We start from the raw sequence: 55,829 nt of genomic DNA, 5'->3' as shown, positions 1-55,829 counted from the left end.
TCTCCAAAAATCAAATCAGCTCGAGCTTTAAAAACATAGGTTTTGGCCGCCTCGTCAGGCCTTAGCCCGCCAGGCGAGTTCCATGTGAACCCGCTAAGCTGGCCCAAACGCCAAACCCGAGATTCTCAAAGGTGGCGTAGTATACGCCGCTCAGCTCAAGTGCTCAAGTCCCGAACAGATAAAGATCCCTCCGGATCGCGCAAAAACGCCGTATTTCTGCCCGATTGAGGCGTAAAACTATAGCCAGCCGCGCTCAGCGAATGAGGTAAACTCGCCGTGACCGATCACCAGATGGTCCAGCAGGCGAATACTCAGCAGCGCGCACGCCTGAGCAATTTTGGTGGTAATTTCCCGATCGGCGCGGCTCGGATCGGCGTGTCCCGAAGGGTGATTGTGCGCCAGAATCACCGCTGCGGCGTTGATTTTCAGCGCTTCCCGCACAATTTCGCGCGGATGAACCTCCACGCTGCTGATTGAGCCGGAAAACATCTTCTGTGCCTGCAGTACCCGATGCTGGTTATCAAGAAACAGCACCATGAAAATTTCCCGCTTCTCATGGGCCAGTACGCTTTGCAGATAGTGACGTGTGACCTGCGGATTCTCCATCACATTTTCACGCGCCAGCTGGCTGGCAAAAAAACGCCGTCCCAGCTCGGCTATCGCGTGCAGCTGGGTCAGCTTTGCCCGGCCAACGCCTTTAATCAGGCTCAGTTCTCGCTCGCTGGCGGTCATGATGCGATACAGTGAGCCAAACTCATTGAGCATCTGCCGCGCCAGCGCCATAACGCTGATGCCGTGCGTACCGGTGCGCAGAAAAATCGCCAGCAGTTCGGCATCATCCAGCGACTCTGCGCCCGCCTGTATCAGTTTTTCCCGTGGTGCCAGTTTCTTCATTACGCTACTCCCTGTGGCGGAGGATCAGAATGCGCGCTGGCGGTCAGCGATGCCAGTACTGCATTTCTCTTTTCAGAGATGCCTCGCAAAGGGCACGGTCGGTGAACAGGCGGCCGGACGGTTTTATGATAAAGTTGGCCTGTCTGCTGCGCCGGGCGCGGCATCATGCGTTAAGTAGAGGCAAACAACATGACTGGATTAGCCGGGAAAAAAATTCTGCTGGGCGTCAGCGGCGGTATCGCTGCCTATAAAGCGCCGGAGCTGGTGCGACGTCTGCGCGATCGCGGCGCCGAGGTGCGCGTAATGATGACCTCCGCAGCCCGGGCCTTTATTACCCCGCTCAGCCTGCAGGCGGTCTCCGGCTATCCGGTGTTTGATGACCTGCTCGATCCCGCTGCCGAAGCCGCGATGGGTCATATTGAGCTGGCTAAATGGGCTGACCTGATTGTACTGGCTCCCGCCTCGGCTGATTTAATCGCCCGCATTACCGCCGGGATGGCCAACGATCTGGTAACTACCGCCTGTCTCGCCAGCGACGCGCCGCTGGCGCTGGTACCGGCGATGAATCAGCAGATGTACCGCGCCGCCATCACGCAGGAGAACCTGCAGCGCCTGCAGCAGCGCGGCGTCATGATCTGGGGACCGGATAGCGGCAGCCAGGCGTGCGGTGACACAGGACCAGGCCGTATGCTCGATCCGCTGGCGATTGTGGCACATGCGCTTCAGTGGGCCGAGCCAGTCCGCGATCTGCAGCATCTCAGTATCATGATTACCGCGGGTCCGACCCGCGAAGCGCTGGATCCGGTGCGCTATATCAGCAACCACAGCTCAGGCAAAATGGGCTACGCGATAGCAGCCGCCGCGGCCCGACGCGGTGCCCGCGTCACGCTGGTCTCCGGTCCGGTCACGCTGGCCGCCCCCGCCGGCGTGCAGCGTATCGACGTGACAACCGCGCTGGAGATGCAGGCGGCGGTGATGGCGCAGATCGGCCAGCAGCATATCTTTATTGCCAGTGCCGCCGTGGCGGACTATCGCGCGGCAACCGTTGCAGCTGAAAAAATGAAAAAACAGGGTGACGACAATAACGTCACGCTGCAGCTGGTGAAGAACCCGGATATTGTCGCCGGCGTGGCGGCACTGCAGGAAAATCGTCCCTACGTAGTGGGATTTGCCGCCGAAACCCGGAATGTGGAAGAATACGCGCGGCAAAAACGCGTACGGAAAAATCTGGATCTGATTTGCGCTAACGATGTCGCGCAGGCGGGTCAGGGTTTCAACAGCGACACCAATGCGCTTCACCTTTTCTGGCAGGAGGGAGAAAAACGCTTACCGCTCAGCGATAAGTCGCTCCTTGGCCAACAGTTAATAGACGAGATAGTCAGCCGTTATGATGAAAAAAATAGACGTTAAAATTCTTGATGCGCGCGTTGGCAGCGACTTTCCGCTGCCCGCTTACGCCACCTCTGGCTCTGCAGGTCTCGACTTACGCGCCTGCCTTGATGAGGCGCTGGAGATCGCGCCAGGTATGACTACCCTGGTGCCGACCGGCCTCGCCATCCATATCGCTGACCCGACGCTGGCCGCGGTGATCCTGCCGCGCTCCGGCCTGGGTCACAAGCACGGTATCGTGCTCGGTAATCTGGTCGGCCTGATCGATTCTGACTACCAGGGACAGCTTATGGTTTCAGTCTGGAACCGCGGTCAGGAGCACTTTACCCTGCAGCCGGGCGATCGTCTGGCGCAGCTGGTGTTTGTGCCGGTGGTACAGGCGGAATTTAACCTGGTCGAAGATTTTGATACCAGCGATCGCGGTGCAGGCGGTTTTGGCCACTCTGGCCGTCAGTAAGTTACCACTCTTCATTTAGCCATCTTGTTAACGCATGTCGCTGCAGGTAATTACCTGCGGCAGACAGGCAGGTATTGCCTGTATTTAATGAATTTCAGGGGTGTTGAAGGTCATGGCAGAGAAAAAAGTCGCGAAAAGGAACCGTCGCGAAGAGATTTTGCAGACGCTGGCGCAGATGCTGGAGTCAGGGGATGGCACCCAGCGAATTACCACCGCCCGGCTGGCCGCTAACGTAGGCGTTTCCGAGGCGGCCCTCTACCGCCACTTCCCCAGTAAAACACGGATGTTTGACAGTCTGATTGAGTTTATCGAAGAGAGTCTGATTACCCGCATCAATCTGATCCTGAATGACGAAAAAGAGACCACGACACGATTGCGTCTGATTGTGCAGCTTATCCTGGGATTTGGTGAGCGTAATCCGGGGCTGACGCGTATTCTGACCGGCCACGCGCTGATGTTTGAACAGGATCGCCTGCAGGGACGTATTAACCAGCTGTTTGAGCGCATTGAAACGCAGATGCGTCAGGTGATGCGCGAAAAGAAAATCCGCGACGGAGAGGGATTCCGGACAGATGAAGCCCTGCTGGCCAGCCAGCTGCTGGCGTTTTGTGAAGGCCTGCTGTCGCGCTTTGTCCGTTCTGAGTTTCGCTACAGTCCGACCGCGGAGTTTGACAGCCGCTGGCCGCTGATAGCCGCGCAGCTGATTTAATCTCTTGCCTGCCGGGCCAGGCGTGTACCAGCGCGCCTGCTGCGGCCGTCACTGATGGCGGCCGCAGTGCGGTTTCAGATACCGTATTCGTTACGGTAAGCGCGGACCTTCGCCAGATGGTCTGCCATCTCCGGCTTCTCAGCCAGATAATCAATCAGATCGCTCAGGGTAATAATGGCGGTGACCGTACAGTGATAGTCGCGCTCGACTTCCTGAATCGCTGATATCTCCCCGCGCCCGCGCTCCTGGCGATCGAGTGAAATCAGGACGCCAGCCAGCGTGGCATGATGCGCGCTGATAATCTCCATCGATTCGCGAATCGCCGTACCGGCGGTGATCACATCATCAACCAGCATCACTTTGCCTTCCAGCGGACTGCCCACCAGCAAACCGCCTTCACCGTGATCTTTTGCTTCTTTACGGTTAAAGCAGTAGGGCACGTCGCGATCGTGATGGTCGGCCAGCGCTACAGCGGTGGTCGTGGCGATGGGAATACCTTTATACGCCGGGCCAAACAGCAGGTCGAAACTGACACCGCCGTCAACCAGCGCCTGCGCATAGAAACGCCCCAGCAGGGCCAGATCGCGTCCGCTGTTAAACAGGCCGGCATTAAAAAAGTAGGGGCTTTTTCGTCCCGACTTCAGGGTAAACTCACCAAATTTCAGCACCCCTTTATTCAGGGCAAATTCAATAAACTGACGCTGCCAGGCTTTCATCTCTCACTCCTCAAATAAAGAAAAGGCGACCCGGAGGTCGCCTTAGTACATCAACTGGATAGCGCAGCCTTCTGCGCCTGAATCAACTGTTCAATCCCGCCTCGCGCCAGCGCCAGCAGTGTTAACAGCTCCTCGTGGCTGAACGGCTCGCCTTCTGCGGTACCCTGCACCTCAATCATGCGGCCATCTTCCATCATCACCACGTTCATATCCGTTTCCGCTGCGGAATCTTCAACATACTCCAGATCGCACAGCGCCTCGCTGCCAACGATACCGACGGAGATAGCGGCTACCATGCCTTTCAGCGGGCTGCTCTTCAGTTTACCTGCGGCAACCAGCGCATTCAGCGCATCCGCCAGCGCCACGCAGGCGCCGGTGATTGACGCGGTACGCGTGCCGCCGTCCGCCTGAATTACATCGCAATCCAGCGTGATGGTGTATTCACCCAGCGCGGCGAGGTCGACCGCAGCACGCAGCGAGCGGGCAATCAGACGCTGGATCTCCAGCGTACGGCCACCCTGCTTGCCTTTGGCCGCTTCGCGCGCCATGCGGCTGTGGGTTGAACGCGGCAGCATGCCATATTCTGCGGTTACCCAGCCCTGACCTTTACCCTTAAGGAAACGCGGCACGCCTTCTTCGACGGTCGCGGTGCAGAGCACTTTGGTTTCACCAAATTCAACCAGAACCGAGCCTTCGGCGTGTCTGGTGTAGTGACGGGTAAGGGTAACGGGGCGCACTTCAGAAGTGCTACGGCCTGCAGGACGCATAGGTTCTCTCCGGCTTGCTTGAGTTTGGCTGCGCATTATACGGATTTCAGCCGCAGCTGTCCCGCGCGCGTGGGGCAGATCGACGATTCTCTTTCTGCTCAGCGGACAGCAGCGCAGACCAGCGTATCGATGCGGGTGGTTGTTTTGGCGTTAAAGCGCGTACGATACCGGTCGCGCGCGCGCTCAATCACGGCAGAAAAGGCGACATCTGGCGGATAGAGCAGCACCACAACCCGGCGCGCTTCTCCCTTTCCTGTGGCGTCATAGCTTGTCAGCGTATCGCCAAAGTGCGGCATCAGCTCCTCACGCAGAAACGGCTGCCATTCCCGCTCCGGTACTGCACTCAGCCACAGCGTGGTCTGCATCATCATCTCTCCGGCACCACACAGCGCCACCGGTGCGTTGTGCTGCGGGATCGGCTGCAGGCGCGCGGGTGCAGTCTGGCATCCGGCCAGCAGCAGCAGTGCCACAAAGCTGCAAACAGATTTATACGCAGTACGAAACAGATCGGACATCATCATCGCCGGGTAATATGCTCGCTCAGGATCAGTGGGCCTGCTCTAAACATAGCAGCGTTTTGCTATCCCTATCCCGCCGCACCGCACGCCGCTATAATGCGCAGAACATTCCCTGAAAGAGTACAAGCTTATGATCCGCAGTATGACCGCTTACGCCCGTCGCGAAGCCAAAGGCAGCTGGGGCAGCGCGACCTGGGAACTGCGCTCGGTGAACCAGCGCTATCTGGAAACCTATATTCGCCTGCCGGAACAGTTCCGCGGCCTGGAGCCGGTGATCCGCGAGCGCATCCGCACCCGCCTGACGCGCGGCAAAATTGAGTGCCATCTGCGTTTCGATGCCGATCCGGGTGCGCAGGGCGAGCTGCAACTGAACGAAGCGCTGGCAAAACAGCTGGTGCAGGCCGCCAACTGGGTAAAAATGCAGAGCGATGAGGGTGCCATCAATCCGCTGGATATTCTGCGCTGGCCGGGCGTAATGTCAGCACCGGAGCAGGATCTGGACGCCATTAATGCCGAATTGCTGACGGCGCTGGATGGCGCGCTGGATGACTTTATCGAAGCGCGTGAAAGTGAAGGTAACGCGCTGAAGAGTCTGATTGAGCAGCGTCTTGCCGGCGTGTCGCAGGAAGTCAGCAAAGTACGTGCGCAGATGCCGGACGTGCTGAAATGGCAGCGCGAACGCCTGGTGACCCGGCTGGAAGAGGCGGAAGTTCAGCTGGAGAATAATCGTCTGGAGCAGGAGCTGGTCATGATGGCCCAGCGCGTTGACGTGGCGGAAGAGCTGGATCGCCTCGACGCGCATGTTAAAGAGACCTACAACATCCTGAAGAAGAAGGAAGCGGTCGGCCGTCGCCTCGACTTTATGATGCAGGAGTTTAACCGCGAGTCGAACACCTTAGCCTCTAAATCGATCAATGCAGATATCACCGCTGCAGCCATTGAGCTGAAGGTGCTGATTGAGCAGATGCGCGAGCAGATTCAGAATATAGAGTAACGACGCACTAAAAATCACTAAGCAGCAGAGCATCAGCAAGGCCCGCACATAGCCGGGCTTTTTGTTATCAAGAGCTAGCATAACGACGCATGAAAGCGCATGATTATGATGTACACCTTGGTGTACCCACAGCGTTAAATTAAATTCTGTGGGTGTACACCACTAATCAGCACTGGATTCAGCGATGCCAAAACTTACTGACGCACAGATACGCGCATGGATTAAATCCGGCGAGAGGTTTGAAGGGAGATCGGACGGCAATGGACTTTATCTGTCGTACCGCGAGAATTATCAAACGCCCGTCTGGCGCTTCCGCTATAAATTATCTGGTAAAGCACGGGCAATGCTTATTGGCTCATATGCTGAGCTTTCGCTGGCTAAGGCAAGGGAAACGGTTAAGGAGCTTTCCGCGCGGGTGGCGCTGGGTTATGACGTGGCCGGAGAGAAACAGCAACGCAAAGCTGATGCGTTGGCAAAGATTGACGCAGAGAAGAACGCAATGCGTGTATCACAGCTGGCTGCTGAATACTTCGAGCGTCAGATCCTGCCACGTTGGAAGCATCCCGATATATTGCGCCGCCGTATAGATAAAGACATAAACCCTTGCATCGGCAATATGAAGGTTGAGGATGTTAAGCCTCGCCATATTGATGACATGCTAAAAGGGATTGTTGACCGCGGCGCCCCAACTATAGCCACTGATGTTCTGCGCTGGACTCGCCGCATATTTGATTACGGCATCAAGCGCCACACTCTGGAAGTTAACCCCTGCTCTGCCTTTGAGATATCTGACGCTGGTGGCAAAGAGGTTAGCCGCGACCGCTGGTTAAGTCGTGATGAGCTAATAAAGCTGTTTGATGCCATGCGAACGGCAAAAGGCTTCAGCCGCCAGAATGAACTCACCTTTAAGCTACTGCTGGCGCTGTGTGTCAGGAAGATGGAGCTATGCGCTGCCCAGTGGGTTGAGTTCGATTTAGAAGAAGGGGTATGGCACCTGCCGGCCGAGCGCACCAAGAACGGTGATGCGATAGACATCCCGTTACCGCCGCCAGCGTTAGCTTGGCTGAAAGAGCTTCACACCTTTTCCTGCAATAGCAAATGGGTGCTGCCCGCCAGAAAGATGCAAAACCGCATGATCCCCCATATTCAGGAAAGTACTTTGCCGGTTGCTCTAGCAAAGGTACGTGCTGAAATGGCCGATGTTCCCAACTTCACCATTCACGATTTCCGCCGCACGGCGCGCACACATCTTGCTGCGCTGGGATGTGATCCGGTCGTAGCAGAGCGCTGCCTTAACCACCGTATTAAAGGTGTCGAGAGTATCTATAACCGGCATCAGTATTTCGATGAAAGGAAGGCTGCGCTTAGCCAGTGGGCCGACCTGCTGGTAGCGCTGGAGCGTGGAGAGCAATACAACGTGACGCCTTTGAGAAAGGCTAAGTAACAGATGAGATTGAGCCTAGCCCGACGGGGTGAAAAGCGGCCTACCTTGCCACCTGGCTCAATCCCTCTTTAAGGTAAAGCGTAAAAGGTAACGCTATGAATAAGTTATTCCGTCTTAAAAACTGGCTGACGCTGGAAGAAACAGCTCAGAGGTTATCTCTAACAATGGAAGAAAAGATAACAATTGCTGACTGCTTACAATTAGCTTTAGACGGACATTTGATAATCTCTGCGCTTCTGAGTGAGAGCCGACATGTTGTTTTTGCCGAGCTTGTGAAAACCACCAAGAGAAAACAGATGACTAAATCGATCATCAGCACTAACGATAGTGGTGCCATGGTCACGATGCTTGATGGTGAGATATTCATGTCTAACCAACAGCTTGATTATGAGTTTGAAGATATTGAAAGAGTCAGTAGCGTGTTCAAGATTCGCCATGGTATCTATGATTTACCAATGGTGGGCGCAGAAGCACTTGACGTCATGCACCTGCTGGACATTGAGCAGAAAAGAAATCCTCGAAAGCTCTTTGATATGGAAGGTGCTTTTCTAATGATTGAAGGGGCTATGGTTAATATTATGGCTCCATTCAATAAATTCAAATTCAAGACAAATAACGATGGGCAAATTCAGGAGTTTGATCCTGAAAGGCAGCAATTTGTTGACTACAGCAGTGGAAAATACAGCTCTTTCTTTTACCCTGACGATGGTCTGGGCGACGTCGAGTTCGTTTTCAGGCGAGAGAGCATTGAGATATTTGAGAGGAACATTCAGCAAACCAGCGATCAGCCTTTAACACTTGATGAAAGCCTTTTAGTCATCGGCTCAATTCTCAACTCCCTGAAAAAAGCTCAGACAACATCAAAGCGCTGGACACAAGACGCATTGAAGGCAGAGATTCTCGATAATGACCAACGCATTAGCGCGAGAACGCTTGATGATTATTTTTCCGCTTCAAATAAATCATTTAAAACAGAAAGTTAAGTTCGCACCGAAAACCCATTTTTCGCTGCGATGCTTTCTCTGAGACCATTAGCAATTATGAGCCTGTAACGACGCATAAACCACCATCAAGGGGTTACGGGCAACATGACAACACTTCAAGAAACATCATTACCCACCAGCGGCTATATCCGCCGCTTCCGCCTGGCTCAAGCGCTGGGCGTCCATGTAGCAACCATTGATCGCTGGGTTCGAGATAAGCGACTTCCATCGCCGGTTAAATTGGGCGAGAAAAGCACGGCATTTAACGCTGCCGAGGTAAATCGCTGGCTGGCAGAACGGCGCGAGGTGGCGTAATGGAAATGAAAAACCGCCCATTACAGGCGGCCAATCAGGGAGCTGACGCCTCTGATATTACGACTGCTATAGCTATTAAGCCAGCGCCTAAGAAGCACCGAGCTCGTGTCTTCATGCTCCGTAGCGGGGCTAGTGGATTTACTGAGAATGAACTTCTTAGGCATTGCCGCCTGTCTTCTGGACGTAATTACGCCAGTGAATTAGAGCGCCAGCTAGATATTCGTCTGGAACGCATTGACGAGAAAAACCCGGATGGGATCGGAAGCCACTTCCGTTATCGCTTCACCTGCAGGGCTGACGTTCTGTGTGTTATCCGCCTGATGAAATACAGCGCCTCTGTTGGTGGCTATATAGGGCTAACGGATCACGAAGCCAACGCCATCTTATTGCTTTATCCGGACGCATTCAGCGCAGCTTAACGGAGCCTGAACATGAACCAGAAAATTGCGGCTAGTAATGGCCGGAGCATCACTCACCCTGAAAACAGCCAGGAGCTTATTTTGACGCAGCACAAACAGGAATCTCGCGTTGATTCCCGGCTATTCGCGCAGCGTGTCAGAATTAAGCATAAAAACCTCTATGCCCTTATCCAGAACCATAAAGCAGAGCTGCGCGAGCTAGGCACGCTTCCGTTTCAAACGGAGACGTGCGCCCACACTACCGGAGCAACGACACTGAAATATGTACTGCTCAATGAGCACCAGTTCGATTATCTCTGCCGTATTGTTCGTGGCCGAGATGCTGCCGGAATGAAGCGCCTCAAGCTGGAGGTAACCAAGGCGTTCGCACACCGCCGCGCTGCTGAGCCGATCCGCCGTGAATATCTGCCCTGCTACCATGGAAGCCGCGACGGCCTTAAAGCGCTGGGCGCTAAGCAGCACCACTACATCAATCTGGCGCGCGCAGAGACCCATGCGGTGCGTTACGTGGGTGAGCACAGCGGCATTGTGGTTTACCCGGCAACAGAGCGATTTTCACTGGCGCTCAACGTTGAAGAGCTGATGCTGAAAGATTACACACATGATGCCCTCTACCAGAAAGCGCTCATGCTTTATCCGTCAATGCTGGAACCATCTGCAGATGGTGGCATGACTCTCTCCGCGTGGGGGCGAGACAGCATGGCCATGCTTCATGATGGCTTTATCGAGCTTCTCAATACTGAAGGCATTCCTGCCGTACCGACAGCGCATTAAGGGGGAGACCATGACGCTAATTGCCAAAAACTGCCGACTTAATGCGCTGGCTAACCAGTATTCGGCAGCAATTTATAACCATGTGAGACAGCAGAATGGGAGCGACTGGTTCCCGATGGAAATCAGCGGGCAGAGGATTGAGGTTGCCATTGTGGATGGATCAGCAGGCATCAGGTTGCTGGTGGACAGTTATCTGCTGGAGGCATTGAAACAGGAGTATCCACACTGCGAAGTACTGGCTGTCGATCTGTTGACCCTCTGCATAGAGAGCAGCGGACTGAGCGAGCGAGGGGAAAGCATCTGGCAGAGCATGATTAATGACATGAGCGCCTCTCTTTCTAAAGGGGAGGTGAGTTTCCATGCGTAATTACGACCTTATCCGGGAGACAACAACCGCCGCAGCTAACCGGTGGCCGATGGTGCTGAGCCAGCTGGGGATTGACGTGCCGCGCTCACCCCGCCAGCACGCTCCATGCCCCGCGTGTGGCGGTAAAGATCGCTTCCGCTTCGATGACAAAGGGCGCGGTAGTTTTTTCTGCAACCAGTGCGGCGCGGGTGATGGTTTAGACCTGATCCAGAAGGTTAATCAGTGCGGTACAACAGAGGCCGCCCGTATGGCGGCTGATGTGCTAGGTATTGATTACCGGGTGACTGAAATTGACCAGAAAGCAGTCAGCCAAAGACGACAACAGCTTGATGAACAGCGTCACCAGCATGAACAGGAGCGCCAGCAGAAAGAAGCAGCAGAAGCAGAACAGCGGCGAGATAATTTTGTGAGCCAATACCGGATGCTCGCAGAGCAATCCACGCCAGGCGAAAGCGAATATCTGATTGCCAAAGGGCTCGACAGCTTCACTCTGCCTTGCCTGCCCGATGGATCAATTCTTCTTCCGCTGGTAGATGAGTCTGGCGATGTGGCCGCAGCGCAGACCATCACGCCACAAGGTGAAAAGAAAGTGCTCTACGGCTCAGCCAAGCGCGGAACATGGCACCTTGTTAACCAGCTCCAAGAAGTGTCTGAAATCATCATCGGTGAAGGGCTTGCCACCACGCTCACAGCTCACCTGATACGTCCCGGTGCGCTCGCTGTCGTGGCGCTTGATGCCGGCAATCTGCCACCCGTTGCGAAAGCTATGCGCCAGCGGTACCCGAACGCCGCAATCGTCATTGTCGGCGATAACGACTGGCATGAGCCTGGCGAGCTTGATGACTGCGGCAAACCAAAAGTGAACAGCGGGAAAATATTCGCTGATAAAGCTGCTGAGGCAATCCATGGATCGGTTTCCTTACCGCCCACCAGCTTTAAGGCCGACTGGGATGATTACCGCCAGCAGAATGGCCTTAAGAGCACCACAGCAGCATTTAACGAATCATTGTACCAACCGCAGAGAGAAAGCATGGGCGCTCAACTGGCAGTGATTGAGGGTGGCAAAGCAGCAGCGCCTGACCGCGATGCGCTAAAGCCACGAATTGAAAGCCGTCAGGATGGCGTTTACTGGGTTGAGCCAAACACCGATAAGCAGACCGGTGAAATCATCAACCGTGAAAGCTGGCTGTGTTCGCCCCTGCAGGTTATCGGCACCGGCCGGGACGATAAAGACCAGTTTCTGATCCTACGCTGGCAGGCATGGGGTTCAGATAGCGAGACCACGCAGGCGATCCCGTTGGCCGACATTGGCGAGCGTGAAGGATGGCGAACGCTCAAAGCTGGTGGCGTGAACGTCACAACCAAAAGCGGCCTGAGAGCGATTCTGGCCGACTGGTTACAGCGGAACGGCTCACGAGAGGTATGGAGAGTGGCGCACGCTACAGGATGGCAATGCGGCGCGTATATCATGCCAGACGGGGAGATCATCGGCACACCTGACAAGCCGGTGCTGTTTAACGGCCGCAGTTCAACCGCTGCCGGTTACACCTGCAGGGGAAACGCCGAGAGCTGGCGTAACAATGTTGGAGCGCTGGTAGCCGGAAACTACTCAATGATGACAGGTATAGCTGCTGCGCTGGCTGCCCCTCTGATTGGCCTGGCTGGCACTGATGGCTTTGGCATTCACTTCTATGAGCAATCAAGCGCCGGCAAGACCACAACCGCGAACATTGCCAGCAGCCTTTACGGTAATCCTGACCAGTTGCGCCTGACGTGGTACGGAACCGCATTAGGGCTGGCTAACGAAGCTGCCGCCCACAACGATGCGCTGATGCCACTAGATGAGGTGGGGCAAGGCGCTGATCCAGTTAGCGTCTCGCAGTCAGCCTATGCGCTCTTTAACGGCGTGGGAAAACTGCAGGGAGCCAAAGAAGGTGGCAATCGTGACCTAAAGCGCTGGCGCACCGTGGCAATCAGCACCGGCGAAATGGATTTAGAAACGTTTATCGCAATGGCCGGGCGCAAGGCCAAGGCGGGCCAGCTGGTCAGGCTCCTGAACATACCACTTAGTAAGGCTGTGAGATTCCACCAGCATGAGAACGGCAAACAGCACGCCGACGCCCTGAAGGATGCCTGGCAGAATCACCACGGCGCAGCAGGTCGGGAGTGGATTAAATGGTTAGCCGGCGATCAGCAACAGGCCACTGAGGCTGTCAGGGAGGCAGAGGCCCGCTGGCGCGGTCTGATACCGGCAGAATACGGCGAGCAAGTTCATCGCGTAGGCGCACGCTTTGCCATTCTCGAGGCTGCGCTGCTGCTGGGCCGGGTTATCACCGGATGGGATGAGCAAACCTGCCGCGATGCCGTTCAGCACAGCTATAACGCATGGGTGAGAGAATTTGGCACCGGTAACAAAGAGCACCAGCAAATCATTGCGCAGTGCGAAGCGTTCCTGAATGCCAATGGTTTCAGCCGGTTCGCTCCATTCCCGTATGACCCTCAATCGCTGCCTATTCGTGAGCTGGCAGGCTATCGCGCTAGCGGCAACCATGAAGATGACCCAATCGTCTTTTACACCTTCCCGGCAGCGTTTGAGCAGGAGATCGCCAGCGGTTTTAACCCGAAGCAGTTCGCCCGGGTGCTGGCAGAGAGCGGCATGCTGACACCGCCGACCAGCGGCAGAGGATTCCAGCGTAAGTCTCCGCGGATTAATAAACGTCAGTACAACGTCTATGTAATCCAGTACCGGCCAGAGGATGAGGCTCAGGAAGAATAAGCCTAGCATGTGAGAATTTTAGTGTTGGTTCAGTTAGTTCAGTTGGTTCAACTCTCTATCAGTATTGATTTTTAAGGATTTTAATTTAAAAGTTGAAACAACACTGAACCAACAAACAGCCATTTTGAACCAACGTTTACAATGGATTATGACTTTGAGGAATAGATCTAATGAACGAAGACGCACAAAAGCTTGTTGAGAATACGATTAAAGATATATTGCTGGGAAATACGGCATTAACTTTAATATTTGCACTTCCGTTAGCGTATATATCAAAGCATGGTTTAGATGCTATTACGTGGACAGGAACTGTATTCATAGCGCCGACGCTATGTTGTGTAGGAACATGGATTGTTAGCAGGGTTGATCATCATGCTACAGCGTTCTTTAATTCAAAATGGGCGAGAAGAGCATACGTTTTCTATGTCTTGATAGCGGCGGAATTTCTCATTGTTTACTCAGTCAGCCAAATCATTAAATCGCTACTAAAGGCTTAGCATGATAAATGATCAAATGGCGGAGGAGCTGGAATTAAGAGGGCTGTACAGAAGAGCTACCTCTCGCTGGCTGGAGGTGTTCGACAATTGCGACTCATAAGCTGGCAGAGAGTGGATCAGGAACCGGCGCAATGAATGCCTGGCAAAGCGAGTGCGTCCCGCTGTGTTGGTGGATACCTTTGGCGATGTCACCAGAGCCGCCGCTGATACACAACGGCGCATGGGATTAGCTAAACCCGGCGGCGAGGCTTTCCGGCTTAAAGCAAAAGGAAAGTTAGCTTGCTTGGCTGAATGAGAAACAATCAAATGATTACAATGCTGAAGCTCATTGATAGGATGTTTCCGATTGCAATTAAAGGAAATGAAAATGAAAAAAATTATTGTACTGGCTTTTGGTTCTATGCTTCTGGCTGGGTGTACCACTCCTGCTCACAATTACGTTCCACAAGTAAAATCTTTCAGCATCCCCCAGCTGAATACCGTAACAACTACGTATGTCGGTGAGGACATGATTAAACAAGGTGTGGATGCCAGCATGGAGGTTCTGCATTTTGATTCACCAACCGAGATCGGTTCATTGGGAACTTATACCGTCCCAGCTGGAGACTATGTAAAAACAGGTGATGACGCCAAATCAGAATACTTTCTTTCGACTGAGAGAACGACAGGAACACCGGTGCCTTTCTGGGTAATGGTTAATGATCCTCCGCAAAGCATTCAGGTGTCTAAATCAGGCAAAGATGTGTGTGTAGTTTCCATTTATGGAGGTACTAAGTGCTCTTCCAATGTTGCTTACAGCAAGAAAAAAATTAACACCGAGCGGGAATCTTCCTTCCAGCAGACGCTTATCTACAACGGCAAGGTGGGCCAAAAAATCAATATCGGTTATAGAGAGTTTCAAGGGGGCTTAGCCAGAGCAGCCTTTTCTAATGAGGTTGAATACGATTTAGCTGAGTCCAAAACTATTCGCTACAAAGGGGCTATTGTTGAAATTATGGATGCCAATAACCAGTCAATAACCTTCAAAGTGCTTAAAAACTTCAACACTAACTGATTTCCCCATCAGATACCGTAGAGAATGAGCTAGTGGATAAGGTGGATAGCATGATTAAACGCCGTGGCGGCGACTACAGCCATCCCTGCTATGGGAACCGGGCAGAGTTCGTGCGTCAGGCCATAGCTGAGAAACTGGCTCGTGATATCGCCTGAGTTCGCGCTGAGGTTCGCAGCTCTAGTTCGCATTGTCTGCCCTACCCCATGGATACCTGACAAAAGTTAACTTCGAGGTGAGTTAGATGGACAACAGAGCAGTACTACTCAAGCAGCTGAAAGCCTACCATCAGCGCAGCAGAGAGCGATTTGACCGTTGGCAGGCGTCAGGGTACCGACACGAATTAAAGCCGATAAATGAGCCGATGCCGGATGAATTACGTCACATCCCATGCGCTGCTAAAACCAGAGCGGGAACGCCGTGCAAGCGTACCGACATTAGCACCAGCGGGCGATGCAAATATCACGGCGGCCACAGTACCGGCGCACTAACGGCAGAAGGGAAAGCCCGCCAGCTCGAAGGCTATCGACGCTGGCAACGAAAAAAAGCCGCGTGATCATCACACAGGGCGCATTTGCGAGTGCGCACGATGATGGAACAGATGTTTCCCTTCAGCAAGTTCTGATGTATAAAACCATTAGAAATAAGCGGCGGCTGTCTTTTGAGATTGGTATTAACCTTCATTGTTGTTGGTACAAGTGGTGGCGCACTTGTCTTCTTGTTAAATTTCGCAATAGCTGAACTAATCAGTTTCACCTCAACCTATCTCTACGCAAAAGGAGCCTATATGACTAAAAATTTTATGGAAAGAACGTTAGATTGGAGCAAAAACTCATTGGTCAGCCGTGGCTTCAGGATTACCTGCTGAAGAGCTTGTGAAATTCAAGTGAAAGCCAATTTCTACTAACCGCCCTCGGGCGGTTTTTTATAGGGCTTGCTATGGCGCTTAGATATGCCTCGCGCCGGATGACGGGCTTAAGGTAGTGTAATCGCCTAAATGTGCACTAAGAAATTTTTATAATTTCACAAGCACGCATCAAAATTATGCGTTTTCAGGACGGCTTTACTGAAGAGTGGATTCGTTCAAATAACTCCAGTGCTTCATCAGATAGCTCCCTTCGAGTTATCCAATCCTCCTTACCTAAATGCCAAGCCATGCCATGATCTTGATGAATCCCAGGATGAGCTATGGGGTTATCATCTGGATTACTGCTTGCGGCTTCCATTTTTGCTAAAGGTATTCTTAATCGGTTTATTTTCCTCTTATATGAATTTATATCCTGATACACACCATTTAATGGTGAATTCGCTGGCCTAGCAAATTGATCAAGAGTGCGCACTAATTCATACATCCCTAAAACCCAGAGGTATGATGCTGTTATGTGATCGCTTAAATCACTAGTAGGGTTTTTGGGAAATCCAGTTCTAACTACTTCGGCATCATCAGGGATTAAGCGAGAATCTAATGTTCCAAGGTACTGAAGCGTAGGCACAGACCAGAAGTTCTGGACTGCTATAGAGTGTGAGCAATCAACCCACCTCTTATTCCGGTCAATGTCGAATATCCCGGCCACGTATGCCCTAAGTTTCCCATTGTGTGGCTTTTTGAGTTCTTCTTCTAAATGGTCCATATATTCCTTAAAAAGCCAATGGCACTCACCGACAAACAAGAAATTTTCTGTCGCGAGCACTTCATCGATTTGTACGCTATTTAAGCGGCATCAGGACAAAGTTGAGCGTCTGTATGTATGCAAATGTTAACGTGCAGAACAGAATCGCCGAACTCAAAGCTGACCGCAATGGAGACTTGCAGATTGAAGCCACAAACCGCATTTAGCATAAAGATTGCCTGAACGTTCATTGTAAACAGGCAGAGTGTGATGATTGACCGACTGACGATTGAGATGAGGCTGCTACAGATTGCCCGTCATAACGGCTAGTCGCTAGACAGGCATACCCTCTATACGGTCCCTTACAATATGACGCCAGCCCCCTAGGCTGAAGAGCGCCATCAGCCACGGATGACCGCGGCTGAGTTCTGCTGGCAGAAGCCTGAAAGCCTCTGGCATTAGCTTAAAATGTGCGCGTATTGACGGCGTCATTGTTATAATATAAATAATTATACTGATCACACATACAGTAGCCACGACCTAACTACCTACTGTAGAGTGCAAGAAGCTACTTTTAAGTCACTCACTGGATAGTCAGAAAACTATGTCATTACTTGATTTCGAATCACAAAACTCATTTGAGCGTGCTGTATCTCCCTTCCGGGAGATGGCTGCTTACGAGGCCTTGTGGACGGAACAAGGCGCAACATTTAAAACGATTGCCGATAAGTTTCGTCATGCTCGCGGTAATGTCTTACCTTCCGAACTGGTTCCCGATAGCACGATCGATACCTTCAAATCGAAGCTGAAGAGCATTCTCGACAAATACAATGTCGAGGATTTTGGCGTGCGTGTGCATGGCGCAGGAGAATACCCGAAAAAGCTACGTGACGCTCGCCACCCCATTGAGGTTCTCTACTACCAAGGCTGGTGGGACTTAGTGAATACTCCTTCCGTGGCGGTAGTTGGTTCGCGCAAAGTCTCCGAAGAAGGTGCCCGAAGAACACGTAAGCTGGTTAAGTGCCTAGTCAGTGATGGATTAACGATAGTGTCTGGCTTAGCCGAAGGTGTTGATACCTGCGCCCACCAGACCGCGCTGGAAATGGGTGGCAAAACCATCGCTGTCATAGGCACTCCGCTATCACATAACTATCCAAAACAGAACGTTGATTTGCAGAAGACGATTAGAGAGAACTACCTGCTTATCAGCCAAGTGCCATTCCAGCGCTATTTGGATCAAGATTATCGCAGTAATCGAATCTTCTTCCCCGAGCGCAATGTAACAATGTCTGCTTTAACGAAAGCAACAATCATCGTTGAGGCCTCAGATACGTCCGGCACTCTCACACAAGCAAGAGCCGCCTTGGCTCAGGGTAGAAAGCTATTTATTTTGGAATCGTGCTTTCAGAATCCCTCTATCTCATGGCCTGCCAAGTATGAAGCTCAGGGGGCTATAAGGGTTAGAGATTACGATGACATTCGTAACAACTTGGATCTTTCATGCGTTTAACTGTTATTGATGAGCTTACACGCGGTCAGCACTATCACTTAGTTGAAGATGACCGCTGCTTGTTCTTTGGGGAATATACTGCCCGCCAAGGTTATTCGTTCAGTGACACCAATAGCTTGATCCATAATTTTAAAAAAGGGGTCGATAAAAGAGGACGTGCAGAATGGGCTTACAAAGAAGCAGCAGTTAGGCGCATAGCAGGACTTGTAAATTCGATTACGGATACGGATGTATTAACGTTTGTACCGGTTCCGCCTTCTAAGTGCCCTTCGGATCCTGCCTATGACGGACGTCTTATTGATGTGCTTAGGCTTTGCCAACAGACCAAACCAAATACCGACTTTAGAGAGCTGATAACCCAAAGGGTTTCTATGCTCGCATCTCATTCAGCAGATAACAGGCCGACTCCTGAACAGATAGCACAGAACTACATTTTCAACCCAGCAGCGGCCGTTGGCATTAGGAATAACATTGTTATATTTGATGATGTCCTTACTGCTGGGAGTCATTACAAAGCCATGAAGAGCACCATCCAACAACACTTACCGAACAAGGCTATAATCGGCATATTCATCGCACGCACAGCGAGAGAAGCTGAGTGGTTAGATGATTTCGACCTGGGAGATTGAGATCACGAACGCTTTAAGTCTCTTCTCTTCCAAGCACTGTAAATGTCCTTGTCCCACGCCTTTCCTGACTTAGTCTGATAGCCAGCCTCATTGAGCCGCTCGGCAATGATGCGCCCATTATCAAATCCCTGAGCGATAGCCTCTTCAACGATGCAAATTACTGCTGGCTCATCGTATGGCAGAGGAGGAATACCACGCTTACCGCCAATCAAAGTCGCTGCCGCAATCTCCATCCGTTCCAACAGCACCATCATCCGAGCGTCAGGATTACTATCTGGCTGATTCAGTTTCTGTCGGATGGCATCGACAAGCCATGCAGTTTTATCGCCACCAGCAGCGCTAACAGCATCGGTAAAGGTCTCGCTTAACTCAGCAGGCACTCGGAATGTCACAGAGAGGGATTTGCTCATAGGCCACCGTCATCAGGAAAGAAGTAGAGATTTTACCATCGTAAGACAATGTAAGACACTCGCTTTTGTTGGTTCACCTAGCATTGTTGTTGGTTCAATTGGGGGCAGTGTTGGTTCACTTTTTCAAAATAAACCTTACAAAACAACCACTTTTACGAATTTAACCAACTGAACCAACTGAACGACATGTTTTTGCCTATATATAACGCGAGCGAGGCCTAGGACTTATCATGCGCTTTCCCATTTGCTGATCCAGATCTTTCATTATCTATAAGACATATCAAAACATCTGGATCAGTCATCTGTACTAATCATAAATCAACATTTTTATATCAAGTATTGCTTTTCAGGCATGTCAAACAGTAAACATCGTGTTACCGCTTTGTGCCATAAGCGGACAGCCAGCCCGCTTAATCATTAAGCGTATTACGCACAATCGGATACCGGTTCAAAAAGGATGAATAATTCTGATATCTTAGAGGCATCAGTGATGGTGTGAGTAGGCAATAACTAAGGATGACAATGAATAAAAGTAACGTCCGCTTTGCACCTTGGGTCGGCCTCAACTATGAGAGAGGATTTTGCGGGTTACGCATACTTTTGGTGTGCGAGTCACACTATGCCGGTAAGCAGCATGAACGTCCAACAGTCACTCCCGAAATTGTTAAAGCGCTTGCTTTGGGCGAGAGACACCCTCGGGCAACCGGTAAGCTTCCAAGACATAAGCATTTCACCTTAATAATGTCTGCTGTTCAGAACGTCAGACAGCGCTTCTCCGATACACAAAGAAGGGAGTTCTGGAACAGTGTTGCTTATTACAACTTTCTGCAGGAATTCCTACAGGGCAGCCGCGCTGCGCCACCGGCAGGCGCTTGGCAACGTAGTGAGAAAGCATTTACCGATGTCCTGGCGGTGTTGGCTCCGGATTTGATTATTTGCTTCAGCCTACGTAACGGCAATCGGGTTAGGTCGCTTGCTGGTAGCGTGCCGGTGGCTGTGGTAAACCATCCCTCTTCACGCTTTACATATTCTAAGGTCAATCCAGTTATTGCTACGCATATCAAGATGGCCCAGGTACAGAAGACACAGGCCCCAGAATTCATTCGCAGTGTTCTTTTTAATCGCTGGTTCGAGGATACAGCCTCTGCTTCGCCAACGCCCGGTTCACGCCTTTCAGAGTCGAACAAGATCGCGCTCCTTGCTGAACGAAGGGAGTCAATGGCGGCGCTTGACGAGTTTATACTGATGTAAATCACACGTTGGCAGAATGAATCGTTTTAAGTTTGTTCGACAATCATGTGCCATTTGTATGCATAAGCAGGAAGCGGTACGCATTATTCGTGCGTACCAACAAGGAAGATCAGATTATCATCAAACTCATAGGGCATCTGTTTTTAGCATGTACACAAGGGTGTACCTCATCAAAATTGACAAAAAACTAAAACCAGTCATATCAGTACTACATGGGTGATACTCAATAATCAGATTCAGAACATCGAATAACGTTCCATCTGCCAGCCTTAGCGGCATCTCTGCCTGAGCCCGCAGCAGCGGGTTCAGGCAGCAATTCTTCAGGTAGACTATTTTTTTGGTTTTGCAATGTAAGCATTGTGCGTTCAATGATGTACAGCTGTGTCTGCTGCTGACCTGTCCTGACATATCTGCGGTATCTTCAGCGTTAATCCTTCTGCTTTATCTGATTGATTTTGCTGACTTAATAGAAAAATCATCCTTCCTGCAGCCGGTAATGTCCCGGGTTCCATAAATTCCATCAATCCTAAAGACACTAAAGTTAGCAGAATTCCTAAGGCACTATTTGCTAAAGTGCCGGTCGTAATTACTACAGTTGTACCGCACCAGGAACCATGGACCGACTTCTTAGCGCGTTACATTTACTCTACCTATGAAGGTGCTATGAAGAAAACCGGACAGTTTCGCTCCACACTGCTGCATCCCCGTTACTGGTTTACCTGGTTCGGTCTGGCCGTGCTCTGGCTGCTGGTGCAGCTTCCCTATCCCGTTCTGATCCGCCTCGGGGCAACCGCGGGCAAGCTCTCGCGCCACTTCCTCAAGCGGCGCGAACGCATCACCCGTCGCAATATTGAACTCTGCTTCCCGCATATTAATGAAGAAGAGAAAGAGGTCATGATTGCCGGCAACTTTGAGTCGCTCGGCATGGCGCTGGCAGAAACCGGTATTGCATGGTTCTGGTCAGATGCGCGGGTTCGTCGTCTGTTTGATGTCAGCGGTATTGCTAACCTGCAGAATGCGCAGAATCAGCAGCGCGGCGTGATGGTTATCGGCGTGCACTTTATGTCGCTGGAGCTGGGCGGCCGTATTACCGGTCTCTGTCAGCCAATGATGGCCATGTATCGTCCGCATAACAATCAGGCGATGGAGTGGGCGCAGACCAAAGGTCGTATGCGTTCCAATAAAGCGATGATTGACCGTCGCGATCTGCGCGGCATGGTGCAGGCGCTGAAGCAGGGCGAAGCCGTCTGGTTTGCACCCGATCAGGATTACGGTCCGAAAGGCAGCGTATTTGCACCGCTGTTTGCGGTAGAGAAAGCGGCAACCACGAATGGCACCTTTGTGCTGTCGCGTCTTGCGCGGCCCGCAATGCTGACGATTGTCCTGATCCGCAATCCGGATAAAACCGGTTACCAGCTCATTATTCAGCCGGAACTGGAAGGCTATCCGCATGAAGATGAAGCCGCTGCCGCTGCCTATATGAACAGAGTGATTGAAAAAGAGATCCTGCGCGCGCCGGAGCAGTACCTGTGGCTGCATCGCCGTTTCAAAACGCGTCCGCCAGGTGAAGCCTCTCTTTACGTCTGATCTGCGCAATAGCGGTCCGCATGCATTTTCTCTTTCGTGCGCACTGCCGCTCCGGTAATCAGGCTACACCCGCTGGCAGCATCCGCTGCCGGCTGCCCTGCCCCCTCACGTAACAGTCATCCTCCTGCCGGCAGCGCGGCTTTGCCGGCAATAGCGCAAAAAACCTCTGCTGCACCACACTTTTTCCGTTGCGTCATAGGCAGCCCGGTCAGCTTCCGATAGGGTAAGTTCATTATGAATGACACTGCCTCAGGAGGCATTATGCTGCCCTCACAGACTCTCACGCTTACCGTGCCGCGTAACTGGCTGGATCTGTATGAAACCATCTGGCAACCCACCTGTTTTGCAAAATGGGTAAGCGATCTGAACGGCGCAACGCTGGTGCAGGAGGGACAATACTGGCGGGCAAGGCGCGGAGAGAATTCGCTGAAACTGCGTTTTACGCCGCATAATCCGTTTGGCGTTATGGACTACTGGACAGATAACGGCAGCGGTAAAGAGCGCTACATGCCGATGCGCGTGATTGCTAATGGCCAGGGGGCTGAACTTGTGGCCGTGCTCTACTGTCAGCCTTTTACTTCCGATGCGCACTTCGTGCAGGAAGTGGCGGCCCTGCGCGCCGACATGGAAAGATTACTTTATCTTTTAACTCACTAGAATCAAACGCTTACATAAATCCTGATTTCCCAGCCATCGCTGGGCGCAATTACAAAAAAAATTGCATTTTTTTTGCGCAGTACTCCTTAACTGTTTCGTGGTTTTTTCCCTGATTTCAGCACCGTACCCCCAGCCAGGCTAAAGCGTTGTTAACAGGAAAATTCCTGGCTGACGGCATGACGCAATCTTGTAAAGGCATTGATATAAAGGGATATTTATGTCATTCAGAGGTCAGGCGCTGAGAGAAATAAGACAATTTCCTGAAAAGATTAATTAGTCAGAAACATCACTGCTTAACTATTTTAATGCATAGTCTGAAACCATTAATTTCTAAAGTTTGTTTATAGGAATTTTCTCATGGTGTTAAATTAAATAAAAAACTGTATAACGTATTCACACACAGCAAGACTTAATAATAAAAACAGGGAAAAACATGGATCGCTCAACTTATCCTTTGTTGTCAGAAAAAGAATTTGTTGAGATTGCCAGAAGGATGCTGGCCGGGGATTATAATAATATAAAAGGATTTTATAACGATCTCACGGATTTCCTCCGTACCGGAGGAGATACCGTGCAGACAAAAGAAATAATAAACGCCTGCGGTATTGCGCTATTTTCAGAACACCATTTGCTGCAGTGTATTTATAAATGGCAAAACCTGAAAGGTATCTCAGGATTGCGTCAGGATGTGCTGCACTAAGGTGCAGGGCATGCCGCTTCTGCTCTGTACAACTCCTTAACTGTAATGGTACATGTACCATAATGAGCATACTGTGGCGATACGTGAAAGAGAGCTGTCCAGCGCCAAATGGTCGCTTCTCTCTTCAGCAAAAATTATTGGCATTGGCGTTTTACAATTGACGCTGCTGGCGCAGACCTTGCAGGCGAATGAATTAAACCTGCTGGTTATCGCCATACTGGCTCTGCTGGTTATCGATACACTTGCCGATCGCGGCTTTAATAATAAAATTATTCGCAAAATAAGCTTTAATAATAGCGAAATGTCCGTTCTTTACTGGGGAAGTATTTTTACCGGCTTATTTATTTTTGCAGCATTGTTTATTGGTAGTGACATTTATAGTGCTATAGCACAGCAGCCGCAGCTTGCGGTTATGCTGGAGATGATGTCGGTAATATTTATTATTATCCCGCAGGGGCAGCACTACCGGGCTATCCTGCAGCGGGAAAAGCAGTTTACGCGTATCGCTTTTATCGAGATCACCTCGGTAGCAGCGGGCCTGGCGGCAACACTCTTTACGGTGTGGCTGATGCCGTCAGCACTATGCGCGGTCTGGGGATACCTTGCGCTGGTCTCCGTCAGAATGCTGCTCTGTTGCTACTACGGCCGCGCCTGGTTCCAGCCTGCGTACCGTTTTAGCCTGAAAGAATTCGCCAGCGTGCGAGCAAGAAACGGATAATAACAACAAGTCTGTATGGTGGGCTCTGGGCATCTGTCCGATGCGTTCGCGTGCTGGTTAACAGCACGCTTTTTTCTTTTCTGCGCTGCAGATAATTTAATCGATTCTCGTCTGAAAACAGGCCTCCCCGCATCATATTTTTTTATCATAAATATTGACGTATTTTGCTTCTCCCCTTTCCCGCCTGACTTTTCCTAATCATCACATTACCTATTCTAATCTGACGCTGTTCAGTTGAAAAAATCTCAGTAGTCTCTGTGTCGCGGAGGCTTTAGCCTTGCCGGCCAGACTGCTGGAGCCCCCCATGCTATTAACTGTTCTCTACCTTATCGGCATCACCGCTGAAGCGATGACCGGCGCGCTGGCTGCAGGCCGACGCAAAATGGATCTGTTTGGCGTTATTATTATCGCCTCTGTCACCGCAATCGGAGGCGGCTCGGTGCGCGACATTCTGCTGGGCCACTACCCGCTCGGCTGGGTGAAGCATCCGGAATACATCATGATTGTTGCGGCGGCAGCCGTGGTCACCACTTTTGCTGCACCGCTGATGAATCACCTGCGCAAAGTGTTTCTGGTACTTGATGCGCTGGGCCTGGTAGTGTTCTCCATTATTGGTGCGCAGGTCGCGCTGGATTCCGGCCACGCGGCGATCATCGCCGCAATTGCTGCGGTCATCACCGGCGTATTTGGCGGCGTGCTGCGCGATATGTTCTGCAACCGCATTCCGCTGGTGTTCCAGAAAGAGCTGTATGCCGGTATCGCCTTCGCATCTGGCTGGATCTATATCCTGCTGCTGAAAACCTCGCTGGCGCATGAAGCGGTAGTCATTATCACCCTGCTGTTCGGTTTTACTGCCCGCCTGCTCGCCCTGCGTTTCCGTCTCGGCCTGCCGGTCTTCAACTATCCCCATCCTGAACACTGAGGGAGCAGCCGGAATGCCCTGCTGCTGCAGAAACGCGATCAGCTCACGCAGCTGAGGCGTCTGCAGCATGGTGACCAGCCGTTGCGCCAGCACGTCGCCAACCCCCGGCAGCTGCTGCCAGTCCGCCCCGGTGCGCGCCAGCAGCGCCTCCCACTGCGTATCCGGCAGGGATGCAAGTGCCTGACGCGGCAGCGGCAGACCCAGCGCCGCGATCCAGCGACGCAGCGGCTGCTGACGCGTCAGCCTGAAACTGAGCCAGATACGCTGCGCCCGTGCCGGCGATATGCCCTCTGCTGCAGCAATCTGCTCTGGCGTCAGCGTCAGCCATGAAAACAGATGCGTCAGCGCACCGTGCTGTACCAGGCGCTGCCAGCTGCTGCGCTGCATACCGGTAATATCGAGTACGGTTTTCTGGCTCAGCCCGCTCAGGCGGGAAAGAAACTGCGCACGACAGGCAGGCGTAATATGCAGACAGCTGGTGGCGTGAAAATCATCACTGGCGGGCGGTTCCGGATAGTGGCGTTCTGCTACCCGCCAGATCACCCGCTCCAGACGCGGGATCCCCAGCCCGGCCAGCGTCAGCGTGACCTGATCGCCGGCTATCACATCCAGCGCGCGCCAGCGTGCAACAGAGCCGATGCTGATACGCCGGATGGTTTTATCCTCTGCCTGCACCGGCTGCAGGTTCAGCACCACCGCAACTTTTCCGGTGCGGCCAACGGAAAACGTAACGGCACGCACTTCGCTGCTGACTTCGGCAGGCTGATATTTCCATGCGGCGGACCAGCTTCCCTGCCCTGGCTGCCAGTCTCTGCCGGCAGCAGAAGGCGTAGCGTGGATCACCACGCCATCGGTGGCAAACGGCAGCGCGGCGCGAAACCAGCGTTCGCGCCACGCGGCAACCTCTTCTTCATCGCTGACCGGCTGGCTCCACTGCCGGGCAAGATCAAAGCCCCAGCGCGACAACTGCGTAAGTTTTTCCGTCATCTCCGGGGGGCCGTCCGGCCACGCCCAGATAAACAGCCCGGTGCGTTTCAGCAGCGGACCGATTTCGCGCCGCATCATCGCGCCGGCTATCTGCGCCCGCGAACTGGCTCCGCCATCGCGCGCCTGCTGGTGATCGGTCATCTGCAGAAACAGCTCTCCCTGCAGGACAACCTCCGCCAGCGAGGTCTCAATCCGCTGCGGAATAGCCGGAATATGCGCGGCTTTGTCGCGCCACTCCTCACCGCGCACGCCATCGCCACGGCTGATAAGCGACGTCAGCCTGCCGTGACGATAGACCAGCGTGACGGCCACGCCATCGACCTTAGGCTGGACCCAGAGCGCGGATTTATGCTGCATCCAGTAAGCGACCGCCAGCCTGTCGCGCAGCTTGCGCACCCCGGTATGCGCAACCGGATGTGGCGCGCCACGGCTTGCCGGCAGCGCGGTTTCATGTACCGGTTCGCCGGGTGCAAAGCAGCGCTGCCACTGCTGCAGCCGGGAAAGCAGACTGTCATAGTCATCATCGCTGACCGGCGACGCCCCCTGCTGGTAGTAAACGTTGTCCCAGTGACGCAGCTGCTCCTGCAGGCGCGTTATCTCCTGCTGCGCCCGCACCGGCGACCAGACGGGGCACAGCGCTTTTCCCCGGCTTTCTGCATTCAGCAGGCAGAGACCTAACCACAGCCATCGTTTCATTGCCGCTCTCCTTTTTGCTGATTGAAGCGTGCGGCGGAGGTCATAGCCAGTAGCCTGCGCAGAGTATGGAATCGCGCTCGCGCGCAAATCTGACGTTTTACTCTCTGTTACCGCGTAGTTTGCGCCTGTTCGCAGAAAAGAATTGCCTTACCTGCGCGGCAAACGCTGCGTGGCGGCCCCAACCCGTGTATACTGTGCAGGAAATCGACTCCGCTCTTTACTCAATTCAAGATAACCATGGCTCAAGGCACGCTTTATATTGTTTCCGCCCCCAGCGGCGCGGGTAAATCCAGCCTGATTCAGGCGCTGTTAAAGACACAACCGCTCTACGACACGCAGGTGTCGGTATCGCACACCACCCGCGACATGCGGCCTGGCGAAGCGCATGGTGAGCACTACTTTTTTGTTTCCAAAACTGAATTTAAAAGCATGATTGCTGAGGATGCGTTCCTCGAGCATGCCGAAGTGTTTGGCAACTATTACGGTACGTCCCGTGCCGCGATTGAGCAGGTTCTGGCCACCGGCGTGGATGTCTTTCTGGATATCGACTGGCAGGGTGCGCAGCAGATCCGCAGCAGAATGCCTGCAGCACGCAGTATTTTTGTCCTGCCGCCGTCAACCGAAGAGCTGGATCGCCGTCTGCGCGGCCGTGGTCAGGATAGCGAAGCGGTTATCGCCCGCCGCATGGCGCAGGCCGTGGCGGAAATGAGCCACTATGCTGAATACGATTACCTGATTGTTAATGATGATTTCGATCTGGCGCTGTCCGATCTGAAAACCATTATTCGCGCAGAACGTCTGCGTATGGGACGCCAGAAAGCGCGTCATGATGCTTTAATCAGCAAACTATTGGCAGTCTGAATTCAGTTTCAGTATTATGCCCAGTCATTTCTTCATCATCTGTGGAGTAGCACACCTATGGCACGCGTAACCGTTCAGGACGCAGTAGAGAAAATTGGTAACCGTTTTGACCTGGTGTTGGTCGCTGCACGTCGTGCACGTCAGATGCAGGTAGGCGGCAAAGACCCGCTGGTTCCGGAAGAGAACGATAAAGCCACCGTTATCGCCCTGCGCGAAATCGAAGAAGGCCTGATCACCAACCAGATTCTGGATGTGCGTGATCGTCAGGAACAGCAAGAGCAGGAAGCCGCTGAGTTGCAAGCCGTTACCGCTATCGCTGAAGGTCGTCGTTAACCGCACTCTGCAGGTCAACCTTGTATCTGTTTGAAAGCCTCAATCAGCTGATTGAAAAATACTTGCCTGAGGAGCAAATCAAGCGCCTCAAGCAAGCCTACCTTGTCGCACGTGATGCTCACGAGGGACAGACTCGCTCCAGCGGTGAGCCCTACATCACTCATCCTGTTGCCGTGGCCTGCATTCTGGCCGAGATGAAACTCGACCATGAAACGCTGATGGCCGCGCTGCTTCATGATGTGATCGAAGATACACCTGCCACCTACCAGGACATGGAACAGCTGTTTGGCAAGAGCGTGGCTGAACTGGTGGAAGGCGTATCCAAGCTCGACAAGCTGAAGTTCCGCGACAAGAAAGAAGCGCAGGCTGAAAACTTCCGCAAAATGATCATGGCGATGGTGCAGGATATCCGCGTCATTCTGATCAAGCTGGCTGACCGTACGCATAATATGCGCACGCTGGGCGCCCTGCGTCCGGATAAAAAACGCCGCATTGCGCTGGAGACGCTGGAGATTTACAGCCCGCTGGCGCACCGTCTTGGTATTCATCATCTGAAAACAGAGCTGGAAGAGCTGGGATTTGAAGCGCTCTACCCTAATCGTTTTCGGGTGATCAAAGAGGTGGTAAAAGCGGCGCGCGGTAATCGTAAAGAGATGATTCAGAAGATCCTGTCAGAAATTGACGGGCGTCTGCTGGAGGCGGGCATTCCCTGCCGCGTCAGCGGACGTGAAAAGCATCTTTACTCGATCTACCGCAAAATGCACCTCAAAGAGCAGCGTTTTCACTCGATCATGGATATCTACGCATTCCGCGTGGTGGTGAAAGATCTCGATACCTGCTATCGCGTGCTGGGTCAGATGCACAGCCTGTATAAACCGCGTCCCGGCCGCGTCAAAGATTATATCGCTATCCCCAAAGCCAACGGCTATCAATCCCTGCACACGTCCATGATTGGCCCGCACGGCGTGCCGGTTGAAGTGCAGATCCGTACCGAAGATATGGATCAGATGGCAGAGATGGGGGTGGCAGCCCACTGGGCCTATAAAGAAGCGGGCGAAAGCGGCACGACCGCACAAATCCGCGCTCAGCGATGGCTGCAGAGCCTGCTGGAGCTGCAGCAAAGCGCCGGCAGCTCGTTTGAATTTATCGAAAGTGTTAAATCCGATCTGTTCCCGGATGAAATCTACGTATTTACGCCGGAAGGCCGCATCGTTGAGCTGCCTGCGGGTGCGACGCCGGTCGATTTCGCCTACGCGGTACATACCGACATTGGCCACGCCTGCGTGGGTGCACGCGTCGATCGTCAGCCCTATCCGCTGTCACAGCCGCTCACCAGCGGACAGACAATCGAGATTATCACCGCGCCTGGCGCACGCCCGAACGCTGCCTGGCTCAACTTTGTGGTCAGCTCAAAAGCGCGCGCCAAGATCCGTCAGCTGCTGAAAAACCTCAAGCGTGAAGATTCCGTTAACCTCGGGCGTCGTCTGCTGAGCCATGCGCTGGGCGGCAGTAAAAAGCTGGCTGAGATACCGGCAGAAAACGTGCAGCTGGAGCTGGAGCGTATGAAGCTCGCCAGCATGGACGATCTGCTGGCTGAAATTGGTCTGGGCAACGCCATGAGCGTGGTCGTGGCGAAAAACCTGCTGCAGTCCGCTGCGGATGCGGCGCAGAGCAGCAAGCGCAGCAAAAAACTGCCGATCAAAGGCGCGGATGGCGTACTGATCACTTTCGCCAAGTGCTGCCGTCCTATTCCCGGCGACCCGATTGTCGCACACGTCAGCCCTGGTAAGGGTCTGGTCGTGCACCATGAATCGTGCCGTAATATCCGTGGCTACCAGAAAGAGCCCGAGAAGTTTATGGCGGTAGAGTGGGATAAGGTAACCGATCAGGAATTCGTGGCGGAGATTAAGGTGGATATGTTTAACCACCAGGGTGCGCTGGCGAACCTGACCGCCGCCATTAACACGGCGGGATCGAATATTCAGAGCCTGAATACCGAAGAGCGCGATGGCCGCGTCTACAGCGCCTTTATCCGTCTGACTGCTAACGACCGCGTCCATCTGGCAAACATCATGCGCAAAATTCGCGTGATGCCAGATGTGATTAAAGTCCACCGTAACCGTAATTAATGCATGAATGCTCAACGTTTTGCCCGAATTCAGGAAATGCTGGCGCTGCGTCAGCACGATCTCACCGTCTGCATGGAGCAGGTGCACAAGCCGCACAATGTCTCTGCGGTGATCCGCACGGCAGACGCAGTGGGCATTCATGAGGTTCACGCCGTCTGGCCCAGCGTGCGGATGCGCACGATGGTTTCGGCCTCCGCAGGCAGCAACAGCTGGGTAAAAGTTAAAACCCATACGCATATTACGGAAGCGGTACGCCATCTGAAAGATCGCGGCATGCAGGTGCTCGCCACCCACCTTTCAGACAAGGCGGTCGACTTTCGCGCTATCGATTACACCCGCCCGACCTGCATTCTGATGGGTCAGGAAAAAACCGGCATCACCGCCGACGCGCTGGCGCTGGCTGACCAGGATATTATTATTCCGATGGTAGGTATGGTGCAGTCGCTAAATGTCTCTGTGGCCTCGGCGCTGATTCTGTATGAAGCGCAGCGCCAGCGACAGAATGCCGGCATGTATCAGCGTAAGCACAGCCTGCTGGATGAAGAAGAGCAGCAGCGTCTGCTGTTTGAAGGCGGCTATCCGGTTCTCGCCCGCGTGGCGAAGCAGAAAGGCCTGCCCTATCCGCAGATCAACATGCAGGGCGGTATCGATGCTGATGCCAGCTGGTGGTCCGCCATGCAAGCCACGGGTCGGAAATGAAAGGCCGGCTGCTGGATGCCATACCGCTCAGTACCCTGACCGGCGTCGGCGCCAGCCAGGCCGCTAAGCTGGCCAGACTCGGCCTGTTTACTATCCAGGATCTGCTGCTGCATCTGCCCCTGCGCTACGAAGATCGCACCCAGCTCTACAAAATTAACGATCTGCTGCCTGGTATCTGGGCCACCATCGAAGGCGAGGTGCTGAACAGCGAAGTCACCTTTGGTCGCCGCCGCATGCTGGTATGCCAGATTGGCGACGGCAGCGGGATTGCCACTCTGCGCTTTTTTAACTTTACCGCCGGCATGAAAAACAGCCTGGCGCCCGGCCGCCGCGTCACCGCTTATGGTGAAATCAAGCGCGGACAGCGCGGCGCCGAAATTATCCATCCTGAATACCGCGTTCAGGGTGAGCAGGGCGGCGTTGAGCTGCAGGAAACCCTGACGCCGGTCTATCCCACCACGGAAGGAATACGTCAGGCCACGCTGCGCAATCTTACCGACCAGGCGCTGACTCTCCTGGAGAGCTGTGCCATCGCTGAGCTGCTGCCGTCAGAGCTGAGCGGCGGGCTGATCAGCCTGCCTGATGCGCTGCGCACGCTGCACCGGCCGCCGCCCGATCTCCGGCTCAGCGAGCTGGAAACCGGCCGCCATCCGGCACAGAAACGATTAATTCTTGAAGAGCTGCTGGCGCATAATCTCAGCATGCTGGCCGTGCGCGCGGGCGCACAGCGTCATCATGCGCTGCCGCTGCCACCCTGCCATACGCTGGTGGACAAGCTGCTGGCCGCGCTGCCTTTCTCTCCGACCGGCGCACAGCAGCGCGTGGTAAAGGAGATTGAGCGCGATCTGGCTAATGACTATCCGATGCTGCGCCTGGTACAGGGCGATGTTGGCTCCGGTAAAACGCTGGTGGCGGCTCTGGCAGCGCTTAACGTCATTGCCCACGGCAAACAGGTGGCGCTGATGGCACCGACTGAACTGCTGGCCGAGCAGCACGCTGCAAATTTCCGTCAGTGGTTTGCGCCGCTCGGCATCGAGATTGGCTGGCTCGCCGGCAAGCAGAAAGGCAAAGCGCGCGAAGCGCAGCAGGCGGCGATCGCCAGCGGTCAGGTGGCGATGGTGGTGGGCACGCACGCGCTGTTTCAGGAGCAGGTGAAGTTTAGCGGCATGGCGCTGGTGATTATTGATGAGCAGCACCGCTTTGGTGTGCATCAGCGGCTGGCGCTGTGGGAAAAAGGCGAAGAGCAGGGTTTTCATCCGCATCAGCTCATTATGACCGCGACACCCATTCCGCGCACACTGGCGATGACCGCCTACGCCGATCTCGACACCTCGACTATTGATGAGCTGCCGCCGGGCCGCACGCCGGTCACAACGGTTGCCATTCCGGACACGCGCCGCAGCGAGATTATTGAACGCGTAAAAAGCGCCTGTCTGGAGGGACGTCAGGCCTACTGGGTCTGCACCCTGATTGATGAATCGGACGTGCTGGAAGCGCAGGCCGCGGAAGCGACCTGGCAGGAGCTGAGCGTGGCACTACCCGATCTGCGTACCGGCCTGGTGCACGGTCGTATGAAGCCTGCTGAGAAGCAGGCGGTAATGGCCGCGTTCAAAGCGAACGAGATCCAGCTGCTTATCGCCACTACCGTTATTGAGGTGGGCGTGGATGTCCCTAACGCCAGCCTGATGATCATCGAAAACCCGGAACGGCTTGGCCTGGCACAGCTGCATCAGCTGCGCGGGCGCGTCGGACGCGGCGCTGTCGCCTCACACTGCGTGCTGCTTTATAAAGCCCCGCTGAGCAAAACGGCTCAGCGTCGCCTGCAGGTACTGCGCGACAGCAACGACGGCTTTGTGATTGCGCAGCACGATCTGGAAATTCGCGGTCCCGGCGAGCTGCTGGGCACGCGGCAGACCGGCAACGCTGAATTCAGGGTCGCTGACCTGCTGCGCGATCAGGCCATGATCCCCGAAGTGCAGCACGTAGCGCGTCATATCCATCAATATTACCCCGAACAGGCACAGGCGCTGATTGAGCGCTGGCTGCCGGAAACTGAACGCTACAGCCACGCCTAGAGGCCGGTTCCAGGCGCGCCCTGCTCGCCCGCTGAAAAATTGTCCAGCCGGTCATCAGCCGCAGCGATGCAAACGATTGCTTTCAGCGGGCAACCGTTTAAAATCGCCACTTTGCTGTTACTGAGAGCCTGTCATGTCTGTTAATCGTGCCGAACCCCTTTCGCCCGCCAGTGCGTCTGCCACGACAAAAAGCGAACTGATTTATCGTCTTGAGGATCGCCCGCCGCTGCCGCAGACGCTATTTGCCGCCTGTCAGCACCTGCTGGCGATGTTTGTCGCCGTGATCACCCCGGCGCTGCTGATCTGCCAGGCGCTGGGGCTGCCGGCACAGGATACGCAGCACATCATCAGTATGTCGCTGTTTGCCTCCGGCGTGGCGTCGCTGCTGCAGATTAAAACCTGGGGACCGGTGGGCTCAGGGCTGCTGTCGATTCAGGGCACCAGCTTTAACTTTGTCACGCCGCTGATTATGGGCGGTATGGCGCTGAAGAATGGTGGCGCGGATGTGCCCACCATGATGGCAGCGCTGTTTGGCACGCTGATGGTCGCCTCCTGTACCGAAATGCTGCTGTCGCGCGTGCTGCATCTTGCACGCCGGATTATTACGCCGCTGGTGTCGGGCATCGTGGTGATGATTATCGGTCTCTCGCTGATTCAGGTCGGGCTGACCTCAATTGGCGGCGGCTTTGCTGCTATGAACGATCACAGCTTTGGCGCGCCTGAAAATCTGCTGCTGGCAGGTGCCGTGCTGCTGGTGATTATTCTGCTTAACCGTCAGCGCAATCCCTATCTGCGTGTGGCATCGCTGGTGATCGCGATGGCGGTGGGTTATGCACTGGCGTGGGGACTGGATATGCTGCCGGAGAGCGCGGCACCGGTAGAGCAGCCGCTGCTGGCTGTGCCTTCACCGCTCTATTACGGGCTGGGTTTTGACTGGAATCTGCTGATCCCGCTGATGCTGGTCTTTATGGTTACTTCGCTGGAGACCATCGGTGATATCACCGCCACCTCTGACGTTTCAGAACAGCCGGTCAGCGGCCCGCTCTATATGAAGCGTCTGAAAGGAGGCGTGCTGGCAAACGGCCTGAACTCCTGCGTCTCTGCCCTGTTTAACACCTTTCCCAACTCCTGTTTTGGTCAGAACAACGGTGTGATCCAGCTGACCGGCGTGGCCAGCCGCTATGTAGGCTTTGTGGTGGCGCTGATGCTGGTGGTTCTCGGGCTGTTTCCGGCGGTCAGCGGCTTTGTTCAGCATATTCCGGAACCGGTGCTGGGCGGTGCCACTATCGTAATGTTCGGCACCATCGCCGCTTCCGGCGTGCGCATTGTCTCCCGCGAGCCGCTTAATCGCCGCGCTATCATGATTATTGCGCTATCGCTGGCGGTCGGACTCGGTGTCTCTCAGCAGCCGCTGATCCTGCAGTTTGCGCCAGAATGGCTGAAAACGCTGCTCTCTTCCGGTATTGCTGCCGGCGGTATTACCGCGATCGTGCTTAATCTTATTTTCCCGCAGGAAAAATAGCGCAGCAGGCAGGCGTCCGCCTGCCTGCTATTTATCCGCATTTTTCGCCAGACGGTTGAGCTGTAACAGTAATTCAGGCATAACAACCACTGACCGGACAACGATCGCGATGGATGAATGCAATGAAATTCCTGGGCAAGTTTTTCCTTACTCTATTACTGCTGATTCTGCTGCTGCTGGTGATCGGTTATGTACTGGTGCAGACACAGTGGGGCGCCGGCTGGTTTAGCCGCTGGGTAAGTGATAAAACTGCGTGGCATCTCTCCGTCAGTAAAATTGAGCACAACTTCTCTTCCCCTTCACATATCGTGCTGGATAATTTCAGTTTTGGTCACGATGGCCAGCCTGCGGTTGTCGTGGCTAAACGCATCGATCTTGGCCTGGCGATGGTGCAGTTCAGCGACTGGCTTCATTTTGACAGTATTGAAATTCATGAAGGGGAGATCAATCTCGCCAATCAGACGCCATCCACCATGCTACCCGTTCAGGCCAACCGCCTGCAGCTGCGAAATGTGCGTCTCGAAAGCCCGCGCACGACGCTGCCGCTCTCTGCCCGCGGCGTCAATGGCGGTATCGTTCCATGGAAGCCTGTGCCTGCCGATATGCTGGGCAGTGACGCGCAGTTTCAGATAAGCGCTGCGCAGCTGACGCTGAACGGTCTGGCTGGTGATAACGTCCTGCTGCAGGGCAACGTGGCGCATCGCCGTCTGCAGCTGACCACGATAGGTGCGGATATCGCCCGGGGATCGGTAACTGGTCGGGCGGAGCGTGACGACCAGGGCAACTGGAGCATTGATCAGCTGCGCCTGAATGATGTCCGTCTGCAGACCAGCCAGTCGCTGCATGATTTCCTGCGCCCGCTGCTGACCGCTCCTGCGGTCACGATTAACCGTCTGGATGTCACCGACGCCCGGCTGCAGGGACCGGACTGGGCGGTCACCGATCTCGATCTTACGCTGCGGGACATTACCCTGCGTAACGGCGACTGGCAGAGTAACGAAGGCTACCTGGCGATGAATGCCGGCAACTTTATTAATGGCAGCCTGACGCTGGATGATCCTATCGTTAACGCAGAGTTCTCGCCTGAAGGCGTCAGACTTACGCAGTTCAGCTCCCGCTGGGTTAACGGTATCCTGCGCGCCAGCGGCAGCTGGACGCGCAGCAACCGGCAGCTGACGCTGGACGATCTGGCCGTGGCCGGACTGGAGTATACGCTGCCGCAGAACTGGCGCGAGCGCTGGCAGGCTACCCTGCCCGCCTGGCTTGACAGCGTGCTGGTGAAGCACGCCACCGCCAATCGTAACCTGATCATCGATATCAACCCGGCGTTTCCTTTCCAGATGACGGCGCTGGACGGCTCTGCGGACAATCTGCTGCTGGCGCGCGCACATCAGTGGGGGATCTGGTCGGGCAAAGCGAGTCTTAACGCGGCAGAAGCGACCTTTAACCGTACCGATCTGCGTCATCCCTCGATAGCGCTGACGGCAGATGAGCAGCAAATCCAGATAACAGAAATGAGCGCCTTTAACGGCAATGGACTGCTGGAGGCGACGGCAACGGTAGGCCAGAGCGCCGAACGTCCGCTGACGCTGAGCCTGAAGGGCCAGGCGGTGCCGGTCAACGTGCTGGAAAACTGGGGCTGGCCAGCGCTGACGCAGAGCGGCGACAGTAATCTGCAGCTGCAGCTTAAGGGGTCACTGCGCGCCGGTACACCACTGCGTCCGGGCATTACGGCAGACCTTTCCGTTACCACCGACGCCGGCTCGCTGCAGCAGAGCATGCGTAACGGGCAGACAGAGTAAGAACGGCAGGCCGATCGCGTTGTTACTGCGCGATCGGCTGCGCCAGCCTCAGTTTATCAGCGCGCCGGAGCCACCCGCTTCGAGCGGACCATGCTGGTCCGCAGGCAGCACGATATAGACACCCTCAAATACTGCACCCGGCTCCTCATTACCGTACAGCTCAACCTCCAGCTGCACGCGCGCCTTGCGCCCGCGTGCGAGGCGGTCGAGATCGCCGCTCAGCGAGCCGAGATCGGCGGTGGCGCCGGGCCGTCCGCTGATCGGTTTGCTGTAGCGGATATGCGCATCCGCCAGAATAATCGTCCCGCCCAGATGACGTTCGCGCAGCAGCAGCCAGATCAGCCCCCAGCCGGTCAGCGTGGCCAGTGAAAAGAGACTGCCGGCAAACAGCGTATGGTGCGGGTTTTGGTTGCCGGTTTCCGGCATGGTGGTAACAAATTTCTGCCCGGTATATTGCAGGATGCGCACGCCCATCTTCTCACTCAGCGGAATATGCTCATACCACGCCTGCTGGAGCTGGCCGCACCAGTCGGCGCGATGCAGAATATCATCCAGCGTCACCACCGGTTTGATCATCAGAAAATGGCGCACCGGCGTGGTCTGCGGCGCGGTGATTTCACCCTGGTTGATAAAACCCAGCTTGGCAAAAAACTCCACGGCGTCTTCGCGCGCGCTGCAGGTTACGCGCTTGGCACCTTCCTGTCGCGCGACGGACTCCAGCGTCATCGCCACCAGCGTCCCAAGCCCCTTGCCCTGCACCGACGGATGCACAGCCAGAAAGCGAATAGCGGCTTCATTCTCTGCATTAATATAGAGGCGGCCTGCGGCAACTGGCTTGCCCTGCTCATCCACCACCATCTGATGGTGCGCCAGCGCGTCCCAGGCATCCCGTTCTGAACCCTGCGGCTGGCGCAGCGGCTTGCGCAGCATTTCCCAGCGGAACTGGTAATACATGTCCAGCTCTTCGGCCGTCTGAGGCACTCGAAGATGATACATAAAATGATTCTCCCGTTCGGAGCCAGCGTGGCCGATCGCCTGCCGCCCGGCTGCCGATCTCACACCTGCAACCAGAAAGTGACCGGACCGTCGTTAACCAGTGAAACCTGCATATCGGCCGCAAAGCGACCGCTGGCGGTTGTGATACCGCTGGCCCGGCAGCAGTCGCTGAAGACGTTATAGAGCCGTTCCGCTTCCGCCGGGGCGGCACCACCGGAAAATGAGGGACGCATGCCCTTACGGGTATCTGCCGCCAGCGTAAACTGCGAAACCACCAGCACGCTGCCGCCAGCCTGGTGCACATTCAGATTCATTTTGTCATTCTCGTCACCGAAAACACGGTAGCCGAGCACTTTATCGCAGAGCCGCCGGGCTTTTTGATCGTCATCCTCTTTTTCCACGCCCAGCAGCACCAGCAGCCCGGCGCCAATCTCACCAATGATCTGGTTGTCGACCGCCACGCTGACGGCACTGACGCGCTGAATTAATGCAATCATGTTTCCTCACGGGATGATTCATGTTCCTGCTGCTTTAGCTGGCGATAGTCATTCAGGGTGACGGTGACTTCCGCTCCCAGCAAAACAATACACCACGTCCAGTAGACCCACAGAAACAGGATCGGGATAACGGCCAGTACGCCGTAAATTAACTGATACGAAGGAAACATCGTAACATAGAGCGCAAAGCCTTTTTTGCCCAGCTCAAACAGCAGGCCTGCCACTACCGCCCCGGTAAGCGCATCGCGCCCCGGCACGCGCCGCGTTGGCACCACGCTGTAAAGCAGCCAGAACGCCAGAATGGAGAGCACCAGCGGGAAGATGCGCAGCGCCTGATCGATCAGGCTGGTAACGCCAGTGACATTGACCCAGCGCAGCGACAGCAGATAGGAGCTGATCGCCAGGCTGGCGCCAGCCAGCAGCGGACCGAGCGTCAGGATCATCCAGTAAACGGCAAATGAATAGATCATCGGACGCGGCGAATTGCTGCGCCAGATGGCGTTCAGCGCGCTGTCAACGGAGTGCATCAGCAGCAGCGCTGTGACAATCAGCCCTACCGCGCCCACCGCCGTCATTTTATTTACGTTCGCGACAAACTGGTCAAGGTAGCGCTGGATCACGTCGCCGGCTGCCGGCATAAAGTTGGTAAAGATAAAATTCTTGAGCTGTACGCTGATGTCGGAAAAAACCGGAAACGCGGCAAACAGCGCGAAGATCACCGCCACCAGCGGCACCAGCGCCAGCAGGGAGACGTAGGCAAGATTACCCGCCTGCGTGGTCATGTTATCTTCGTCGATGCGCCGCCACAGCAGCTTCAGCCACAAAAAAAATGCATGCGCCCGATGGCGCAGAGTGTCAGCCATCACATTTACCCACGCGCTGCGAACCAGTCCGGCAGGGTTTTGTGATCCTCCACCAGCACGCTTTCGATTCCCAGCGCGCGCGCCGCATCGATATTCGCCTGATTGTCATCAAAGAAGAGGGCCTGATCCGCCGTGTAACCCTCCTGCGCCAGCACATGGCTGAAAATCCGCGCTTCCGGTTTACGCATGCCGAGGTCCTGCGACATATAGACGCGATCGGCAGCCTGCTGCACTTCCGGATAGTGCGTCGGCCAGAATTCGAAATGCAGCTGGTTGGTGTTGGAAAGGATCACCACGCGCTCGCCGCGGGCGCGAAGCTGGTTCATGATCGCCAGCGTCTCCGGGCGAACGCCGACAAACACGGCCTGCCAGCCGGCGGTGAACTGCTCATAGCTCAGGGCAATGTCGAGCTGCTCGCAAAGGCGTTCAGCAAATTCCGGGTCGCTGATTTCACCCCGTTCATGTTGTTCAAACGCTTCATCCATGCTGAAGCGACTCTGCAGCGTGGCCAGCGGCACGCGGCCTAAATCACTCCAGACGCCCAGTACGCGATTGAAGTCGATATCAACAATCACGTTACCCAAATCAAAGATGTACAGCATGACGCCTCTCCTCTGTGCTTCCGGGATCATTCACTCTAGCGGCAAAAAGCGTAGCTGAACAGGGAGCATTCGGGGAAAAAGGCGGGCAACAGAAACAAAAAAGCCCCGCAGTGCGGGGCCTGATAACAGAACGTATCGTTTACTCTTTACCGCCGCGAGACGCGCGTTTGCGATCGTTCTCGGTCAGGTGACGTTTACGGATACGGACTGACTGTGGCGTGACTTCAACCAGTTCATCATCATCGATGAACTCGATCGCCTGCTCCAGCGTCATTTTCTGTGGCGGAACCAGCGTCGTTGCCTCATCGGTACCTGACGCACGCATGTTGGTCAGTTTCTTACCGGTCAGGCAGTTTACCGTCAGGTCGTTAGAACGGCTGTGAATACCGATGATCTGGCCTTCATAAACCTCTGCACCGTGACCCAGGAACAGCTTACCGCGATCCTGCAGACCAAACAGAGCAAACGCAACGGCTTTACCCTGACCGTTAGAGATCAGAACGCCGTTCTGACGCTGACCAACTTCGCCCGGACGCACGTCGTCGTAGTGGCTGAAAGTCGAGTAGAGCAGACCGGTACCGGAGGTCATGGTCATGAATTCGTTACGGAAGCCGATCAGACCACGGCTTGGGATCACGTAGTCGAGACGTACGCGGCCTTTGCCATCCGGATCCATGTTTTTCATGTCGCCTTTACGCTCACCCATCGCCTGCATCACTGAGCCCTGGTGGGTCTCTTCGATATCGAGGGTAACGTTCTCAAACGGCTCCTGCTTGCGGCCTTCATGCTCACGGAAGATAACTTTCGGACGGGATACCGCCAGCTCAAAGCCTTCACGACGCATGTTTTCGATCAGAACAGAAAGGTGCAGCTCACCACGACCTGATACGCGGAACGCATCAGCGTCTTCGGTCTCTTCAACGCGCAGTGCAACGTTGTGTACCAGCTCTTTGTTCAGGCGATCCAGGATCTGACGTGAAGTAACGTATTTACCTTCTTTACCGCAGAACGGTGAGGTATTGACGTTAAAGAACATGGTCACGGTAGGCTCATCCACGCTCAGCGCCGGCAGCGCCTCTACATTCTGCGTGTCGCAGATGGTATCGGAGATGTTCAGCTCACCCAGACCAGTAACGGCAATGATGTCGCCCGCTTCTGCCAGATCGCTGTCAATACGCTCCAGACCCAGATGCGTCAGCACTTTACCCACTTTCGCGTTGCGGGTTTTGCCTTCGCTGTCAATCACAGTAACCTGCTGGTTCGGCTTGATTTTACCGCGCTTGATGCGGCCGATACCGATAACGCCCAAATAGTTGTTGTAGTCCAGCTGAGAGATCTGCATCTGCAGCGGCGCATCAGCTTCAACCTGCGGCGGAGAAACGCGATCAACGATGGCCTGATACAGCGGAGTCATATCCTCAGCCATATCGGTGTGGTCCAGACCTGCAATACCATTCAGCGCTGACGCGTAAATGATAGGGAAGTCCAGCTGCTCGTCAGTTGCGTCGAGGTTAACGAACAGGTCAAATACCTGGTCTACAACCCAGTCAGGACGCGCGCCTGGACGGTCAATTTTATTGATAACAACAATGGGTTTCAGACCGTGAGCAAAGGCTTTCTTGGTTACGAAGCGGGTTTGCGGCATAGGGCCATCCATCGCATCAACAACCAGCAGCACCGAATCCACCATGGACATGACGCGCTCTACTTCACCACCGAAGTCGGCGTGTCCCGGGGTATCAACGATGTTGATACGGTAGTCGTTCCATTTGATGGCGGTGTTTTTTGCGAGGATGGTAATTCCACGCTCTTTTTCCAAATCATTGGAATCCATCACACGTTCAGTCGCTTCGGTACGAGCGTCAAAAGTACCAGACTGTTGCAGCAGTTTGTCGACCAGGGTGGTTTTTCCATGGTCAACGTGCGCGATGATGGCGATGTTACGCAAATTTTCGATCACAGCTTTGCCTCAGGCATTATAGAAATAACGCGGTATTGTACACGGATTAAGCGGAATACTGAACATGATCACAGTTTTCCCGACAATATTCTCGCGCTGCTGGTTTTTAGCACCATTAGCGGTGCAAATATCTGCACTCTGCTGGCTTTATGCACCATTTTAGTGCCACCAGCGCACCGTTTTGCACCATAATAAAGCAATGCGTCTGTTCTGGTGCAGCTGCTGATGCAATGCAGCGCGCCGCACAGCGCCATTTATCGCGCTAAAAAAAAGTTGGCACAGAATTCGCTTTATCTTTTTTAAGTGCAAACGACAGTGGCCTGATGGCTGAATAGCTTGCCGGGATCTTAGTCAGGGGTGGTCAGTAGTCGTGACACATTCCAGGCATTTTGAGTTCTCTCACCACGACAACAGATGACCATTTCCAGGAGAGTTGAGTATGTCCGCTGAACACGTTCTCTCGATGATGAACGAGCATGAAGTTAAGTTCGTCGATCTGCGTTTTACCGATACCAAAGGTAAAGAACAGCACGTCACCATTCCTGCTCATCAGGTTAACGCAGACTTCTTTGAAGAAGGCAAAATGTTCGATGGTTCATCCATCGGTGGCTGGAAAGGCATTAACGAATCAGACATGGTGCTGATGCCGGATGCCACCACTGCGGTAATGGACCCGTTCTTCGAAGATCCGACCCTCATCATCCGGTGTGACATCCTCGAACCAGGCACGCTGCAGGGTTACGATCGCGATCCGCGCTCCATCGCCAAGCGCGCTGAAGAGTACCTGCGCGCTTCCGGTATTGCTGACACCGTGCTGTTCGGACCTGAGCCAGAGTTCTTCCTGTTTGACGATATCCGTTTCGGTTCATCGACTTCAGGTTCACACGTTGCTATCGATGATATCGAAGCGTGCTGGAACACCGGCAAAGCGTACGAAGGCGGCAACAAAGGCCACCGTCCGGGTCTGAAAGGCGGCTACTTCCCGGTACCACCGGTTGACTCCTCTCAGGATATCCGTTCTGCCATGTGTCTGACCATGGAGCAGATGGGTCTGGTCGTAGAAGCACACCACCACGAAGTGGCTACGGCTGGTCAGAACGAAGTGGCAACCCGCTTCAACACCATGACCAAAAAAGCGGACGAAATTCAGATCTATAAGTATGTCGTGCACAACGTTGCGCACGCTTACGGCAAGACCGCAACCTTTATGCCAAAACCGATGTTTGGTGATAATGGCTCCGGTATGCACTGCCATATGTCGCTCTCTAAAGGTGGCGTAAACCTGTTCTCTGGCGATAAGTACGGCGGCCTCTCTGAAACCGCGCTGTTCTACATCGGCGGTGTGATTAAGCACGCTAAAGCGATTAACGCCCTGGCTAACCCAACCACCAACTCCTACAAGCGTCTGGTGCCGGGTTACGAAGCGCCGGTTATGCTCGCTTATTCCGCGCGTAACCGCTCAGCCTCTATCCGTATTCCGGTTGTTGCCAGCCCGAAAGCCCGCCGTATTGAAGCGCGCTTCCCGGATCCAGCGGCTAACCCATACCTGGCGTTTACTGCGCTGCTAATGGCTGGTCTCGACGGCATCATCAACAAAATCCATCCTGGCGATGCGATGGACAAAAACCTCTACGATCTGCCGCCAGAAGAAGAAGCGGAGATCCCGAAAGTAGCTGGTTCTCTGGAAGAGGCACTGAACGCGCTGAATGAAGATCGCGAGTTCCTGACCCGCGGCGGCGTATTCACTGATGACGCTATCGATGCTTATATCGAACTGCGCAAGCCAGATGTTGATCGCGTTCGCATGACGCCACACCCGGTTGAATTTGAACTCTACTACAGCGTTTAAATGGCCATTCACCTCTTTTGTCCGCCATGCCGGGCAAAAGAGGACAACGTTTTTTTGTTGCCGTGGAAACTTTAGCCCATCTCCGGATGGGTTTTTTTCACCGCAAAATTGCCGTTATCGGGGAGTTTTCCATCCCAAAACGCTATAGTGCACCCATTTGGTGCAGAGGATCGTGGTATGGTTGCTGGCTCACTGCCCGACGCGGGGCAGATTCTCAACTCCCTGATAAACAGTATTCTGCTGGTCGATGACGGGCTGGTGATCCACTATGCCAATCCGGCTGCGCAGCAACTGCTGGCGCAGAGTTCGCGCAAGCTGTTCGGTACGCCGCTGCCGGAGCTGACCGGCTACTTTTCGCTGAATATTGACGTGATGCGCGAGAGCCTGGCCGCAGGCCAGGGCTTTACCGACAGCGAAGTCACGCTGGTGGTCGACGGACGCGCGCACATCATGTCGCTGACCGCGCAGCGTCTGCCGGACGGCCTGATCCTGCTGGAGATGGCGCCGATGGACAATCAGCGCCGGCTCAGCCAGGAGCAGATCCAGCATGCTCAGCAGGTTGCCGCACGCGATTTAGTGCGCGGCCTGGCGCATGAGATTAAAAACCCGCTTGGCGGCCTGCGCGGCGCGGCACAGCTGCTGTCGCGCGCGCTACCTGACCCGTCACTGAATGAATACACCAACGTTATCATTGAGCAGGCAGACCGGCTGCGCAATCTGGTCGATCGTCTGCTGGGCCCGCAGCAGCCAGGGCTGCACGTTACGCAGAGCATTCATCAGGTGGCGGAGCGCGTGGTCAAGCTGGTCTCGATGGAGCTGCCGGACAATATAACGCTGGTACGCGACTACGATCCCAGCCTGCCGGAGCTGCCGCACGATCCTGACCAGATTGAACAGGTGCTGCTTAACGTCGTACGCAATGCGCTGCAGGCGCTCGGCGCAGAGGGCGGGACCATCGTGCTGCGTACACGCACCGCTTTTCAGCTGACGCTGCACGGCACGCGCTACCGGCTGGTGGCGCGTATTGATGTGGAAGATAACGGGCCGGGCATTCCGGCACAACTGCAGGATACGCTGTTCTATCCCATGGTCAGCGGACGCGAAGGGGGTACCGGTCTCGGACTCTCTATCGCCCGCAGCCTGATCGATCAGCACTCCGGAAAAATTGAATTTAACAGTTGGCCAGGTCACACCGAGTTTTCGGTCTACCTGCCCATTCGCCAGTGAGGTTTCTATGCAACGAGGGATAGTCTGGATCGTCGATGACGATAGCTCCATCCGCTGGGTGCTTGAACGCGCGCTCACTGGAGCCGGTTTAAGCTGCGCGACGTTTGACAGCGCCAGTGAGGTGCTGGATGCACTCGCCAGCAAAACCCCGGACGTATTATTGTCAGATATTCGCATGCCGGGCATGGATGGCCTGGCGCTACTGAAGCAGATCAAGCAGCGTCACCCGATGCTGCCGGTCATCATTATGACGGCGCACTCCGATCTTGATGCCGCCGTCAGCGCCTATCAGCAGGGCGCGTTTGATTATCTGCCCAAGCCGTTTGATATTGATGAGGCGGTCGCGCTGGTCGAGCGCGCTATCAGCCACTATCAGGAGCAGCAGCAGCCGCGCAATCAGCCCGTCAGCGGCCCGACAACCGACATCATTGGCGAAGCGCCGGCGATGCAGGATGTGTTCCGTATTATTGGCCGTCTGTCACGCTCCTCCATCAGCGTGCTGATCAACGGTGAGTCGGGAACCGGTAAAGAGCTGGTCGCGCATGCGCTGCACCGCCACAGCCCGCGCGCCAAGGCGCCTTTTATTGCGCTGAATATGGCGGCGATCCCGAAAGACCTGATTGAATCTGAGCTGTTCGGGCATGAAAAAGGCGCGTTTACCGGCGCCAATCAGATCCGCCAGGGGCGCTTTGAACAGGCTGATGGCGGCACGCTGTTTCTTGATGAGATTGGCGATATGCCGCTGGATGTACAGACGCGTCTGCTGCGCGTGCTGGCAGACGGTCAGTTCTATCGCGTGGGCGGCTACGCACCGGTAAAAGTGGACGTGCGCATTATTGCCGCCACGCATCAGAACCTTGAGCTGCGCGTGCAGGAAGGCAAATTCCGTGAGGATCTGTTCCACCGCCTTAACGTCATTCGCGTACATCTTCCGCCGCTGCGTGAGCGCCGCGAAGATATTCCGCGTCTGGCACGCTACTTCCTGCAGGTCGCCGCACGCGAGCTGGGCGTGGAGGCCAAAATCCTGCATCCGGAAACGGAAACGGCGCTGACCCGCCTGCACTGGTCGGGCAACGTGCGCCAGCTGGAGAACACCTGCCGCTGGCTGACGGTGATGGCCGCCGGTCAGGAAGTGCTGATTCAGGATCTGCCGCCGGAGCTATTTGAATCCGCCACGCCTGACAGCCCGGTGCAGTCGCTGCCGGACAGCTGGGCCACGCTGCTGGCGCAGTGGGCCGATCGCGCGCTGCGTTCCGGTCATCAGAACCTGTTATCTGAAGCGCAGCCGGAGATGGAGCGTACGCTGCTGACCACGGCGCTGCGTCATACTCAGGGGCATAAACAGGAAGCGGCACGCCTGCTCGGCTGGGGACGCAACACGCTGACGCGCAAACTCAAAGAGCTGGGCATGGAGTAACGCTGCGCAATCAGCGGCGTTTCTGCTGATTTTTTGCACGCACAGGCTGTACAGACCGTTACCGGTGAGTATGATATCCGCGGTAATCGGGAGAGAAGTATCATGCTGCAATCTGTCATGCTGACAATCGCGCATAATCTGGCAGCCATTGGCAGCGCGGTAGCCCATTCGCCGCAGACTGCGCTGGCTGCTGTGGTATGCGCCATTACGGCGAGCCTGTTCAGTTAATAGCAAGGGAGCCTATGCTCCCTTTGTTATTCAGATGATTCGGGAATAGTGCTGCTGGCGGCTTTTCTGCCGCAGGTAGCGGTCGAAACACATGCAGACAGAGCGGATCAGCAGACGGCCGCGTCCGGTCACCGTCAGACGCCGCCTCTCACAGCAAACCAGTCCCTCCGCCACCAGCGGAGCCAGCTGCGCCAGATCGTCGGCAAAATAGTCCTCAAACACAATCGGCCACTGCGCCTCCACGGCGGCAAAATCGAGCGTGAAATTGCAGATAAGCTGTTTAATCACCTCACGCCGCAGACGATCGTCCTTCGTCAGCGTTAATCCGCGCCACAGCGCGCTGCCCTGCTGCTCCACCCCGGCGTACCACTCATTCAGCGCTTTCCGGTTCTGCGCATAGCTGTCGCCCAGCATGCTGATGGCAGAGACGCCCAGCCCCAGCAGATCGCTCTCACCCTGCGTGGTGTAGCCCTGAAAATTGCGGTGCAGCAGGCCGCTGCGCTGCGCGATCGCCAGGTCATCATCCGGCCGGGCGAAGTGATCCATCCCGATAAACCGGTAACCTGCGGCGGTCAGTGTTGCAATGCTCTGCTGCAGGATCAGCAGCTTTTGCGCGCCGTCGGGCAGGTCTGCTGCTTTGATTTTGCGCTGTGCCGCAAACAGCGCCGGCATATGCGCATAGCTGAACAGGCTCAGACGGTCGGGAGCGAGCGCGATCACCCGCTGCAGCGTCAGCGCAAACCGTTCCGCACTCTGCAGCGGCAGACCGTAGATCAGATCGAAACTGACCGAACGAAAACCCTGTTCACGCGCGCGCTCTACCAGCGCACCAATCGCCGCTTCATCCTGTATCCGGTTAATGCGCGCCTGTACCGCCCGGTCAAAATCCTGGATCCCGATGCTCAGACGGTTGAATCCTTCCGCCCGCAGATGATCGATCGTGGCCGGCGCGATCTCACGCGGATCGATTTCGATCGATATTTCAGCATCATCCGTTATTGCGAAGTGATGCCGCAGCAGCGCCATCAGCCGGCTTATCTGCGCTTCGTCAAGAAAGGTTGGCGTGCCGCCGCCCCAGTGCAGTTGCGTCACCCGGCGACCGGCAAACAGCGGAGCACGACAGGCAATCTCCTGCGCCAGCGCATTCAGATAGCGGTCAGCTTTGTGCCGCTGGCGCGTTACTAGTTTATTGCAGCCGCAGAAGTAACACAGTTTGTGGCAGAACGGGATATGCACGTAAAGAGAGAGCGGCCGGTGAGGATAACGGGCAGCAGCCTGCTCAAAATCTGCGGCGCGAAAAGTTTCGCTGAATTCCGGCGCGGTGGGATAGGAGGTATAACGCGGGCCTGAGCCGCTGTATTTCTCAACCAGCTGCTGATCCCATTCTATCTGCTGCGCGGTCATGCTTACCTCTTTCGGTGGCGTGTGGTCCGGAAAGGTCGCGCAGAAGGGTCAGTGAAGCGGTGAAGAGAACGCCGCCGTAAACGCGACTTCAGGCGCGACAGGCGGCGTAGTTTAAACAATAACCAGAGGATATAACATGTGAGCAGCAGCGCTAAAATTGATCCAGGCCAAAACATTGTCGAATACCTGTTCAGCACGGCATGCGATACGGTGCATGCCGTCCGGTAACGGAATTACTGCCCTTTCAGCAGGCGCATCATATCTTCTTCAGCTTGCTCATCTTCGGCGTCATCATCCAGCGCGATCCCCAGCGTTTCCATCAGCTCATCGATGCGGTCCAGCGTCTCATCCAGCCACGCCTGGTCTTCACCGCTCAGCGTCTCGCCTTTTTCCAGGCGATCGAGCAGCGTGTCGAGACGTTCGTCGTTCTCCAGCTTCGCCAGCTCCTCTTCAGGCGTCAGGCGTACTTTCTGCGCTTTCACTTTGGGCTGAGGTGCCGCTTTTTTCACGGGCTGCGTTTTGCCGTCAGCCACCAGCGCCACCGGTTTTTTGCTGCCAACGCGGGCATCGCTGCTTTTTTTAGTCTGTGCGCTGCCGCTGCTCTGCGCCGTCGGGCTGGTGCGGCTGCCCGATTTATGGCCGCTGTGCTTTTTATCGCGTTTACGATCGCGCGCTTCCTGATTCAGCTCTTCACGCGATTTACGTTTGGCTTTAGCAGCGGGTTTGCCACGCTGGGCGGGTGCAGGTTGCTTCATGATGTCCGGTCTCAGTGATGCCTGGTGAGTTCAGTATAGAATTGCGGCGAAATCTAGCAGAAAGCAGACAAAGAAAAAAGGCGATAGCTTTTGCTATCGCCTTATTTCGCACCTTCGTACGAAGGAAACTCTGAATAAATCCTTTACGGCTCTCAACGTCCCGGTCGCTCCGTCGCCATATCGCTCCTGCGAGTAATCCCTGTCCATTCCCGATTCCTGCCTGAATCGTACTCCTGCCATGCTCCTGGTCTTCCGGACACTCCTGAGCGCATCATCCTGATGGGTGCTGCCTTGCACTGACACCAAATGTAGACGAAAGTGCCAAATCAACAAGTAAGATCTCGCTCTTTTTTAGAGAGAAATGAGTAAAATCATGCGCAACCATCTGTATTTTAGCGATAAAAAAATATTGAACTTTTTATATTTAAGCTAAAACTGGCAGCAGAAATCGGCGATCTCTTACACGATTTGTCAGGGCTACGGCTGTCGGGTACTTTTGCGCCATAACAGGTATAATCAGCGCCATTAGTCCGTATCTATCAGCTGGAGTCTATTTTGTCTGCTTTGAATTATCACATCACCCACTTCATGCTCAGTGCGCCAGATATCCGTCATCTGCCGGCCGACACGGGTATTGAAGTAGCCTTTGCCGGGCGCTCAAATGCAGGCAAATCCAGTGCGCTTAATACCCTGACCAACCAGAAAAGTCTGGCGCGCACCAGTAAAACACCAGGGCGCACCCAGCTTATCAACCTGTTTGAAGTGGTTGAAGGCAAACGTCTGGTGGATCTGCCCGGCTACGGCTATGCCGAAGTGCCTGAGGAGATGAAACGTAAATGGCAGCGTGCGCTGGCAGAGTATCTGCAGAAGCGGCAGGCGCTGAAAGGGCTGGTGGTGCTGATGGATATTCGCCATCCGCTTAAAGATCTCGATCAGCAGATGATTGAGTGGGCCGTAAGCAGCAATATTCCGGTACTGGTGCTGCTGACCAAAGCGGACAAACTCGCCTCTGGTGCACGTAAAGCGCAGCTCAACATGGTGCGCGAAGCCGCGCTGGGCTTTATGGGCGACGTGCAGGTTGAGATGTTCTCTTCGCTGAAAAAGCTGGGCGTGGACAAGGTGCGCCAGAAACTGGATACCTGGTTCAGCGAACTTGAGCCGGCCCGTGAAGGCGACGCAGATAACCAGCCGGCTGAGTAACGGCAGCGTTGCCGGGTGAAAAAAGCCCAATAAAAAACGCCCCAGTCATAACTGACTGGGGCGGCTAAATATTCAGCCAAATCCGATTACGTGAAGTAAAAGGTCTGAAAGATAGAACATCTTACCTCTGTACCCTACGCGACGAACTTTACCTGATTTTTTCTGGCCGACAAAGGATTTTTTGTGATCCAATTTCAGCTTTTGACATAATTTTTACCAGCTCCGTCACACTTTCGCACAGCGGCTGTAGTTTAATTTCCAGAAAAATGTTTAACAGGCAGCGAGTTAGATCAGTGCGCCTGATCCCAGTTATCACCGACACCCACTTCCACCAGCAACGGTACATCCAGCGACATACTGCTCTCCATCAGCTGACGGATTTTCTCGCTGGCGCTCTCTACCGTGTCTTTGTGGATCTCAAATACCAGTTCATCGTGTACCTGCATGATCATCTTCACATCATCACTGTTCTGCTGCTGCAGCCAGCCATCCACGGCAATCATCGCCCGCTTGATGATATCCGCTGCAGTTCCCTGCATCGGCGCATTAATGGCCGCCCGCTCAGCGGCTTTGCGGCGGATAGCGTTGCTGGATTTGATATCCGGCAGCCACAGACGACGCCCGTCCAGCGTCTCTACATAACCTTTAGACGCCGCCTGATCGCGGGTCTTTTCCATGTAGCGCAGTACGCCCGGATAGCGTTCAAAGTAGAGATCCATATATTTCTTCGCTTCACCGGCACCGATGTTCAGCTGACGCGAGAGGCCAAACGCACTCATGCCGTAAATCAGGCCAAAGTTAATCGCTTTGGCGCTGCGGCGCTGCTCAGCTGAGACCTTTTCCAGCGGGGAACCAAATACTTCCGCTGCCGTGGCGCGGTGAATATCTTCCCCCTGCGCAAAGGCCTCCAGCAGACCTTTATCCTGTGACAGATGCGCCATGATGCGCAGCTCAATCTGAGAATAGTCCGCAGCAACAATGCGTTTATCTGTACCGGCGATAAAGGCCTGCCGGATCCGGCGCCCTTCTTCGTTGCGAACCGGAATGTTCTGCAGGTTCGGATCGGTTGAGGAGAGCCGGCCGGTCGCCGTGACCGCCTGATGATAAGAGGTGTGAACGCGTCCTGAGACCGGATTGATCATCTGCGGCAGTTTATCGGTATAGGTAGATTTCAGCTTCGACAGCCCGCGATGTTCCAGAATGACTTTTGGCAGCGGATAATCAAGCGCCAGCTCGGCCAGCACCTCTTCACTGGTTGAGGGCGCACCGCCCGGTGTCTTTTTCGTGGGCTTGATGCCCTGCTTTTCAAACAGGATGGTCTGCAGCTGTTTGGTGGAAGAGAGGTTAAACGGCTCTCCCGCCAGTTCATGCGCCTTCAGTTCCAGCTCAGAGAGGCGGGTCGTCAGCTCCTGCGAATGTCTGGCGAGGATGTTCTGATCGATAAGCACGCCGTTACGCTCAATGCGCGAAATCACCGTAACCAGAGGCATTTCGATATCGGTAAAGACCTGTTTCGGGCCCGCTTCCTGCTCCAGTTTTGGCCACATCTGCTGATGCAGCTGCAGCGTCACATCGGCATCTTCTGCCGCATAGTGTGCCGCCTGCTCCAGCGCAATTTGGTTAAACGTGAGCTGATTTTTACCTTTGCCGGCGATCTCAGCGAACGTGACCGTCTTGTGATTCAGCCAGCGCGCAGAGAGGCTATCCATATCATGCTTGCCGCCAACGCTGTTCAGGCAGTAGGACTCCAGCATGGTGTCAAAGCGGATGCCGCGCAGCTCAATACCGTAATTTTTCAGCACGCCGCGATCGTATTTCAGGTTCTGTCCCACTTTCGCCGCGCGTTCATCCTCCAGCAGCGGCTTTAACTTCGCCAGCACGTCAGTGCGATCGAGCTGATCGGGTGCGTCCAGATAGTCATGCGCAACCGGCAGGTAGGCAGCCTCCCCTGGGGCGACAGCAAACGCGATACCGACAATGGTGGCGCTGAGCGTATCGAGTGAATCGGTTTCGAGATCAAAGGCAAACACCTCAGCCTGCTTCAGCTTATCGAGCCAGGCGCTAAAGGTTGCCTCATCAAGAATAGTGACATACCCGTCCGCAGAGAGCACGCTGGTAGCTTCCGCAGCCTCAGGCTCATCAGCCAGAGCGCTCTGCGCCTGCACATTACTCTTTTTGCCCTGCAGCCACTTACCTTCCTGCAGATCGGCCTGCCAGCGCCGGAACTCAAAGCGGGCAAACAGCGTCTGCAGCGTCTCAACGTCAGGCTGGTTCACCGTCAGTTGATCGTAACTGACCTCCAGCGGCACATCGGTTTTAATGGTCGCCAGCTGGTAAGAGAGAAAGGCCACATCGCGGTTCTGTTCAAGTTTGGCCGCCATGGTTTTCGCGCCGCGGAATGACAGATCGGCTACCTTGTCGAGATTGTCATAAATGGCGTGCATGCCGCCCAGCCCCTGCAGCAGCGCCTGCGCGGTCTTCTCTCCCACGCCGGGTACGCCGGGGATGTTATCAGAGCTGTCGCCCATCATCGCCAGAAAATCGATAATCAGCGCCGGCGGCACGCCATATTTCTCTTCAACCTCTTCCGGTCCCAGTACGGTATTGCTCATGGTATTGATCAGCGTGATATCTGGCGTGACCAGCTGCGCCATATCTTTATCACCGGTACTGATCAGCACGCTGCGCCCCTGTTTGCCCGCTTCCAGTGCCAGCGTACCGATAACATCGTCTGCCTCCACGCCCGATACGGCCAGCAGCGGCAGCCCCATCGCTTTTACCATCTCATGCAGCGGTGCTATCTGCGCACGCAGATCGTCAGGCATCGGCGGACGATGAGATTTGTAGTGTTCAAACAGTTCGTCGCGGAAGGTTTTTCCTTTCGCATCGAAGACCACAGCCACATGGCTGGGCTGATACTGCATCAACAGGCTTTTTAGCATGTTGAGCACACCATACATCGCGCCGGTCGGTTCGCCCGCGCTGTTGGTCAGTGGCGGAAAGGCATGATATGCACGGTAGAGATAAGAGGATCCGTCTACCAGAATCAGGGGATTTTCTGCGATTTTCGCCATAGTGTTAAGGTTTCTTCGTTGCGAGATTCAGGCTTATAAGGATGCCACAACCTGAGAAAAATGTTGAATGAACACGGGAGAGAGGCGCTTTTTTTCACGGTTATCAAACGCGGATCGCAACGATCTTTCTGTGGATAACTTTGTGCGCAAATTTCATAAGGCACTATTTTTTTAGCATGAGAAAAATAATAAGCAGATAATAACTATTTATTTACAACAGGTTAATAAGTTGCCGTGACGCAGAACGCGGTTTTGAAAACGCGATCGTCCATGTGGATATCACTACAGAGTGCAGGCAGGAAAAAGAATAAATGAGGATGAAGAAATAAAAAACGCTGGCGTTGCCAGCGTTTAAGGGTGTCGCGTTACTGCTTTTCAGCCAGGAACTTAACCACGTTGGCATAATCGGCGACAAAATTCTCCATAGAGCTGGTGTCGAGCCCGCCGTTATTGACCATATATTTGCCGTTGACGAAAATAGCCGGAACGCCCTGCAGATTGACATCAGAAGCCGCTTTCTGCTGCTGCGCAACCAGCGCTTTCACCGCAAAGCTGTTCCAGGCAGCGTCATAATCGCCAGCTGAGATCCCTGCTGCTTTAATAAAGGTTTCTTTCAGGCTGGCCGGATCGGTGATGGTTTGCGTTTTCTGAATGCCATCAAAAATCGGTGCGGTAACTTTGCTTTCCACGCCCAGCGCCATGGCCACTGCCCAGGCATGCGTGACCACCGGGCCTAAATCACCGCCGAGAAAATCGACGTGATATTTTGTCACTTTAGTCTCAGCCGGCAGGTTCTTCTTCACCGCGTCGCTGACGTGGTAAACACGTTCAAACTGATAGCAGTGCGGGCAGAAAAATGAGAAGAACTCCATGACCTGCGGTTCACCTGCCACCGGTTTCTGCAGCGTGACATACTGTTTACCGTCGGTGAACTGCGCCGCTGATACGCTAAATGCCAGCAGCATTCCCGCCAGCGCAAGCCAGATTTTTTTCATTGTTAACCTATCTCCTGAGTACGTTATTAAAATTGCGGACCAAGCCGTAATGGGGGTTCGTGCAACAGTCGCTCCTGCTCAATCAGGAGGGCAATCTGCCGGCGCCAGAAATCCTCGTCAGTCATCCAGGGAAACGCACGCGGAAAAGCGGGATCCTGCCAGCGGCGTACGACCCAGGCCAGATAATAAACCATGCGCATGGCGCGTAAAGACTCAATCAGTGTCAATTCATGTAAATCGAAATCACCGAACTCGTTATACGCCTCTATCAGGATATCCCACTGAATGCGCTGCTCCTGCCGGTCGCCGTTTATCAGCATCCAGAGATCCTGCACGGCCGGACCGGTGCGCGCGTCATCCAGATCAACAAACATCGGACCGTCGCGCCACAGAATATTGCCCGGATGACAGTCGCCGTGCAGGCGCAGCGGCTGCCATTTTGTATGCCAGCTCTGCTGCAGCGTGATAAAAAGGCTGTCCAGCGCCTTCAGTAAGCTCTCTTTAAGCCTTGCCGGTACCAGCTCGCTGTGCGCCAGCGTCTGCTGTGGCTGCCGGATATACTCCTCAAGACCCAGCGCCGGACGCCGGACAAAAGATTTACGGCAGCCGGTCTGATGCATGCGGCCGAGGAAGCGTCCTGTCCACTCCATCTGTTCTTCGTTATCCGTTTCATACTGACGACCACCCACGCTGGGAAACACGGCAAACATAAATCCGGCATGCTGGTTAAGCGTGCTGCCCTGTAGCGTAAGCGGTGCCGCTACCGGCACGTCGTCATTCAATAGATCCAGCGACAGCGCATGCTCTTCAAGGATCTGTTCCCGGCTCCAGCGCTGAGGACGATAGAACTTAGCGACGTAGCGCCGGTTTTCATCATCGCTGAACTGATAAACGCGGTTTTCGTAGCTGTTCAGCGCCGTTAAGCCTGACTCCACCCGCAGCCCGGTATCCCATAAAGCATCGAGGATGGCATCCGGATCCAGCGTATGAAAATTAAAGGCAGCGTCGTTCATTTTCGGCCCTGTATGTTACCTTTGCAGTAGATGCGCAAGGATAGCACTACTCGTCAGCCTTGATCACACCGCGTGCGCGTAACAGTGCCGTTTTAAAGTCTGCTTCGTAATCTTTTCTGATACCGGGTATTTCTGTCGTGCTGTCGGCATCACGCATTTTGAGATGGTAAATCAATATGTCGTCGCGTAATTCACTTAACGGGCCATGAAAGCCCGCCTCCTGCGCGAGCTTGTGTAAAAAGCCCAGCAGGTGACATTCTGGCTCCTGCTGCCAGGCAGGCTGCAGAAGCGCAATCAGTTCGTTAAGACGATGGTTTTTCATAGCGGATCCCTCATCACACTGCTTACACTGCACGGGTTCATTAAAGGAGACAACCATGCCCGTATTTACCGGCGTTATTCTGGCAGGCGGCCAGGGTAGTCGTATGGGAGGCCGTGATAAGGGGCTGATGCAGCTGCACAATCAGCCTCTTTATCAGCATGTTCTGCAGCGACTGCAGCCACAGGTAGATAGTGTGCTGATCAGCGCTAACCGGCACCTTGATCAATATCAGTTAAGCGGCTGTAAGGTGATAACCGACACATTGCCTGACTGGCCCGGACCGCTGGCAGGTATGCTGAGCGGATTACGCCATAGCCAGAGTGAGTGGGTCGTTTTCTGCGCCTGTGATACACCCTACATCCCTCAGGATTTTGTTCTGCGGCTGTGGCAACAGCGCGCAGAGGCGCCGGCGGTCTGGGTCAGGTCAGCCATGCGCGATCATCCGGTGCTGGCTCTGCTTAACCGGGCACTGGCTGATGAACTCGCCACGTATCTCGCACGCGGCGAACGGCGTCTGATGCAGTTTTTGCGTGCCAGCGGCGGTCACGCCGTGCTGTTTGAGGAAGATGAGAGGGTATTTCGCAATATTAATACAGCAGACGATCTGGCACAGGAGCAGGGAGAATAATGGACGTACCTTTACTCGCCATTGCCGCGTGGAGCGGTACCGGCAAGACCACGCTGCTTAAATCGCTGATACCGCTGTTAAAACAGCGCGGTGTCCGGACCGGTTTGATCAAACATTCTCATCATCAGCTGGAGATCGATACGCCAGGCAAGGACAGCTACGTTTTACGTAAAGCGGGCGCCGATCAGGTGATGGTTGCCAGCGAGCGGCGCTGGGCACTGATGTGTGAGACGCCTGATGAACCCGCCTCTCTGCAACATCTGGCAGCACAGATGAATAGCGCAGCGCTGGATCTGATACTGGTTGAAGGATTCAGGGATGAGAAAGTGACAAAAATTGCACTGTGGCGGCGTGGTGTAAAAGGTGGGGCAGAAGAGTTGCTGGATGAATATGTTATTGCCGTAGCCAGCGATGAAGCACTGGCGCTGGATCTGCCGCTGCTGGATATCAATCAGCCTGACCGGATCGCAGACTTTATCGTCAGCTGGCTGAAGAAAGGTTAACTTTTACGCACTTCTGACTTTTCTGCGGACGTAAAAAAGCCCTGAACGCGTGTTCAGGGCTCTCTTACTGGATGGATGCCTGGCAGTTCCCTACTCTCGCATGGGGAGGCCCCACACTACCATCGGCG

At 54.5% G+C, this 55,829-nt stretch carries 54 protein-coding genes and 2 pseudogenes; 37 read left to right on the top strand and 19 right to left on the bottom strand.

From position 1 onward, the window contains the following. Window positions 1-237: 237 nt before the first annotated feature. On the bottom strand, window positions 238-894 hold the full coding sequence (radC, locus tag AC2CF9_RS15775) for a RadC family protein (protein WP_484557428.1): 657 nt from the start codon (window positions 892-894) through the stop codon (window positions 238-240). Window positions 895-1,083: 189 nt separating this feature from the next. Between radC and coaBC the strand changes: the two genes are divergently transcribed. The 3 genes from coaBC (at window position 1,084) to slmA (ending at window position 3,449) form a co-directional block, all read left to right on the top strand. Continuing rightward, window positions 1,084-2,304: a bifunctional phosphopantothenoylcysteine decarboxylase/phosphopantothenate--cysteine ligase CoaBC gene (gene coaBC, locus AC2CF9_RS15770; RefSeq protein WP_484557427.1), complete on the top strand. Its 1,221-nt coding sequence runs from the start codon at window positions 1,084-1,086 to the stop codon at window positions 2,302-2,304. After that, on the top strand, window positions 2,282-2,740 hold the full coding sequence (gene dut, locus AC2CF9_RS15765; protein ID WP_039381277.1) for a dUTP diphosphatase: 459 nt from the start codon (window positions 2,282-2,284) through the stop codon (window positions 2,738-2,740). Before coaBC ends, dut begins: the two co-directional genes overlap by 23 nt. A 112-nt stretch (window positions 2,741-2,852) precedes the next feature. Beyond that, window positions 2,853-3,449, top strand: a complete 597-nt coding sequence (gene slmA / locus AC2CF9_RS15760; RefSeq protein WP_094111963.1) for a nucleoid occlusion factor SlmA — start codon at window positions 2,853-2,855, stop codon at window positions 3,447-3,449. A gap of 74 nt (window positions 3,450-3,523) precedes the next feature. Here slmA and pyrE read toward each other — a convergent pair whose 3' ends face one another. From pyrE to AC2CF9_RS15745, 3 genes are all read right to left on the bottom strand, one after another. Continuing rightward, window positions 3,524-4,165 carry an orotate phosphoribosyltransferase gene (pyrE, locus tag AC2CF9_RS15755; RefSeq protein ID WP_150018411.1) on the bottom strand — a complete coding sequence of 214 codons (642 nt, stop codon included), beginning with the start codon at window positions 4,163-4,165 and terminating at the stop codon, window positions 3,524-3,526. Between the two features lie 50 nt (window positions 4,166-4,215). Continuing rightward, the gene (gene rph, locus AC2CF9_RS15750; RefSeq protein ID WP_094111962.1) at window positions 4,216-4,932 is read right to left on the bottom strand and encodes a ribonuclease PH; all 717 of its coding nucleotides are present in this window, start codon (window positions 4,930-4,932) and stop codon (window positions 4,216-4,218) included. Window positions 4,933-5,030: 98 nt separating this feature from the next. Further along, window positions 5,031-5,447, bottom strand: a complete 417-nt coding sequence (locus AC2CF9_RS15745; protein WP_484557426.1) for a DUF3574 domain-containing protein — start codon at window positions 5,445-5,447, stop codon at window positions 5,031-5,033. A 133-nt stretch (window positions 5,448-5,580) separates the two neighbouring features. Between AC2CF9_RS15745 and AC2CF9_RS15740 the strand changes: the two genes are divergently transcribed. From AC2CF9_RS15740 to AC2CF9_RS15685, 12 genes and pseudogenes are all read left to right on the top strand, one after another. Further along, on the top strand, window positions 5,581-6,444 hold the full coding sequence (locus tag AC2CF9_RS15740; RefSeq protein WP_150018413.1) for a YicC/YloC family endoribonuclease: 864 nt from the start codon (window positions 5,581-5,583) through the stop codon (window positions 6,442-6,444). 184 nt (window positions 6,445-6,628) lie between these two features. Beyond that, a complete protein-coding gene (locus AC2CF9_RS15735) occupies window positions 6,629-7,888 on the top strand; it encodes a tyrosine-type recombinase/integrase (protein ID WP_484557425.1) in 1,260 nt (419 codons plus the stop codon). 95 nt (window positions 7,889-7,983) lie between these two features. Then, entirely contained in the window at window positions 7,984-8,871 is an 888-nt protein-coding gene (locus AC2CF9_RS15730; protein ID WP_484557424.1) for a hypothetical protein, read from the top strand. Between the two features lie 105 nt (window positions 8,872-8,976). Then, a complete protein-coding gene (locus AC2CF9_RS15725) occupies window positions 8,977-9,186 on the top strand; it encodes a helix-turn-helix transcriptional regulator (protein WP_484557423.1) in 210 nt (69 codons plus the stop codon). Continuing rightward, on the top strand, window positions 9,186-9,605 hold the full coding sequence (locus AC2CF9_RS15720) for a hypothetical protein (protein ID WP_484557422.1): 420 nt from the start codon (window positions 9,186-9,188) through the stop codon (window positions 9,603-9,605). The genes AC2CF9_RS15725 and AC2CF9_RS15720 overlap by 1 nt, the downstream gene beginning before the upstream one ends. A gap of 12 nt (window positions 9,606-9,617) precedes the next feature. Beyond that, window positions 9,618-10,379, top strand: a complete 762-nt coding sequence (locus AC2CF9_RS15715; protein WP_484557421.1) for a Rha family transcriptional regulator — start codon at window positions 9,618-9,620, stop codon at window positions 10,377-10,379. 10 nt (window positions 10,380-10,389) lie between these two features. Further along, on the top strand, window positions 10,390-10,746 hold the full coding sequence (locus tag AC2CF9_RS15710) for a hypothetical protein (RefSeq protein ID WP_484557420.1): 357 nt from the start codon (window positions 10,390-10,392) through the stop codon (window positions 10,744-10,746). After that, window positions 10,739-13,522, top strand: a complete 2,784-nt coding sequence (locus AC2CF9_RS15705) for a DUF927 domain-containing protein (protein ID WP_484557419.1) — start codon at window positions 10,739-10,741, stop codon at window positions 13,520-13,522. Before AC2CF9_RS15710 ends, AC2CF9_RS15705 begins: the two co-directional genes overlap by 8 nt. A 170-nt stretch (window positions 13,523-13,692) precedes the next feature. Beyond that, a complete protein-coding gene (locus tag AC2CF9_RS15700; RefSeq protein ID WP_484557418.1) occupies window positions 13,693-14,019 on the top strand; it encodes a hypothetical protein in 327 nt (108 codons plus the stop codon). A 1-nt stretch (window position 14,020) separates the two neighbouring features. Beyond that, window positions 14,021-14,314, top strand: a pseudogene (locus tag AC2CF9_RS15695) (PerC family transcriptional regulator). A gap of 72 nt (window positions 14,315-14,386) precedes the next feature. Further along, a complete protein-coding gene (locus AC2CF9_RS15690; protein WP_484557417.1) occupies window positions 14,387-15,073 on the top strand; it encodes a hypothetical protein in 687 nt (228 codons plus the stop codon). Window positions 15,074-15,314: 241 nt separating this feature from the next. Beyond that, window positions 15,315-15,626 (top strand): HGGxSTG domain-containing protein, encoded by a 312-nt coding sequence (locus AC2CF9_RS15685; protein ID WP_484557416.1) that lies wholly within the window; start codon window positions 15,315-15,317, stop codon window positions 15,624-15,626. Window positions 15,627-16,122: 496 nt separating this feature from the next. Here the strand turns inward: AC2CF9_RS15685 and AC2CF9_RS15680 are convergent, their stop codons facing one another. Next, window positions 16,123-16,701 (bottom strand): hypothetical protein, encoded by a 579-nt coding sequence (locus tag AC2CF9_RS15680; protein ID WP_484557415.1) that lies wholly within the window; start codon window positions 16,699-16,701, stop codon window positions 16,123-16,125. A 583-nt stretch (window positions 16,702-17,284) separates the two neighbouring features. Here AC2CF9_RS15680 and AC2CF9_RS15675 point away from each other — a divergent pair. Together AC2CF9_RS15675 and AC2CF9_RS15670 are read left to right on the top strand one after the other, a co-directional pair. After that, on the top strand, window positions 17,285-18,190 hold the full coding sequence (locus AC2CF9_RS15675; protein WP_484557414.1) for a DNA-processing protein DprA: 906 nt from the start codon (window positions 17,285-17,287) through the stop codon (window positions 18,188-18,190). Continuing rightward, window positions 18,181-18,819, top strand: coding sequence for a hypothetical protein (locus AC2CF9_RS15670; protein WP_484557413.1), 639 nt, complete (start codon window positions 18,181-18,183; stop codon window positions 18,817-18,819). Before AC2CF9_RS15675 ends, AC2CF9_RS15670 begins: the two co-directional genes overlap by 10 nt. Window positions 18,820-18,821: 2 nt before the next feature. Here AC2CF9_RS15670 and AC2CF9_RS15665 read toward each other — a convergent pair whose 3' ends face one another. After that, window positions 18,822-19,229, bottom strand: coding sequence for a hypothetical protein (locus AC2CF9_RS15665; RefSeq protein ID WP_484557412.1), 408 nt, complete (start codon window positions 19,227-19,229; stop codon window positions 18,822-18,824). Window positions 19,230-19,751: 522 nt separating this feature from the next. Here AC2CF9_RS15665 and AC2CF9_RS15660 point away from each other — a divergent pair. The 6 genes from AC2CF9_RS15660 (at window position 19,752) to AC2CF9_RS15635 (ending at window position 25,064) form a co-directional block, all read left to right on the top strand. After that, window positions 19,752-20,480: a hypothetical protein gene (locus AC2CF9_RS15660; protein WP_484557411.1), complete on the top strand. Its 729-nt coding sequence runs from the start codon at window positions 19,752-19,754 to the stop codon at window positions 20,478-20,480. Window positions 20,481-21,143: 663 nt separating this feature from the next. Continuing rightward, on the top strand, window positions 21,144-22,067 hold the full coding sequence (lpxP, locus tag AC2CF9_RS15655) for a kdo(2)-lipid IV(A) palmitoleoyltransferase (RefSeq protein WP_150018414.1): 924 nt from the start codon (window positions 21,144-21,146) through the stop codon (window positions 22,065-22,067). A gap of 261 nt (window positions 22,068-22,328) precedes the next feature. Beyond that, entirely contained in the window at window positions 22,329-22,724 is a 396-nt protein-coding gene (locus AC2CF9_RS15650) for a polyketide cyclase (protein ID WP_150018415.1), read from the top strand. A gap of 433 nt (window positions 22,725-23,157) precedes the next feature. Then, window positions 23,158-23,424: a hypothetical protein gene (locus AC2CF9_RS15645; protein ID WP_150018416.1), complete on the top strand. Its 267-nt coding sequence runs from the start codon at window positions 23,158-23,160 to the stop codon at window positions 23,422-23,424. Window positions 23,425-23,497: 73 nt separating this feature from the next. Beyond that, the gene (locus tag AC2CF9_RS15640; RefSeq protein WP_190289178.1) at window positions 23,498-24,142 is read left to right on the top strand and encodes an oligosaccharide flippase family protein; all 645 of its coding nucleotides are present in this window, start codon (window positions 23,498-23,500) and stop codon (window positions 24,140-24,142) included. A gap of 304 nt (window positions 24,143-24,446) precedes the next feature. After that, on the top strand, window positions 24,447-25,064 hold the full coding sequence (locus AC2CF9_RS15635; protein ID WP_484557458.1) for a trimeric intracellular cation channel family protein: 618 nt from the start codon (window positions 24,447-24,449) through the stop codon (window positions 25,062-25,064). On the opposite strand, the pseudogene ligB reads toward AC2CF9_RS15635, so the two are convergent. After that, window positions 25,011-26,747: pseudogene (gene ligB / locus AC2CF9_RS15630) on the bottom strand (NAD-dependent DNA ligase LigB); the annotation flags it as partial. The gene AC2CF9_RS15635 and the pseudogene ligB overlap by 54 nt on opposite strands. Before the next feature lie 237 nt (window positions 26,748-26,984). Here ligB and gmk point away from each other — a divergent pair. The 7 genes from gmk (at window position 26,985) to AC2CF9_RS15595 (ending at window position 36,168) form a co-directional block, all read left to right on the top strand. Continuing rightward, the gene (gmk, locus tag AC2CF9_RS15625; protein ID WP_484557410.1) at window positions 26,985-27,608 is read left to right on the top strand and encodes a guanylate kinase; all 624 of its coding nucleotides are present in this window, start codon (window positions 26,985-26,987) and stop codon (window positions 27,606-27,608) included. Window positions 27,609-27,665: 57 nt separating this feature from the next. Further along, window positions 27,666-27,941, top strand: a complete 276-nt coding sequence (rpoZ, locus tag AC2CF9_RS15620; RefSeq protein WP_013511051.1) for a DNA-directed RNA polymerase subunit omega — start codon at window positions 27,666-27,668, stop codon at window positions 27,939-27,941. A gap of 20 nt (window positions 27,942-27,961) precedes the next feature. Next, window positions 27,962-30,070: a bifunctional GTP diphosphokinase/guanosine-3',5'-bis pyrophosphate 3'-pyrophosphohydrolase gene (gene spoT / locus AC2CF9_RS15615; protein WP_039381317.1), complete on the top strand. Its 2,109-nt coding sequence runs from the start codon at window positions 27,962-27,964 to the stop codon at window positions 30,068-30,070. A gap of 3 nt (window positions 30,071-30,073) precedes the next feature. Further along, entirely contained in the window at window positions 30,074-30,769 is a 696-nt protein-coding gene (gene trmH, locus AC2CF9_RS15610; protein WP_039381320.1) for a tRNA (guanosine(18)-2'-O)-methyltransferase TrmH, read from the top strand. Beyond that, the gene (recG, locus tag AC2CF9_RS15605; RefSeq protein ID WP_484557409.1) at window positions 30,766-32,844 is read left to right on the top strand and encodes an ATP-dependent DNA helicase RecG; all 2,079 of its coding nucleotides are present in this window, start codon (window positions 30,766-30,768) and stop codon (window positions 32,842-32,844) included. Before trmH ends, recG begins: the two co-directional genes overlap by 4 nt. A 133-nt stretch (window positions 32,845-32,977) precedes the next feature. Continuing rightward, a complete protein-coding gene (locus AC2CF9_RS15600; protein ID WP_484557408.1) occupies window positions 32,978-34,366 on the top strand; it encodes a nucleobase:cation symporter-2 family protein in 1,389 nt (462 codons plus the stop codon). 122 nt (window positions 34,367-34,488) lie between these two features. Then, a complete protein-coding gene (locus tag AC2CF9_RS15595; RefSeq protein WP_484557407.1) occupies window positions 34,489-36,168 on the top strand; it encodes an AsmA family protein in 1,680 nt (559 codons plus the stop codon). Window positions 36,169-36,216: 48 nt separating this feature from the next. On the opposite strand, the gene fabY is transcribed toward AC2CF9_RS15595, so the two are convergent. The 5 genes from fabY to typA form a co-directional block, all read right to left on the bottom strand. Next, window positions 36,217-37,164 (bottom strand): fatty acid biosynthesis protein FabY, encoded by a 948-nt coding sequence (fabY, locus tag AC2CF9_RS15590; protein WP_039381327.1) that lies wholly within the window; start codon window positions 37,162-37,164, stop codon window positions 36,217-36,219. Between the two features lie 59 nt (window positions 37,165-37,223). Next, window positions 37,224-37,661 carry a D-aminoacyl-tRNA deacylase gene (gene dtd / locus AC2CF9_RS15585; RefSeq protein ID WP_484557406.1) on the bottom strand — a complete coding sequence of 146 codons (438 nt, stop codon included), beginning with the start codon at window positions 37,659-37,661 and terminating at the stop codon, window positions 37,224-37,226. Continuing rightward, window positions 37,658-38,524: a virulence factor BrkB family protein gene (locus AC2CF9_RS15580; protein WP_150018423.1), complete on the bottom strand. Its 867-nt coding sequence runs from the start codon at window positions 38,522-38,524 to the stop codon at window positions 37,658-37,660. Before AC2CF9_RS15580 ends, dtd begins: the two co-directional genes overlap by 4 nt. Before the next feature lie 5 nt (window positions 38,525-38,529). Then, entirely contained in the window at window positions 38,530-39,126 is a 597-nt protein-coding gene (yihX, locus tag AC2CF9_RS15575; RefSeq protein WP_484557405.1) for a glucose-1-phosphatase, read from the bottom strand. Window positions 39,127-39,265: 139 nt separating this feature from the next. Next, window positions 39,266-41,086: a ribosome-dependent GTPase TypA gene (typA, locus tag AC2CF9_RS15570; RefSeq protein WP_150018425.1), complete on the bottom strand. Its 1,821-nt coding sequence runs from the start codon at window positions 41,084-41,086 to the stop codon at window positions 39,266-39,268. Between the two features lie 439 nt (window positions 41,087-41,525). On the opposite strand from typA, the gene glnA reads away from it, so the two are divergent. The 4 genes from glnA (at window position 41,526) to AC2CF9_RS15550 (ending at window position 45,807) form a co-directional block, all read left to right on the top strand. Continuing rightward, entirely contained in the window at window positions 41,526-42,935 is a 1,410-nt protein-coding gene (glnA, locus tag AC2CF9_RS15565; protein WP_039381340.1) for a glutamate--ammonia ligase, read from the top strand. Window positions 42,936-43,112: 177 nt separating this feature from the next. Then, on the top strand, window positions 43,113-44,162 hold the full coding sequence (gene glnL, locus AC2CF9_RS15560) for a nitrogen regulation protein NR(II) (protein ID WP_150018426.1): 1,050 nt from the start codon (window positions 43,113-43,115) through the stop codon (window positions 44,160-44,162). A gap of 7 nt (window positions 44,163-44,169) precedes the next feature. Next, on the top strand, window positions 44,170-45,579 hold the full coding sequence (glnG, locus tag AC2CF9_RS15555) for a nitrogen regulation protein NR(I) (protein ID WP_039381345.1): 1,410 nt from the start codon (window positions 44,170-44,172) through the stop codon (window positions 45,577-45,579). Window positions 45,580-45,681: 102 nt separating this feature from the next. After that, the gene (locus AC2CF9_RS15550) at window positions 45,682-45,807 is read left to right on the top strand and encodes a YshB family small membrane protein (RefSeq protein ID WP_139239666.1); all 126 of its coding nucleotides are present in this window, start codon (window positions 45,682-45,684) and stop codon (window positions 45,805-45,807) included. Window positions 45,808-45,837: 30 nt separating this feature from the next. On the opposite strand, the gene hemN is transcribed toward AC2CF9_RS15550, so the two are convergent. Continuing rightward, the gene (gene hemN / locus AC2CF9_RS15545; RefSeq protein WP_484557404.1) at window positions 45,838-47,211 is read right to left on the bottom strand and encodes an oxygen-independent coproporphyrinogen III oxidase; all 1,374 of its coding nucleotides are present in this window, start codon (window positions 47,209-47,211) and stop codon (window positions 45,838-45,840) included. Between the two features lie 233 nt (window positions 47,212-47,444). After that, window positions 47,445-47,966, bottom strand: a complete 522-nt coding sequence (yihI, locus tag AC2CF9_RS15540) for a Der GTPase-activating protein YihI (protein WP_150018428.1) — start codon at window positions 47,964-47,966, stop codon at window positions 47,445-47,447. 555 nt (window positions 47,967-48,521) lie between these two features. On the opposite strand from yihI, the gene yihA reads away from it, so the two are divergent. Beyond that, window positions 48,522-49,166, top strand: coding sequence for a ribosome biogenesis GTP-binding protein YihA/YsxC (yihA, locus tag AC2CF9_RS15535; protein WP_039381353.1), 645 nt, complete (start codon window positions 48,522-48,524; stop codon window positions 49,164-49,166). A gap of 72 nt (window positions 49,167-49,238) precedes the next feature. Here the strand turns inward: yihA and spfP are convergent, their stop codons facing one another. The 5 genes from spfP to AC2CF9_RS15510 all read right to left on the bottom strand — a co-directional run bounded on the left by spfP (window position 49,239) and on the right by AC2CF9_RS15510 (window position 54,570). Further along, window positions 49,239-49,286, bottom strand: coding sequence for a small protein SpfP (gene spfP, locus AC2CF9_RS15530; protein WP_071892919.1), 48 nt, complete (start codon window positions 49,284-49,286; stop codon window positions 49,239-49,241). Window positions 49,287-49,456: 170 nt separating this feature from the next. Next, a complete protein-coding gene (gene polA, locus AC2CF9_RS15525; protein ID WP_484557403.1) occupies window positions 49,457-52,240 on the bottom strand; it encodes a DNA polymerase I in 2,784 nt (927 codons plus the stop codon). 365 nt (window positions 52,241-52,605) lie between these two features. Then, entirely contained in the window at window positions 52,606-53,235 is a 630-nt protein-coding gene (gene dsbA, locus AC2CF9_RS15520; protein ID WP_039381357.1) for a thiol:disulfide interchange protein DsbA, read from the bottom strand. Between the two features lie 26 nt (window positions 53,236-53,261). Beyond that, window positions 53,262-54,248, bottom strand: coding sequence for a serine/threonine protein kinase (locus AC2CF9_RS15515; RefSeq protein WP_150018430.1), 987 nt, complete (start codon window positions 54,246-54,248; stop codon window positions 53,262-53,264). Window positions 54,249-54,294: 46 nt separating this feature from the next. Next, window positions 54,295-54,570, bottom strand: coding sequence for a YihD family protein (locus tag AC2CF9_RS15510; RefSeq protein WP_484557402.1), 276 nt, complete (start codon window positions 54,568-54,570; stop codon window positions 54,295-54,297). 55 nt (window positions 54,571-54,625) lie between these two features. Between AC2CF9_RS15510 and mobA the strand changes: the two genes are divergently transcribed. Both mobA and mobB read left to right on the top strand, forming a co-directional pair. Continuing rightward, on the top strand, window positions 54,626-55,198 hold the full coding sequence (gene mobA, locus AC2CF9_RS15505) for a molybdenum cofactor guanylyltransferase MobA (RefSeq protein WP_484557401.1): 573 nt from the start codon (window positions 54,626-54,628) through the stop codon (window positions 55,196-55,198). Further along, on the top strand, window positions 55,198-55,701 hold the full coding sequence (mobB, locus tag AC2CF9_RS15500) for a molybdopterin-guanine dinucleotide biosynthesis protein MobB (protein WP_150018433.1): 504 nt from the start codon (window positions 55,198-55,200) through the stop codon (window positions 55,699-55,701). The genes mobA and mobB overlap by 1 nt, the downstream gene beginning before the upstream one ends. The last annotated feature ends 128 nt before the right edge of the window (window positions 55,702-55,829 follow it).

Source organism: Pantoea sp. SYBGC1 (assembly GCF_057197005.1).
Note: the sequence above shows the minus strand (reverse complement) of the source record. Positions and strands in the feature narration are given on the sequence as shown.

Excerpts from the sequence above, each read along its gene's own strand:
- radC (WP_484557428.1), bottom strand. The coding sequence starts at position 894 with ATGAAGAAACTGGCACCACGGGAAAAACTGATACAGGCGGGCGCAGAG.
- coaBC (WP_484557427.1), top strand. The coding sequence starts at position 1,084 with ATGACTGGATTAGCCGGGAAAAAAATTCTGCTGGGCGTCAGCGGCGGT.
- dut (WP_039381277.1), top strand. The coding sequence starts at position 2,282 with ATGATGAAAAAAATAGACGTTAAAATTCTTGATGCGCGCGTTGGCAGC.
- slmA (WP_094111963.1), top strand. The coding sequence starts at position 2,853 with ATGGCAGAGAAAAAAGTCGCGAAAAGGAACCGTCGCGAAGAGATTTTG.
- pyrE (WP_150018411.1), bottom strand. The coding sequence starts at position 4,165 with ATGAAAGCCTGGCAGCGTCAGTTTATTGAATTTGCCCTGAATAAAGGG.
- rph (WP_094111962.1), bottom strand. The coding sequence starts at position 4,932 with ATGCGTCCTGCAGGCCGTAGCACTTCTGAAGTGCGCCCCGTTACCCTT.
- AC2CF9_RS15745 (WP_484557426.1), bottom strand. The coding sequence starts at position 5,447 with ATGTCCGATCTGTTTCGTACTGCGTATAAATCTGTTTGCAGCTTTGTG.
- AC2CF9_RS15740 (WP_150018413.1), top strand. The coding sequence starts at position 5,581 with ATGATCCGCAGTATGACCGCTTACGCCCGTCGCGAAGCCAAAGGCAGC.
- AC2CF9_RS15735 (WP_484557425.1), top strand. The coding sequence starts at position 6,629 with ATGCCAAAACTTACTGACGCACAGATACGCGCATGGATTAAATCCGGC.
- AC2CF9_RS15730 (WP_484557424.1), top strand. The coding sequence starts at position 7,984 with ATGAATAAGTTATTCCGTCTTAAAAACTGGCTGACGCTGGAAGAAACA.
- AC2CF9_RS15725 (WP_484557423.1), top strand. The coding sequence starts at position 8,977 with ATGACAACACTTCAAGAAACATCATTACCCACCAGCGGCTATATCCGC.
- AC2CF9_RS15720 (WP_484557422.1), top strand. The coding sequence starts at position 9,186 with ATGGAAATGAAAAACCGCCCATTACAGGCGGCCAATCAGGGAGCTGAC.
- AC2CF9_RS15715 (WP_484557421.1), top strand. The coding sequence starts at position 9,618 with ATGAACCAGAAAATTGCGGCTAGTAATGGCCGGAGCATCACTCACCCT.
- AC2CF9_RS15710 (WP_484557420.1), top strand. The coding sequence starts at position 10,390 with ATGACGCTAATTGCCAAAAACTGCCGACTTAATGCGCTGGCTAACCAG.
- AC2CF9_RS15705 (WP_484557419.1), top strand. The coding sequence starts at position 10,739 with ATGCGTAATTACGACCTTATCCGGGAGACAACAACCGCCGCAGCTAAC.
- AC2CF9_RS15700 (WP_484557418.1), top strand. The coding sequence starts at position 13,693 with ATGAACGAAGACGCACAAAAGCTTGTTGAGAATACGATTAAAGATATA.
- AC2CF9_RS15690 (WP_484557417.1), top strand. The coding sequence starts at position 14,387 with ATGAAAAAAATTATTGTACTGGCTTTTGGTTCTATGCTTCTGGCTGGG.
- AC2CF9_RS15685 (WP_484557416.1), top strand. The coding sequence starts at position 15,315 with ATGGACAACAGAGCAGTACTACTCAAGCAGCTGAAAGCCTACCATCAG.
- AC2CF9_RS15680 (WP_484557415.1), bottom strand. The coding sequence starts at position 16,701 with ATGGACCATTTAGAAGAAGAACTCAAAAAGCCACACAATGGGAAACTT.
- AC2CF9_RS15675 (WP_484557414.1), top strand. The coding sequence starts at position 17,285 with ATGTCATTACTTGATTTCGAATCACAAAACTCATTTGAGCGTGCTGTA.
- AC2CF9_RS15670 (WP_484557413.1), top strand. The coding sequence starts at position 18,181 with ATGCGTTTAACTGTTATTGATGAGCTTACACGCGGTCAGCACTATCAC.
- AC2CF9_RS15665 (WP_484557412.1), bottom strand. The coding sequence starts at position 19,229 with ATGAGCAAATCCCTCTCTGTGACATTCCGAGTGCCTGCTGAGTTAAGC.
- AC2CF9_RS15660 (WP_484557411.1), top strand. The coding sequence starts at position 19,752 with ATGAATAAAAGTAACGTCCGCTTTGCACCTTGGGTCGGCCTCAACTAT.
- lpxP (WP_150018414.1), top strand. The coding sequence starts at position 21,144 with ATGAAGAAAACCGGACAGTTTCGCTCCACACTGCTGCATCCCCGTTAC.
- AC2CF9_RS15650 (WP_150018415.1), top strand. The coding sequence starts at position 22,329 with ATGCTGCCCTCACAGACTCTCACGCTTACCGTGCCGCGTAACTGGCTG.
- AC2CF9_RS15645 (WP_150018416.1), top strand. The coding sequence starts at position 23,158 with ATGGATCGCTCAACTTATCCTTTGTTGTCAGAAAAAGAATTTGTTGAG.
- AC2CF9_RS15635 (WP_484557458.1), top strand. The coding sequence starts at position 24,447 with ATGCTATTAACTGTTCTCTACCTTATCGGCATCACCGCTGAAGCGATG.
- gmk (WP_484557410.1), top strand. The coding sequence starts at position 26,985 with ATGGCTCAAGGCACGCTTTATATTGTTTCCGCCCCCAGCGGCGCGGGT.
- rpoZ (WP_013511051.1), top strand. The coding sequence starts at position 27,666 with ATGGCACGCGTAACCGTTCAGGACGCAGTAGAGAAAATTGGTAACCGT.
- trmH (WP_039381320.1), top strand. The coding sequence starts at position 30,074 with ATGAATGCTCAACGTTTTGCCCGAATTCAGGAAATGCTGGCGCTGCGT.
- recG (WP_484557409.1), top strand. The coding sequence starts at position 30,766 with ATGAAAGGCCGGCTGCTGGATGCCATACCGCTCAGTACCCTGACCGGC.
- AC2CF9_RS15600 (WP_484557408.1), top strand. The coding sequence starts at position 32,978 with ATGTCTGTTAATCGTGCCGAACCCCTTTCGCCCGCCAGTGCGTCTGCC.
- AC2CF9_RS15595 (WP_484557407.1), top strand. The coding sequence starts at position 34,489 with ATGAAATTCCTGGGCAAGTTTTTCCTTACTCTATTACTGCTGATTCTG.
- fabY (WP_039381327.1), bottom strand. The coding sequence starts at position 37,164 with ATGTATCATCTTCGAGTGCCTCAGACGGCCGAAGAGCTGGACATGTAT.
- dtd (WP_484557406.1), bottom strand. The coding sequence starts at position 37,661 with ATGATTGCATTAATTCAGCGCGTCAGTGCCGTCAGCGTGGCGGTCGAC.
- AC2CF9_RS15580 (WP_150018423.1), bottom strand. The coding sequence starts at position 38,524 with ATGGCTGACACTCTGCGCCATCGGGCGCATGCATTTTTTTTGTGGCTG.
- yihX (WP_484557405.1), bottom strand. The coding sequence starts at position 39,126 with ATGCTGTACATCTTTGATTTGGGTAACGTGATTGTTGATATCGACTTC.
- glnA (WP_039381340.1), top strand. The coding sequence starts at position 41,526 with ATGTCCGCTGAACACGTTCTCTCGATGATGAACGAGCATGAAGTTAAG.
- glnL (WP_150018426.1), top strand. The coding sequence starts at position 43,113 with ATGGTTGCTGGCTCACTGCCCGACGCGGGGCAGATTCTCAACTCCCTG.
- glnG (WP_039381345.1), top strand. The coding sequence starts at position 44,170 with ATGCAACGAGGGATAGTCTGGATCGTCGATGACGATAGCTCCATCCGC.
- AC2CF9_RS15550 (WP_139239666.1), top strand. The coding sequence starts at position 45,682 with ATGCTGCAATCTGTCATGCTGACAATCGCGCATAATCTGGCAGCCATT.
- hemN (WP_484557404.1), bottom strand. The coding sequence starts at position 47,211 with ATGACCGCGCAGCAGATAGAATGGGATCAGCAGCTGGTTGAGAAATAC.
- yihI (WP_150018428.1), bottom strand. The coding sequence starts at position 47,966 with ATGAAGCAACCTGCACCCGCCCAGCGTGGCAAACCCGCTGCTAAAGCC.
- polA (WP_484557403.1), bottom strand. The coding sequence starts at position 52,240 with ATGGCGAAAATCGCAGAAAATCCCCTGATTCTGGTAGACGGATCCTCT.
- dsbA (WP_039381357.1), bottom strand. The coding sequence starts at position 53,235 with ATGAAAAAAATCTGGCTTGCGCTGGCGGGAATGCTGCTGGCATTTAGC.
- AC2CF9_RS15515 (WP_150018430.1), bottom strand. The coding sequence starts at position 54,248 with ATGAACGACGCTGCCTTTAATTTTCATACGCTGGATCCGGATGCCATC.
- AC2CF9_RS15510 (WP_484557402.1), bottom strand. The coding sequence starts at position 54,570 with ATGAAAAACCATCGTCTTAACGAACTGATTGCGCTTCTGCAGCCTGCC.
- mobA (WP_484557401.1), top strand. The coding sequence starts at position 54,626 with ATGCCCGTATTTACCGGCGTTATTCTGGCAGGCGGCCAGGGTAGTCGT.
- mobB (WP_150018433.1), top strand. The coding sequence starts at position 55,198 with ATGGACGTACCTTTACTCGCCATTGCCGCGTGGAGCGGTACCGGCAAG.